Source organism: Bacteroidota bacterium, from assembly GCA_016194975.1.
GTDB lineage: Bacteria > Bacteroidota > Bacteroidia > Palsa-965 > Palsa-965.
On the sequence record JACQAM010000009.1, the window covers coordinates 1 to 57,671 of the forward strand.

46 protein-coding genes and 1 tRNA gene (1 of these 47 running past the window's edge) are annotated in these 57,671 nt (G+C 43.5%); 21 read left to right on the forward strand and 26 right to left on the reverse strand.

The features are described from left to right. From HY064_07805 to HY064_07820, 4 genes are all read left to right on the forward strand, one after another. Positions 1-1,257, forward strand: a 1,257-nt coding sequence (locus HY064_07805) for a hypothetical protein (protein ID MBI3510553.1), incomplete at its 5' end; no start/stop codon positions are given. A 44-nt stretch (positions 1,258-1,301) separates the two neighbouring features. Next, positions 1,302-1,865 (forward strand): hypothetical protein, encoded by a 564-nt coding sequence (locus tag HY064_07810; GenBank protein MBI3510554.1) that lies wholly within the window; start codon positions 1,302-1,304, stop codon positions 1,863-1,865. A gap of 13 nt (positions 1,866-1,878) precedes the next feature. Then, the gene (locus tag HY064_07815) at positions 1,879-3,897 is read left to right on the forward strand and encodes a T9SS type A sorting domain-containing protein (protein ID MBI3510555.1); all 2,019 of its coding nucleotides are present in this window, start codon (positions 1,879-1,881) and stop codon (positions 3,895-3,897) included. 461 nt (positions 3,898-4,358) lie between these two features. Beyond that, positions 4,359-4,850, forward strand: coding sequence for a hypothetical protein (locus HY064_07820; GenBank protein MBI3510556.1), 492 nt, complete (start codon positions 4,359-4,361; stop codon positions 4,848-4,850). A gap of 185 nt (positions 4,851-5,035) precedes the next feature. Here HY064_07820 and HY064_07825 read toward each other — a convergent pair whose 3' ends face one another. Then, positions 5,036-5,782, reverse strand: a complete 747-nt coding sequence (locus HY064_07825; protein MBI3510557.1) for a SpoIIE family protein phosphatase — start codon at positions 5,780-5,782, stop codon at positions 5,036-5,038. 250 nt (positions 5,783-6,032) lie between these two features. On the opposite strand from HY064_07825, the gene HY064_07830 reads away from it, so the two are divergent. Next, positions 6,033-7,304 (forward strand): DUF2851 family protein, encoded by a 1,272-nt coding sequence (locus HY064_07830; GenBank protein ID MBI3510558.1) that lies wholly within the window; start codon positions 6,033-6,035, stop codon positions 7,302-7,304. A 58-nt stretch (positions 7,305-7,362) separates the two neighbouring features. On the opposite strand, the gene HY064_07835 is transcribed toward HY064_07830, so the two are convergent. Then, on the reverse strand, positions 7,363-8,187 hold the full coding sequence (locus tag HY064_07835; GenBank protein ID MBI3510559.1) for a zinc-dependent peptidase: 825 nt from the start codon (positions 8,185-8,187) through the stop codon (positions 7,363-7,365). Between the two features lie 126 nt (positions 8,188-8,313). Here HY064_07835 and HY064_07840 point away from each other — a divergent pair, with 126 nt between their 5' ends. Both HY064_07840 and HY064_07845 read left to right on the forward strand, forming a co-directional pair. Beyond that, a complete protein-coding gene (locus tag HY064_07840) occupies positions 8,314-10,353 on the forward strand; it encodes a thioredoxin domain-containing protein (protein ID MBI3510560.1) in 2,040 nt (679 codons plus the stop codon). Further along, entirely contained in the window at positions 10,343-11,329 is a 987-nt protein-coding gene (locus HY064_07845; GenBank protein ID MBI3510561.1) for a hypothetical protein, read from the forward strand. Before HY064_07840 ends, HY064_07845 begins: the two co-directional genes overlap by 11 nt. Positions 11,330-11,468: 139 nt before the next feature. Here the strand turns inward: HY064_07845 and HY064_07850 are convergent, their stop codons facing one another. Further along, positions 11,469-13,850 carry a TonB-dependent receptor gene (locus tag HY064_07850; protein MBI3510562.1) on the reverse strand — a complete coding sequence of 794 codons (2,382 nt, stop codon included), beginning with the start codon at positions 13,848-13,850 and terminating at the stop codon, positions 11,469-11,471. Between the two features lie 160 nt (positions 13,851-14,010). Between HY064_07850 and HY064_07855 the strand changes: the two genes are divergently transcribed. Beyond that, complete coding sequence (locus HY064_07855) at positions 14,011-16,185, forward strand: hypothetical protein (GenBank protein ID MBI3510563.1); 2,175 nt, start codon at positions 14,011-14,013, stop codon at positions 16,183-16,185. A gap of 145 nt (positions 16,186-16,330) precedes the next feature. On the opposite strand, the gene HY064_07860 is transcribed toward HY064_07855, so the two are convergent. Continuing rightward, complete coding sequence (locus HY064_07860; protein ID MBI3510564.1) at positions 16,331-17,377, reverse strand: ketoacyl-ACP synthase III; 1,047 nt, start codon at positions 17,375-17,377, stop codon at positions 16,331-16,333. Positions 17,378-17,520: 143 nt separating this feature from the next. On the opposite strand from HY064_07860, the gene HY064_07865 reads away from it, so the two are divergent. After that, positions 17,521-19,071: a hypothetical protein gene (locus HY064_07865; GenBank protein ID MBI3510565.1), complete on the forward strand. Its 1,551-nt coding sequence runs from the start codon at positions 17,521-17,523 to the stop codon at positions 19,069-19,071. A gap of 28 nt (positions 19,072-19,099) precedes the next feature. On the opposite strand, the gene HY064_07870 is transcribed toward HY064_07865, so the two are convergent. From HY064_07870 to HY064_07880, 3 genes are all read right to left on the reverse strand, one after another. Beyond that, positions 19,100-19,453 carry a hypothetical protein gene (locus tag HY064_07870; GenBank protein MBI3510566.1) on the reverse strand — a complete coding sequence of 118 codons (354 nt, stop codon included), beginning with the start codon at positions 19,451-19,453 and terminating at the stop codon, positions 19,100-19,102. 28 nt (positions 19,454-19,481) lie between these two features. Continuing rightward, positions 19,482-19,835, reverse strand: a complete 354-nt coding sequence (locus tag HY064_07875) for a hypothetical protein (GenBank protein ID MBI3510567.1) — start codon at positions 19,833-19,835, stop codon at positions 19,482-19,484. A 260-nt stretch (positions 19,836-20,095) separates the two neighbouring features. Beyond that, positions 20,096-21,343 carry an ABC transporter permease gene (locus tag HY064_07880; GenBank protein MBI3510568.1) on the reverse strand — a complete coding sequence of 416 codons (1,248 nt, stop codon included), beginning with the start codon at positions 21,341-21,343 and terminating at the stop codon, positions 20,096-20,098. Between the two features lie 386 nt (positions 21,344-21,729). Here HY064_07880 and purH point away from each other — a divergent pair, with 386 nt between their 5' ends. From purH to rodA, 6 genes are all read left to right on the forward strand, one after another. Beyond that, the gene (gene purH / locus HY064_07885) at positions 21,730-23,256 is read left to right on the forward strand and encodes a bifunctional phosphoribosylaminoimidazolecarboxamide formyltransferase/IMP cyclohydrolase (protein MBI3510569.1); all 1,527 of its coding nucleotides are present in this window, start codon (positions 21,730-21,732) and stop codon (positions 23,254-23,256) included. A 105-nt stretch (positions 23,257-23,361) separates the two neighbouring features. Further along, positions 23,362-24,384 carry a rod shape-determining protein gene (locus tag HY064_07890; protein MBI3510570.1) on the forward strand — a complete coding sequence of 341 codons (1,023 nt, stop codon included), beginning with the start codon at positions 23,362-23,364 and terminating at the stop codon, positions 24,382-24,384. A 145-nt stretch (positions 24,385-24,529) separates the two neighbouring features. Next, positions 24,530-25,357 (forward strand): rod shape-determining protein MreC, encoded by an 828-nt coding sequence (mreC, locus tag HY064_07895; GenBank protein MBI3510571.1) that lies wholly within the window; start codon positions 24,530-24,532, stop codon positions 25,355-25,357. 2 nt (positions 25,358-25,359) lie between these two features. Further along, on the forward strand, positions 25,360-25,878 hold the full coding sequence (locus HY064_07900; protein MBI3510572.1) for a rod shape-determining protein MreD: 519 nt from the start codon (positions 25,360-25,362) through the stop codon (positions 25,876-25,878). Next, positions 25,875-27,758 (forward strand): penicillin-binding protein 2, encoded by a 1,884-nt coding sequence (gene mrdA / locus HY064_07905; GenBank protein MBI3510573.1) that lies wholly within the window; start codon positions 25,875-25,877, stop codon positions 27,756-27,758. Before HY064_07900 ends, mrdA begins: the two co-directional genes overlap by 4 nt. Then, complete coding sequence (gene rodA, locus HY064_07910) at positions 27,758-29,101, forward strand: rod shape-determining protein RodA (protein ID MBI3510574.1); 1,344 nt, start codon at positions 27,758-27,760, stop codon at positions 29,099-29,101. The genes mrdA and rodA overlap by 1 nt, the downstream gene beginning before the upstream one ends. A 107-nt stretch (positions 29,102-29,208) precedes the next feature. On the opposite strand, the gene HY064_07915 is transcribed toward rodA, so the two are convergent. The 5 genes from HY064_07915 to HY064_07935 form a co-directional block, all read right to left on the reverse strand. Continuing rightward, positions 29,209-31,359 (reverse strand): SurA N-terminal domain-containing protein, encoded by a 2,151-nt coding sequence (locus HY064_07915; protein MBI3510575.1) that lies wholly within the window; start codon positions 31,357-31,359, stop codon positions 29,209-29,211. Between the two features lie 111 nt (positions 31,360-31,470). Then, positions 31,471-31,692, reverse strand: coding sequence for a hypothetical protein (locus HY064_07920; GenBank protein ID MBI3510576.1), 222 nt, complete (start codon positions 31,690-31,692; stop codon positions 31,471-31,473). Positions 31,693-31,710: 18 nt separating this feature from the next. Then, a complete protein-coding gene (gene lptC, locus HY064_07925) occupies positions 31,711-32,286 on the reverse strand; it encodes an LPS export ABC transporter periplasmic protein LptC (protein ID MBI3510577.1) in 576 nt (191 codons plus the stop codon). A gap of 7 nt (positions 32,287-32,293) precedes the next feature. After that, positions 32,294-33,856: a hypothetical protein gene (locus tag HY064_07930; GenBank protein ID MBI3510578.1), complete on the reverse strand. Its 1,563-nt coding sequence runs from the start codon at positions 33,854-33,856 to the stop codon at positions 32,294-32,296. Continuing rightward, on the reverse strand, positions 33,837-34,577 hold the full coding sequence (locus HY064_07935) for a type III pantothenate kinase (GenBank protein MBI3510579.1): 741 nt from the start codon (positions 34,575-34,577) through the stop codon (positions 33,837-33,839). The genes HY064_07930 and HY064_07935 overlap by 20 nt, the downstream gene beginning before the upstream one ends. A 103-nt stretch (positions 34,578-34,680) precedes the next feature. Here HY064_07935 and HY064_07940 point away from each other — a divergent pair, with 103 nt between their 5' ends. After that, positions 34,681-35,781, forward strand: coding sequence for an FAD-dependent monooxygenase (locus HY064_07940; protein ID MBI3510580.1), 1,101 nt, complete (start codon positions 34,681-34,683; stop codon positions 35,779-35,781). A 140-nt stretch (positions 35,782-35,921) separates the two neighbouring features. Here HY064_07940 and HY064_07945 read toward each other — a convergent pair. After that, positions 35,922-35,994: transfer RNA gene (locus HY064_07945), tRNA-Phe, on the reverse strand. Between the two features lie 261 nt (positions 35,995-36,255). Here HY064_07945 and HY064_07950 point away from each other — a divergent pair. Then, positions 36,256-38,184: a tetratricopeptide repeat protein gene (locus HY064_07950; GenBank protein ID MBI3510581.1), complete on the forward strand. Its 1,929-nt coding sequence runs from the start codon at positions 36,256-36,258 to the stop codon at positions 38,182-38,184. Positions 38,185-38,275: 91 nt separating this feature from the next. Here HY064_07950 and HY064_07955 read toward each other — a convergent pair whose 3' ends face one another. The 6 genes from HY064_07955 to HY064_07980 form a co-directional block, all read right to left on the reverse strand. Beyond that, complete coding sequence (locus tag HY064_07955; GenBank protein ID MBI3510582.1) at positions 38,276-40,555, reverse strand: hypothetical protein; 2,280 nt, start codon at positions 40,553-40,555, stop codon at positions 38,276-38,278. Positions 40,556-40,570: 15 nt separating this feature from the next. After that, positions 40,571-41,245, reverse strand: a complete 675-nt coding sequence (locus HY064_07960) for a hypothetical protein (GenBank protein MBI3510583.1) — start codon at positions 41,243-41,245, stop codon at positions 40,571-40,573. Between the two features lie 73 nt (positions 41,246-41,318). Then, positions 41,319-42,608: a DEAD/DEAH box helicase gene (locus HY064_07965; protein MBI3510584.1), complete on the reverse strand. Its 1,290-nt coding sequence runs from the start codon at positions 42,606-42,608 to the stop codon at positions 41,319-41,321. A 280-nt stretch (positions 42,609-42,888) separates the two neighbouring features. Further along, positions 42,889-43,083: an exodeoxyribonuclease VII small subunit gene (gene xseB / locus HY064_07970; GenBank protein MBI3510585.1), complete on the reverse strand. Its 195-nt coding sequence runs from the start codon at positions 43,081-43,083 to the stop codon at positions 42,889-42,891. Between the two features lie 51 nt (positions 43,084-43,134). Then, positions 43,135-44,481, reverse strand: coding sequence for an exodeoxyribonuclease VII large subunit (xseA, locus tag HY064_07975; GenBank protein MBI3510586.1), 1,347 nt, complete (start codon positions 44,479-44,481; stop codon positions 43,135-43,137). A gap of 93 nt (positions 44,482-44,574) precedes the next feature. Further along, positions 44,575-45,465 (reverse strand): EamA family transporter, encoded by an 891-nt coding sequence (locus HY064_07980; GenBank protein MBI3510587.1) that lies wholly within the window; start codon positions 45,463-45,465, stop codon positions 44,575-44,577. Positions 45,466-45,640: 175 nt separating this feature from the next. Here HY064_07980 and HY064_07985 point away from each other — a divergent pair, with 175 nt between their 5' ends. Further along, positions 45,641-47,053 (forward strand): aldehyde dehydrogenase family protein, encoded by a 1,413-nt coding sequence (locus HY064_07985; GenBank protein ID MBI3510588.1) that lies wholly within the window; start codon positions 45,641-45,643, stop codon positions 47,051-47,053. 49 nt (positions 47,054-47,102) lie between these two features. On the opposite strand, the gene HY064_07990 is transcribed toward HY064_07985, so the two are convergent. From HY064_07990 to HY064_08000, 3 genes are all read right to left on the reverse strand, one after another. Further along, positions 47,103-47,525 carry a hypothetical protein gene (locus HY064_07990; GenBank protein MBI3510589.1) on the reverse strand — a complete coding sequence of 141 codons (423 nt, stop codon included), beginning with the start codon at positions 47,523-47,525 and terminating at the stop codon, positions 47,103-47,105. Between the two features lie 62 nt (positions 47,526-47,587). Continuing rightward, positions 47,588-48,382, reverse strand: coding sequence for an SDR family oxidoreductase (locus HY064_07995; protein MBI3510590.1), 795 nt, complete (start codon positions 48,380-48,382; stop codon positions 47,588-47,590). 78 nt (positions 48,383-48,460) lie between these two features. Next, the gene (locus HY064_08000) at positions 48,461-49,912 is read right to left on the reverse strand and encodes a hypothetical protein (GenBank protein ID MBI3510591.1); all 1,452 of its coding nucleotides are present in this window, start codon (positions 49,910-49,912) and stop codon (positions 48,461-48,463) included. Between the two features lie 227 nt (positions 49,913-50,139). Here HY064_08000 and HY064_08005 point away from each other — a divergent pair, with 227 nt between their 5' ends. Continuing rightward, a complete protein-coding gene (locus tag HY064_08005; GenBank protein ID MBI3510592.1) occupies positions 50,140-50,547 on the forward strand; it encodes a DUF4296 domain-containing protein in 408 nt (135 codons plus the stop codon). Positions 50,548-50,587: 40 nt separating this feature from the next. On the opposite strand, the gene HY064_08010 is transcribed toward HY064_08005, so the two are convergent. The 4 genes from HY064_08010 to fbp form a co-directional block, all read right to left on the reverse strand. Then, positions 50,588-51,625, reverse strand: a complete 1,038-nt coding sequence (locus HY064_08010; GenBank protein MBI3510593.1) for an NAD-dependent epimerase/dehydratase family protein — start codon at positions 51,623-51,625, stop codon at positions 50,588-50,590. 149 nt (positions 51,626-51,774) lie between these two features. After that, entirely contained in the window at positions 51,775-53,316 is a 1,542-nt protein-coding gene (locus HY064_08015; protein MBI3510594.1) for an acyl-CoA carboxylase subunit beta, read from the reverse strand. Positions 53,317-53,436: 120 nt separating this feature from the next. Then, positions 53,437-54,843 carry a DUF2807 domain-containing protein gene (locus HY064_08020; protein MBI3510595.1) on the reverse strand — a complete coding sequence of 469 codons (1,407 nt, stop codon included), beginning with the start codon at positions 54,841-54,843 and terminating at the stop codon, positions 53,437-53,439. 109 nt (positions 54,844-54,952) lie between these two features. Further along, on the reverse strand, positions 54,953-55,972 hold the full coding sequence (fbp, locus tag HY064_08025) for a class 1 fructose-bisphosphatase (GenBank protein MBI3510596.1): 1,020 nt from the start codon (positions 55,970-55,972) through the stop codon (positions 54,953-54,955). Positions 55,973-56,021: 49 nt separating this feature from the next. Between fbp and HY064_08030 the strand changes: the two genes are divergently transcribed. Further along, positions 56,022-56,474, forward strand: coding sequence for a GNAT family N-acetyltransferase (locus HY064_08030; protein ID MBI3510597.1), 453 nt, complete (start codon positions 56,022-56,024; stop codon positions 56,472-56,474). Between the two features lie 141 nt (positions 56,475-56,615). Beyond that, on the forward strand, positions 56,616-57,671 hold the 5' portion of the coding sequence (locus tag HY064_08035) for an aspartate kinase (protein MBI3510598.1). 225 nt of this gene lie beyond the right edge of the window; the window shows 1,056 of its 1,281 coding nt (coding positions 1-1,056); it begins with the start codon at positions 56,616-56,618; its stop codon lies off the right edge, out of view.

Here is a 57,671-nt window from a genome sequence, read left to right on the forward strand (position 1 = left end):
ACAGTGGGAATAGGAACTTCATCTCCTTCTTCAGGATATTTGCTTGATGTAAATGGCGACGCGCATTTCTCTGGAAATATTTTTGCATCGGGACTCGTACTCACCACCAAAGTGCAGGCCGACACGATCAGGAGCCTGAGCCAAATTTCCATTAACAACAATCTCGTTATTTCTGCCGGAGCGCAGAATGAGCTTTACACGAATTCAAATGATCTTTTGATTCAAAGCGCATCTGCATACACGCAGGGAAATACAATTTTAAATTCGGGCAACAGCGGCAAAGTGGGAATTGGAAATTTAAACCCGGTTTACAAATTAGATGTGAATGGAGATTTTCGTGCGAGCGGAAAAATTTATTCTTACAGGATTGTTCCATTGCCCGGCGACAGTATTATTCGTTTCGGAGACAGCACTGTAAATTTTCTTCCGCAAACCAATACAATTTACGGATCAACAGCAACCGGATATAAAGGATTAGGCCTTGGGGTTGGAACATTACCATTTGGCCTTCATTCAACAGCGATCGGATATCGGGTTGTGAGTGGCGCCCCTGCTGAGAATTCAGTGACGATCGGATCGGGAGTTACCAATGGAACTTATTTCATAAATAACGTTCCTAATTCTTTGGCAGTTGGATTTAATAGCAACACGCCGACATTATTTGTTACCGCTTCAAGCGGAGTGAACACAACAGGAAAAGTGGGAATAGGAACTTCAAATCCGCAGTACGATCTTGACGTAAACGGAACTTTAAATGCAACGCAGATTTTGCAGAACGGGCAACCTGTTTTTCAGTGGTCGCAAACAGGCGACAATATTTATTTTGACCAGAATAATGTTACAGGAGGAAGTGTAGGCATCGGTGTTACCAGTAGCACTTCGTTTTTTACTTGTCCCACTTGCAATGGCGGAAAATATTTACTTGCTGTGAATGGCGGTATTCGCGCGAAAGTTTTAAAAGTAGAACCGCTTTGGTCCGATTATGTTTTCGATTCCACTTATGTCTTAGCTCCGCTTGATACCGTTGCAAATTATATTCAGGCAAATCACCATTTGCCAAATGTGCAAAGTGCAGAAGATGTAAAACAAAACGGAATTGATGTAGGCGAAACAGATGCTGTCCTTCTTGCAAAGATTGAGGAACTCACGCTCTATATGATTCAACTGCAACAACAGAATGCTGCAATGCAAAAGGAAATTGATGAGTTGAAGAAAAAACCCGGGCGTTCATTTTTTCTTAAAAAACCTCAGCGGTAATTTCATGAAACTTCCTGGTGGAGAATAATATTAAAATTATTTCTATGCGGCAATTATTTTTTTCTTTGTTTTTTTTGATGGCCGTAAATTTTTCTGTTTACGCACAGCACGATAGCACAACGGTGAGAATCAGAAAAAATTCTTTTTTTGTTGAATATGGTGGAAATGCAGTGGAGGATGGGGTTCGTTTTAAGCAGAGATTTTCGATAAGCTACGATAGAATTTTGATGGGGAATAAACTTGTTAAATCAACTGTTCGCATTGGATACGCTATTCCTACAAAAAATTATTACTTTCCTATTCCTTATGACAGAAGTGAACATATCATACCCATTATGATGAATCTTTTGATTGGTAAAAAGAACTTTTATTTTGAAATCGGAATAGGAGTCGATTTCGTCCTTTTTAATTCTGATCATGCACATGTTTATGAAGCATTTACATCAGTGTTTGGATTACGTTATCAAAATTATGAAAAGGGGATAATGGCAAGAATAGGAGTTACACCGACGATCGGAAATTTAAATGGAACATATTCTACTGGATCTTATCCTTATTTAGGTTCCTTGTTTGGTATAAGTATTGGATATAGTTTTTTTAAAAAATGATAAATCAATAGCCATGAAAAAAATCAGTTTGTTCTTTTTATTTATATCACTCAGCATTTTCGTAAATGCTCAGAACGACCAAACCAATCTCGATAAATACTGGCACTATCGTTATCGCCTTGTCAATGATTTTATGGTAGTGGGCGATGGACCGGGAATGAGTCTGCCTGCCTGTATCAGAAACAAAGGTGGTACCCAGAATTTATATTGGGGAGAAACGCCCGTTTACCTTGGTTATTATCTCGGCGTGCTTGCAACGGAATATCGTTTGCTTAAAGATAATGGGCAAAATACGGATAGAACACTTACGGAACTCTACTATGCGCTGAAGGCAAGTGTGCGAATTGATTTTGTGGCCGAGAGTTACATTGCATGGAATCAATCAAATGTAGTTGATGGATTTTTGATTCGTGATGATGTGCCAGCAAATTTTGTCACACAGCATTCAAATGAATTGAATCAGAACAGGGTTTCTACAGACCCCGCTTTTGAAATTGGGTCAGGAAGACCGGGACCGGTTTCAGTTACGGAATCTGACTACTCTCATTTTCTTAACGATCCTGATCCAAGCAAAGTAGCGGTAAGCCAGGATGTGATCTATCAACTTTTAATGGGATTTGCATTGGTAAAAAGATATACTGATGACGGCGTGCTCACATTCAATAATTATGTAACTGGAACTACGGATAATGCAGATTTAAAAGCTATGGCAGTTGACGAAGCTGATAAAATTGTAAGCTTCATAAAAGAGAATCACGGTCACCATTGGGTAATACATGATCCAAATGATAATGCTGTAGTAGGAGGAAGTAATTTAGATATGGCAGCGCAGTCTTATGGACTTGCATTATCAGGTACATACATTACCGGGATTACTTATAACGATTCGCACACCGATCCATCATTATGGCAAGGTCTTCAGGATCCTAATGTTCTTCTGTGCGATCCAATCAGTAATCAGGCAAGTGTTCATCCGATGGGTATGGTGTTGGCAGCAATGAGTAATTCATGGAGAAATACTGTGGGTAATAATACTACGCCGGATAAAATATTAGAGAACGGCGATTACGATGCCGGAGGAACATTTGGATGTGCATATTTTGATAATCATTTTGGATGGGATGTATTTTATGGAATGTTGTGGGATGGATTTTACGGCGGACAAATGCACATAGGAGATTTATGTAAGGCACGGGATATATTGAATTCTGCTTTTGCAGATGGTCCTTTTGATCACAATGTTGCCGATAAAGCTTATCCGGGTTGGTGCGCAACAAGACGATTTTTCGACGATTCTCCTCGACAAAACATTGGTAAACCGGGTTTCGAAGGAAATTACAACGGTTTGGATTATATGCTTCTTTTCAATTTGTATTATTTGGATTCGAAAGCACAAGGTGCTCCAATTTTTATTCCGCAGCAGAGTGATCCATTTATTTCAGATCACTATCCTTACTTTGATCCGGCCATTCAGGAAGAAACAGGAGATATTTCTGATCCAGTAACGATTTTTTCTCCATATTTTCCTGTGATTGCAAATTCACTTTCAGTTAATTCTCCTCAATATACTGAATCTGGATACCTTATAATTTTTGGAGGGCCACAAGGAGTACTATTAACGAATACAACGGTAGAAAATTATGCATCGCTCACTGTTTTCAATAATGAACTGAATACAACTTGTGTTCCGTTACAGGATTATTTTTTTGATGAGTGCTCCTATCAACGTATAATTAATCCGGATTATTCTTCTTCTAATGGGAATGAATACCTGCCGTCGTATGCTCCGACGGATGAATTTAAACTTTATCCAAACCCTTCGTCAATGTCAATCAATTTGAATTTTCCTGTAAGCGAAACTTCAAATCCATTGGTTCAAATTTTTAATGCCGAGGGAAAAATTGTTTATGAGTCGAAAAATATATTTTCTCAAAACAATGCTATTGATGTTTCTACATTTACTCCTGGTCAATATTTGATAAGGGTAATCGATGATGAAAAGGTTTACACAAAAAAATTTCTCAAGGAATAGTTCCAAAAATGCTTAAAAAATTCTTATTCATTTTATTTATTATTCCTGCTAATTTCATAAGTGGGCAGAATGGATTTTCAATTCAAGCATTGGGCGATATGGGTATTTCGCACATTTCAGGAAACCAATTTGCAATAAAGCAGACAGGATATTACAGCAATTATTATGTGTTTGATAAAATGAAGGATTCACTTACAATAAAGTTTGGCGGCGGTTTAAAAATCCAATACACATTTCTAAAAAATATTTCATCCGGATTGGGAATTTATTATTCAAATCAACGACAACTTTACAAAAACTATATTCAATCTGGTCGTTGGACAGATTCAGTCAGTGGGGATTATTATGACAAAACAACTGTCCAGAAAAAAGAAATCAACCTTAATTATTTATACCTGCCTGTTATATTCACTTATAAATTTCGCTCCGAAAAAAAAATTTGTATTTCAATATTGGGTGGAATGAATTTTGGATTTCTTATCAACTACAAGATAAATAATATGAAGAGTGAAAACGGAGTGATTTACACCTGGAATGGATCGGACACAATTGCCGATACTTATTCCACTAATGAAAATGGAATAACCCGAGGTAAAAAGTTTGACTATAATTACACGTATTCATCTTCCATTTTTCCCGGAGGCAGTTCGCATTTTACAAACACACTCAATAAAAATGCTTTCAGGTTATTCGACCCTGAAATTATTTTAGGCATCGGATTGGAATGGAATATGAACGATCGATTTTCCATTCCTTTCGATTTTGTCTATTATAAAGGTTTTAGGGACGTGAAAAATCTTACTGCTCAGGTGATCGGTAGTACTTATAATCCTCCTCCCGTCACGGGTAATTACTGGACTGCACAATATGATGTTGCAAATCCCTTCATTAATTCTTGTCTAAATTTTGAGATTGGTTTGATCTATAAATTTTCATCAAAAAAAACTAATTGATATGGCAACTAAAAGTGAGGTTGAGGAAATTAATTGTTAATAGGGAAAAAATTTATTCCGGATAATTAGAATTCAGGGCATCTCTAAAAACACAGAAATGCAAGGCGGGATTTACTATTCGTAAATGAGGATTTTGAGGATGTAGCCCAACGCAGCAGTTCGAAGTTATTAGAGATGCCCTTCATTTATATCCTCACTGCTATCACGCATACATCATCCACTTGTTCGAGTTTGCTTTCTTTTCCATCGGTACCGGGCCAGGCTCTCCATTTTTCAAACGCTTCATCTAATTTTTTCTTCTGGTATTCCATCGGCTCGTTGCACATGGAAAGAAGAAGATCTTCAAGCTGTTTGTATTTGAATTTTTTTCCTTTAGGTCCGCCGAACTGGTCAGCAAATCCGTCGGTGAACGTATAAATGATATCTCCTTTTTTGAGATCGATCTTTTGCAAAGTGAAATTCGCCATGTCGCCGGTATGTTTTCCAACGGGCATCTTATCCGGTTTGTACTCGGTGAGTTTTCCGTCGCGCACATGCCAGAGTGGATTATTCGCGCACGCAAATTCAAGTTTCAGATTTTTCAGATCGTACGCGCAGAGAATACAATCCATTCCATCCTTCGATTCCTCTTCCGAACCTTCAGGATTGAGTGAATTGATGATCCCGGTGCGAACACTATCGAGGATCTCGTTCGGATGCATGAGATTTTTCTCAACGATCGACTCGTTGAGATGAGAAATTCCCATCATGCTCATGAGCGCCCCCGGTACACCGTGGCCGGTGCAGTCGGCAGTGGCCATGTAGAAGATCTCGCTGTCACGGCCGGGATGTTTGTGCGCGAGTGCGAAGTAAAAATCTCCGCTTACAATGTCTTTGGGTTTGTACAGGATGAAAAAATTCCTGGTTTCGGTGGCGGTTGCTGTTGTGCTCATAAGGGTAAATATATCAAAGTTGCCTGTAATGCGAAATAAAATCGGGTTGAATTTTTGGAAAGGATAGCAGAAAACAGGGAACACGCCTTATATTTAGGGCTCGCCTTAACCGGCTGTTTATCCTGCCATAATAAGGGAAATCGCACGCACTACCCTGAGCTTTCCATTCCCGTCCTTATTATTCACTTCACATCTTAACCGCATTTTGCACGACTGTGCATTGGCATTAATTTTTTTATTGCTCAGCATTATGACAGAAGAATTTCTCCATTACATCTGGGAAACAAAACAATTCCTGCATGAGGATCTTTGCACTTCCAGCGGAGGACTACTCTCAGTTATCCATCCCGGGGCGCACAATTTTTATTCGGGGCCCGATTTTTTTAATGCGCAGTTAAAGATAAACGAACAGTTGTGGGCAGGCAACGTGGAGATCCACATTCGTTCTTCCGACTGGAACCGTCATGCGCACACGCACGATCCTGCATACGATAACGTGATCCTGCACGTGGTGTATGAGCACGATGCGGAAGTGAAGAAATGCAATGGGGATGAAATGCCAACGCTGGTGCTCAATGGAAGAATTCCCGATCAACTGGTGGCTTCCTATTTTTCCATGCGGAATTCAAAAGAGAAGATCGCCTGTGGTCGTGCCGGAAAAGATACCGCACTCCGGATCGCAAGAGAAACGATGTTGTCACGTGCGCTTATTGATCGCCTTGCGCGAAAAACGGATGAAATGAAATTTCTGCTTGCACAGCTTAACGGCGATTGGGAAGAATTTTTTTACCGTCTTGTTCTTCATAGTTTCGGAATGAAAGTGAATGCCGATCCCATGCGCCAACTCGGGAATATTATTCCTCACCGTTTGCTTTTAAAATACCGCGATGCTATTTTCAGAATGGAAGCTCTCCTTTTCGGCGCCAGCGGATTACTCACAGTGGAAGAAGATGAATACGCCGGAAAACTACAGAAAGAATTTTCATTTCTGCAAAAAGTCCACGGTCTTGGAAGCATGGAAAAACACGCATGGAAATTCATGCGATTGCGCCCGAATAATTTTCCAACACTGCGCATCGCGCAGGCCGCTGCATTTTTTGGCAAGCATGAAAAACCTTTTCGCTCCTGCATCGAAACAAATGATCCGGAAATGCTCAGGAAAGTTTTTGATGTAAAAGCTTCGGGCTATTGGAATGATCATTACCGCTTTGGAGTGAAAAGCCGGACCTATGAAAAGTGCACCGGGAAAAATTCCGCAGAAATTCTGCTCATCAATGTGATCGTTCCACTGAAATTCCTCTATGGAAAATCGAAGAAAGAAGAAAAATATTCTGAAGAAGCGATCTCCCTGCTCGAAAAAATTACAGCGGAAAAAAATTCAGTCGTAGAAAAATACAGGAAGGAAGAATGGGAAATAAATTCGGCTGCCGATTCGCAAAGCGTGCTGGAATTGAAAAGAAATTATTGTGACAGGAAAAAATGTCTGGATTGCGAAGTAGGGAGGAAGATGCTGTATTCATAGTCCACTGATTATTATATCCCACCGATTAATCAGTGGGATATGAAGACATCAAAAAAAATTATTCCGTCAGGCGTTCCTGCAAACGATAATCTTCCGTCACATTCCGCGGATCCTGGTTGAGCAATTTTGTGAGTACAATATAAAGTTCAGGGTGGGTTGCAAAAAAATCTTTTGGCGCTTCAAAAAAAGTTTCCACCGACACGGCAAAAAATTCGTGTTTGTTCGTAAAAGCATATTTGCGCAGGAAATGTTCACTGTCAGGGCCGAGTTCAATTTCTTTTGCCGCAATTACTTCATAAGGGAAAACAAGTTTTTTAATATCAGAATAATCTTCGGCCGAAGCGGTGTACTCGATGAGCAGCGCATGCGCAAATTCATGAAGCCCCACATTCAGTTTGTCATCACCCACGCGATATCCTTCGAGATAATCCTTCACTGAAATACGGATGATGCCATTCGGAGTAGTGGCTCCTTTCATCAGCGGGCCATTGTGATTCATCCTGAAAATAGTTGGATGTAATTCCACCGTATCAAAACTCGCGAGCCAGTCTTTATCGATGTGAAAAGTGAGTTGCGCCGCGGTTGCGCTGATCATGATCTTTATTTTATCATCGGGCTCATATCCTTCTGCACCGACTACTTTGTTTTTAGAAAGATGGATCAGTACGCGGTCAAAAAATTTCTTTTTGCCTTCATTAGAAAGTTTATTGTAGTAAGAGAATTGCATCAATTCCAGTTGCACATTTTCTTTGTACTCCTTACTAAAGCGCATTTCTATTACCACATCGCTTTGTGCCGCATCATGAATTTTTGTTACGAAAAAACGGAGCAGCCAGGCGAAACCAAGGAAGAATGCGAACAAAGCAGCGGCGACGATGAGCATGGTTTTCAGAGGAGAATTAAAAGTTCAAGATAATAAGATTTATTTCCGCTCCGGTTCCGGAAATGAAAATGATATTCCATTGCTTGATTTATTTTCTCAAATTTACAGGAGATCATCAGCACGAACATGCATCGCTTTACCAACGAACTCATTCACGAAACCAGCCCTTACCTGCTGCAGCATGCACACAACCCGGTGAACTGGATGGCGTGGAATGAAGCGACACTTAAAAAAGCAAAAGAAGAAAACAAACTTATTCTTGTGAGCATCGGTTATTCTGCCTGCCATTGGTGCCACGTGATGGAACATGAATCATTCGAAGATGAAACAACGGCGCGCATGATGAACGATCATTTTATCTGTATCAAGATCGATCGCGAGGAACGTCCCGACATTGATGCAGTTTATATGAGCGCAGTGCAGTTGATGACGCAGCGTGGAGGATGGCCGCTCAATTGTTTCACACTTCCCGATGGAAAACCGTTGTACGGCGGAACTTATTTTCCAAAGGAACGCTGGAGAGAAATCCTTCTCACGCTTGCTGATCTCTGGAAAAATGATCCGGATAAATGTTTTGATTACGCGCACCAGCTTACAGAGGGCGTGCGTGCAACAGGGAAAATAATCACGGACAATGAAGAAAAAAATATTGAAAATAAAACTCTGGAGATCTCCATTCAGAATTGGTCGATGCGGTTTGATAATTCAGAAGGAGGCCCTGATCACGCACCGAAATTTCCATTGCCGAACAATTATCTTTTTCTATTGCGTTATGCACATCTCGCCGGCGAACAGGAAATTTTAAAACATGTTTCACTCACGCTTGAGAAAATGGCAATGGGTGGAATTTATGATCAGTTGGGTGGAGGATTTGCACGCTATTCAACCGACACGTTGTGGAAAGTTCCCCACTTCGAAAAAATGCTTTATGATAATGCGCAATTGGTTTCACTTTATTCCGAAGCTTACCAGCAATCGGGCAATGCGCTTTACAAAAATGTAGTTTATGAAACGCTGGAATTCATTTCACGCGAACTGACAGCGGAGAATGGCGCATTCTATTCTGCGCTCGATGCCGATTCGGAAGGAGAAGAAGGAAAATATTATGTGTGGACGAAAGAAGAATTGCATCAAACGATCGGGCAGTCATTACCGAACGCGATCTTTGACGATTATTTTTCAGTGGATGAATATGGCCGGTGGGAGAATGGAAAAAATATTCTGTTACGGAGGGAAAGTGACGAAGTTATTGCGAAAAAGCACGGTATGAGTGCAGATAAGTTGCAGGAAGGAATAGATAGCGCGAAAAAAAAATTGCTGGCTGTGCGCGAAAGAAGAGTGCGCCCATCACTCGATGATAAATCACTCACGTCGTGGAATGCGATGATGCTGCGTGCATACGTGGATGCGTATGCAGTTTTCGGTGAAGAAAATTTTTTATCAGATGCGCTGAAGAATGCAGCATTTATCCGCGACGTGCAATTGCGTGATGACGGGGGATTGTGGCATTCGTGGAAAAAAAACAAGAGTACGATCAACGGATTTCTCGAGGATCATGCATTCGTGATCGATGCTTTCATTGCGCTTTACCAGGTTTGTTTCAATGAACAATGGCTCATGATAGCGAAGCAACAAACCGATTACGTGATGAAACATTTTGTCTCGGAAGGCCAACAGATGTTTTACTTCACCTCTGCAAAAGATCCGCTACTCATTACACGAAGAATAGAAACGGATGACAATGTCATTCCTTCTTCAAATTCAGTAATGGCGAAAAATATTTTTTACCTCGGGCATTTCTTCGGAAAAGCAGAATGGATTACACGTGCGGAACGAATGTTAAAAACAGTACAGGAAGAGATCATCCGCTATGGCGCAGGTTATTCAAACTGGATGATCCTTCAGCTGCATTTCACTTTTTCATTCCGTGAAGTTGCAATTGTTGGTAACGATGTTGATAAAAGCAGGGCCGCCTTCAGGAAGCATTACCTCCCAAATCAAATCTTTGCAGGAAGCCCCGGTCTGTCGGATCTGCCTTTGCTTCAAAATCGTTTCGTGGAAAATAAAACACTCATTTACATTTGCGAAAATAATTCCTGCGAATCACCGGTTGAGAATACACGGGCAGCGATTGACAGATTGGAAACCGGAACGAATGCCGAATAAAAAATATTTTATTTTTTTTTCCTGCCTCCTGCCGCTGTTTGCTGCCGCCCAGCTTTTTCTTCCCATTGATGATGATCCATTCGGAGTTCCGGTGAAATTCAACGCCGACAGTATTCGTATTCACAGAATATTTTCCATCACCGCAAATCTTCAGTACAAGCCCGACGGAAAAATAATTGATGATCGTGGGCTCAAACAATATTACCGTTTCGACTCACTCGGCCGTCTCGCTGAATTCTGGAAAACCACGGTGCGCAATTATGCAAGCGACGAGATCGTTCATCCTGCGGTTTACCGGAAAGGAAGAAGGATCCGCGGGGAATGGACAGAAACGATCAATCATTACAATTATGATTCTGTTTTTGTTTATTACTATTACGACAATGTCAGTCGTCTTTCGTGCAGGCGCGAGTGCGACGGTGATTTTTATCACACCTGGTATTACCTCTACAATGAAGACGGAACCATTGCGAGGCAAACGCACTGCAGGGAAACGAACATCGGTACAGGCCGCGATCAATTCCGTCTCGGTATGCAAACGATAATTTCGCAGGAAGATTTTTCCTACAAAAGATTTTCTCCGCAGCAGGTAAAACAATTCTGCCTGAACGACGAAGGAAAACCGTATAAGGAAATGATGATGAACTTCGATAAGAAAGATCGCCCTGTAGAATTTCGCGAAGAATATACTGCCGGTGGAATACGGACAGTTTCATTGTGGAAATACGATTCACTCGACCGCACTTCTGAGATCAGCTATACGTCTAATGCCGGCGGAGATTTTACTGAAACCACAAAATATAATTATGATTCACTGGGAAGAATTGAATCCGTGAAAAGATTTACGAACGATCAGTTGAAAGATGAATTCAGTTATCTCTATCACGAACATGAACCGGTAGCGTATGCCTACATCAATCGTCGCCACCTCGAAGCAGGGATCGATATTGTGAAGATGGATATAAGGTACTGGTAAGGGTGGATTACAGATTCGTACAAAGAATACAGATTACGAATTCAGACAGATGTACAGATTCGGGTTTTGTTTAAAGGCACAGTAGTAAATTCGTTTTTATCTGTAATCTGTATTCCCCGTAAGAATCTGTAATCCGCCCTCAGAATGAAATCTTATAACTCGGCACTGCAAGAAATCCAGTTTGATAATTCGTAACGACTGAATTCGATTGCTTGTTATAATCCTGCGAAAAAACATTCCTGTTATTGGTGAAATTCATCATCTCCACGGAAAATTGTTGTGTGATGTGTTTCCCATTGTGTATGAAACCGATCTTTCCATCCATCCGGAAATATCCAGCGTAGCGATTTTCATAAGCGTGCGAAAAATCGAGTACCTCTTCTCCGGCAAGGCCTGATGCAGCAAGATCAACAGGAATAAATCTTTTTCCGCCAGCCATATTCATTTTCAGATCTACCGAGATCGTGTTTTTCGAATTGAGATGAAATTCTTTTCCGCCCAAAACATTCACCACATAATTTCCGCTGAATGCAGTTTGCCTTTCTTTTCCATCGCTCGGCGTGAAGTATGCTTTGAAAAGTGAAGTGGTAACGAGAAAATAATATCCCTTCGAATAAAATTTTTCCACGGTCAGTTCCAGTCCATAGTTCCGCCCGGTTCCTTTGTTCTGCAACGAATCAATTCCCGGCGCATCAAAATCTGCTCCTTCATTCAAACCCGAATAAAGCCCGGAATAAGAATTCGTATTCCTTAACGTAGGAATGTCGTAGAGGTATTGATAATAAATTTCAGATTTCAAACGGAAGTTGTGCGCAAAATTCCAGTCATAAGCAAGCACAGTGTGAATGGCTTTCGTGAAACCGATATTTTTATTTGAGAGTGTGTACGATCCGTCGGGCATGAGTGTTTGATTGAAATAAGTGAATACCGTTTGCATCTGGCTGTGCATTCCTCCTCCTATACTTATTGCATTTTTATCATTCAGTTCATAACGAATTCCCACACGCGGCTCCAACGCCCACGAATCGTTCAGCGTGAGCAGTTGCCAGTGCACACCTGCATTCAGCGTGATGCGGTCGCTGAACTTGTGCTGCCATTGGGAAAATGCCTGTAATAAAAAGGTACTCGTGTTGATGTTCCTGATCTTGCGGAAATAAATCACACTGTAATTCGTACTGTCATGCAGGCTAACAAAAATATCAGTTGCAGTTATTCCTGATTTCCACGTGTTCTTCGCGTTAAATTTTTTCAGCAGGACATAATTCGCAGAAAATTTTTCCTGGCGGAAATCGCTTCCATAATCTCTCCAGAAACTGTGATCGGCTCTTGAAAAAGAATCCTGCTTGATGAAATTCTGCATGCCGTTCACCGATAAATTAAATTTACTCAGCAAAGTGGAATTGAAAATATAAGTGTGCGTTATTCCTGTCATTCCGGTTCGTGTTCCGTAATTGGTGTCATAACCACCCTGGTCATATAAATTCAATTTGGTAGAATCCATGTGACTGTCGTAAAGCGCAATGAAACTCAATCCGCCAACACCCCATACTGAAATGTCACCGAATTTTTTTGTGGGGAAATTCAATTTAAAAGAACAGTCCTGGTATTTCGGAACAGCATCTCCTATTCCGAATTCTTCACCGAGCTTCTGAAAAACGGCGAGCGTGGAATAACGGTAGTTGATCAGGAAAGATGCATTGTGTTGTTTGGTGAACGGCCCCTCAATTCCACCTTCGAATCCGTTGAATCCCATTTGCCCGAGAAATTCAAATTTTTCATTGTTGCCGTTTCTCATTCGCAGATCGAAAACTCCCGCAACAGCATTTCCGTATTCTGCAGGAAAAGCGCTCGTCATGAAATCGGAATTGTCGAGTACATTATTGTTGAGCATACTCACCGGCCCGCCGGTGCTGCCGAATGAACCGAAGTGATTCGGATTCGGAATATCAGAACCGTTGAGCCGCCATAAAACTCCGAGCGGAGAATTTCCGCGGATCACCACATCGTTTCTCGAATCATCAGCGCCGCTCACACCCGCGTAGTTCGCGGCCATGCGCGAAGGATCACCGAGACTTCCTGCATAGCGTGAAGTTTCTTCAATGGTAAAAGTGCGCGCACTTACCGTTGCCATTTCGTTGATCGATTTTGTTTTGGAAGATTCATCGGTGATCACCACTTCTTTCTGCGTAGCAACTGATTCGGTCAATTCCACAGTGAGAATCACTTCTTTCCCGGAAGTGACGACGATGGAATACGTCCGGTCTTTGTAACCGACAAAACGGAAAAGTAAATTGTGGCGGCCGACTGCAACATTTTCCATTCTGAAATTTCCATCCACGTCGCTGGTAGTATTCCTTTGTGCAGCGCCGGTATCATTGAGTACAACGATGGCGCCTACCAATGGAGTTTTGGTCTGATCGTCAACAATTGTTCCGCGAACGGTTTGCACGGGCGTTTGCGTTTGCGCGACGAGCAGAAAATTCTGCAGGAAAAAAAACAAGAGAATGATAACTATACGCATGATGAATGAATTCCGGAATGCGAAGATACTGAAGAGACTGGTAATGGGTTCTAAGTTCTTGGTTCTAAGTTCTAATAAAAAACCACTTTCCACTAAAACAAAATGTCTAACTTTCTAAAACAAAAATTACCGGAAACAATCTTCTCCACAGAAAAACATTATGAAACGATTTGCATTTTTTTTCCTTGTCTTTTCTTTTTTTACAGCGAAAGCGCAACTTAACCTGGCTCCACTTGTAATCTCAACCGGAAATGCAGCAGATACTTCTTCTTTTTCTATTGCTGTTTTCAATCCCCAGCAGAAAAACGTAAATGATATCGTCGCCTATCGGCATGAAAAATTTGAATTGGGAATTGAACTTCCACCGGATCTTTTTCGTGATGTAGAATCATTCTGCGATCAGAACACAAATGATCCTTCGGCAGTAAATCCTTTCGACCCGGAACAACTGAATGTTTACGCAGAGTTCACTTCTTTGTCATCCGGGCAAAATGTTGGGCATGCTCAAAAAATATTCGGATTTTATTACAGGGAATTTATGCGCAATGAAACCGGTGAACACAAAGCATGGGATTATTCGGCAAGCCCAACGAATTATACTTTTCGTTTTCGTTTTGCGCCGCCTGATACCGGCCGGTGGAAAACGATAATTAAAATTGAAAGTGCAAAGCATGGAAATTATTCTTCCCATGAAATTGATTTTAATTGTTTGCTTTCTTCCGATATTCACAACGAGGGAAACATTCATACACTTCCGGGAAAAAGATATCTCGAGTTAGGCAATCACATGTTCATGCCCATCGGCTGGAATATCACCAACCCTATTCCACGCAGCTTTTCAGATTACCGTTTTGGATACGGCCCTTACGACGGATGGAAAACGATCAACATGTATGGTTACATCGATTTCGGAAATTATCTTTCAGAATTATCTTTCGCCGGCGGAAATTTTTTCCGGATGCATGATCTTCCCTGGTCAACAGAAATTGAATTTGAAAAGCTGAATGATTATTCCGGACGACTGAGCAACGCGTGGGAAATGGACAGAATACTCGACGAAGCAAAAGATCTCGACCTGTATATTCTTTTATCGCTCGACGTTGCAAATAAACTCCTCAATGGAGCAGGTGCTTACTGGGACTGGGCAGGAAATGATCTTTCTTCCTGCGCTAAATCGAATGGAGGACCGGACGACAATGGCCTTTGCTATCACTCACAGCTTGGGCTGAAAGACCCTGTGGATTTTCTTTCTGATGCGCAGGCAAAAAAATATTACAAATACCGTTTGCGTTACATGATCTCGCGTTACGCATACTCCCGCAACATTGCGATGTTTGAATTATGCAATGAGGCGAATACAATAGGAAAGGAATTTTCTTGCGATAAGGATTGTGCTGCTTCACTGATAAAAGATCCTTACAATACAAGCGCATCTTTCCGTGCAATATTACAAAAATGGCAAACGGAAATGACCGACTATTTAAAACACGATCTTGATTTGCAGGATCATTTACTCACCATCAATTACGCTGGAGAGCCCAACAAAGACGACCTCAGTTTTACAACTTGTTCCATTGATGTGAATGATTATAATTATTACAGCGAATACATTTCGCGCACCGGAAATTATTTCTACATACAGAAGAGATCGGGGATCGGCTCTGCGTTATCACGACCGGTTTTTTTCAGTGAAACCGGTTCGCCGGAGCGTGATGAATGTTCCGATTTTGCCGAATGGGTTCGCACGTTCTGGACGATTCCTTTTTCCGGTTGTGCAGGCGGATTGAATTGGCCAAAAACATCTTTACCCGATCTTCCCGCGCCTTACTACGCGCACTTCGCACGCCTGCGCGATTTTCTTTCCGGCGTAGATTTCAATGATGGAGACTGGGACCCGGAATACCAGTTGCAATCCGATCTGCTGGCAGAAACCATGTATTTAAAACATTTAACTAAAGGTCATGCAAACAAAGCAATAGGCGTGGTATTGAATAGATGTTACAATGATAACTCAATGAGAACATGCGATAATTGCGATTGCAGTAATTACAGGCGGCTCAATGGCGTGAAGCAGAAAATTTATCCCGACTCTGTTCCTTTTGATCCGCCGAAAGATGTGAGTTACCGAACGGGCCCCGGAAAAAAAATGAAAGTGACGGGCATGGGATCGCACAAACATTATAAAGTGGAGTGGACCGATGTGATGACTGGAAAAGTAATTGAAACAGATAGTGAATACACGCAACTGGATGGTGATCTTTTATTGCAATATCCAGCGCTCATTATGACTACTAAACCTGTGCGTCCTATTCTTGCTTTTAAAGTTTTTCCGTAGGATAGGGCGTTTGAAGTAAAATGAATTTATCCAGGTAAAAAATGCGAGCGGAAAAATTACGGGAACGAAAAAAATGATCAGGGAGTGAATATTCACATTCGCAGTTTTGTTCCAAACCTGTTCGGGATTCGTAATTCGTAAAACCTCACACCACCGCTACATCTTTCGCAAATGCATTTTCTTTTTCTGCAGCAGCTTTTCCATCATACGCCCACTTCACGAACATTCCTCCCCAGGTAAATCCTGCGCCGAACGTGGTGAGAATTAAATTATCACCTTTCTTCAATTGGTTTTCCCATTCCGTGAGACAAATAGGAAGTGTTGCCGTCGTAGTGTTGCCGTATTTCTGAATATTCAGCATCACTTTCTCGTGGCCAACTCCCATGCGGTTTGCAGTGGCATCAATGATGCGTTTGTTCGCCTGGTGCGGAACAAGAAATGCAATATCTTTTGAAGTAAGTCCGTTGCGCATCATCATTTCTTCGGCAACATCTGCCATTTTTACAACAGCGAGTTTAAAAACTCCCTGACCATTCATGGTAATGAAATGTTGTTTATTCCTCAATGTTTCTTCCGAAGCAGGATGCAAACTTCCACCGGCCGGTTGAATGAGTTGAGCAGTTCCCGAACCATCGGTGTACATTCTGGCATCTACAATTCCATTTCCGGAATCATCGGGTTCAAGCAGCAGACATCCTGCTCCGTCGCCGAAGAGAATGCACGTGCGGCGATCGGTGTAGTCAACAATGCTCGACATTTTATCGGCGCCAACCACAAGAACTTTTTTATGCGCACCGGTCTCGATGAATTGTTTTCCCACATTAAGCGCGTAAATAAAACCGGAGCATGCACCCATCACATCGAAGCTCCAGGAGCGTGTAGCGCCAATCATATCTGCAATGATATTTGCAGTTGCAGGAAACTGGTGATCGGGAGTGGCGGTGGAACAGATGATGAGATCGACCGAGAGCGGATCGATGTTCATTTTTTTTAAAAGTTTTTTTGCTGCTTCTGCGCCCATGTATGCGGAAGCTTTATCGGGATCGCGCAGGATTCTTCTTTCGCTCACGCCGCTCCTGTCGAGAATCCACTCATTGGTGGTATCGACCATTTTTTCGATATCGGCATTTGTGAGTTTGTCTTCGGGCAACCAGCAGGAAACGCCGGTTATGGCAGCTTTCATCTTCTTCATCGGGCAGGTTTTTTTACTCGTACAAATTTAAAGAAAGTGCAGGAGGAAACCATCGGCAAAAATTAAAAAACCTACGATATTCAATGAGTAAATAATAGTTTATTTGCCAATAAAAAAAGTTATTTTTATTGAAAATATATACGATGTCCAAATTGAATTCCGATTCACTAACACTCCTCATTCAGCGGATGAGTAAAAGTGAAAAACGTCATTTCAAACTGATGGCATCTCGTCATGCTTCGGGCGACGGGAAATTCATTCGTCTTTTCGACCATATAGCTTCATCGGGCAGAAATGTGTCCCGGTCGGAAAGAGAGAGTGCCACTGGCATCAGTAATCAGCAATGGCCGAACCAGAAAGCGTTTCTTTACAATTATCTGCTTCATTGCCTGCATGTACTCAATTCCTCGTCGTCGATTGAACTCTCTCTTGCCGATCTCCTCAGCCAGTCACGCATTCTTTACGACAAATGTCTGTATCGCGATTGCCTGTGTCTCATTGATAAAGCGAAAAAAATTGCACACCATTCCGACCAGTTCATCCTGCTGATGGAATTACTGCATCTCGAAAAATCTGCGATCAGCCACACAATCGCCTCCAGCCACCAGGAGATTGTAAAAGCATCTGCTTTTAATTCGCGCGATGTGGTACGCAGGATAGAAACAGAAAACCGTTTGCAGGATCTTTCTATTCGCCTCAATACATTTTATTTGCAAACCGGATTCATCCGTCACCGGAACGAACTCGCGCGCGTGAAAAAAATATTCCGTGATAATTTTCTTTCCTACAACGAAAAGAAACTCGATTTTGCCGTGCGTGTACACCTGTTGCAATCCCTCACCGGTTATTATTTTTTCGTCCAGGATTTCCGCCTGGGACTTTCCAGCGCAAAACGTTACGTGGCATTGTTCGAAGATCAACCTGAAAAAATTTTTATTCACACGGAAGCGTACATACGCGCGCTGAACAGTTTGCTCGTGGCGCTCAATAAATTCAATGCACTTACAGAATTTGAAAGTGTTCACCGCCGACTCATAGCGCTCAAACGTGATCCGAAAATTGTGCTTACTGAAAACATCAACCTGAATCTGTTCAAAGCAATTTATATTCACGAGATCAATCGTCATTTCATGAAAGGAGAATTCCGTTCGGGAACGCGCATAGTCGGAAAACTGGAAAATGAACTCGATCGTTTCATTCCGCTGCTCGATCATCATTCGGTGTTGCTCTTCTATTACAAGATCGCTTGCCTGTATTTCGGCGCCGACCAGTACAAACGTTCACTGCATTGGTTGAACCGGATCATTCACGCAAAAGATATTTCCGTGCGCGAGGATCTGCACGCATTCGCACGCATACTCGCACTCATCTGCGACTGGGAGCTCGGGAATGAGCGCATTGCGGAAGCGCACGTGCGCTCGCTCTATCGTTTCCTGATGAAAAAAGGAGATCTCACTGCTTACAATAAACTCATCCTGGAATTTCTCCGTCGCCTGCCGGGATATCTTTCCCGAAAAAAACTGCAGCAGCTTTTTATTGACCTGCGTGAAAAATTAATTCCGCTCACAAAAAAGAAATTTGAAAAACGCGCTTTCTATTATTTCGACATCATTACCTGGCTAGATAGTAAGATCACGAAAATGACGATGGAAGAAATTGTAAAAAGCAGAGTACGAAATACGAAAATATACTGAAAGTTACGAAATGCGAAACCCCGAAAATCTATTTACCATAAAACTTTCTGGTAAAAGCTTTTTGCAATTCCCTTGTCACGATCTCTTCTGCCAGCAGCGATTCATTCCCCGCAACACGTTCCGTTTTTTTCTGCGATACATCAACGCGGTACAACAGGCGCATTACTTTCTCAGAAGCAAATCCTCCATTCACATGAATAATTAATTTTATTTCATCACGGAAAGAAAAAATATCTGCAACAACATTTTCCCGAAATTCCGTTTCAATTCCCGATGAGAGCAGATCGCCATGGAATAATTTAACTGCAACAGGCAGCAACTCTTTTAAAAGATCACCGCATTCAACAAAATCATTGATATTTTCCGGGAGAGTATTGGTCATTGGGTTATTAGTCATTCGTGATCCGTAATCAGAGATTCCGATCCATTCGCTTATAAAAGATCATGAAAATTATGCTGAAAATAATGGACACTACCGCATCGGCTATGCCCAGCGCAGTGAGATCGCCGAACAATTGCAGGATGATGATCTTCGTGAGCGTGATGTAAACAAATAATTCTGCGCCCCATTTTTTCATGTGCCATACTCCTACCGTAGCCATGAAACGAAGCGCCGTCATAGTTCCATAAACAATAGGATACCATTTCGCAATGCTCCGAATGCCGGGATAAGAAATGAGAATGATCTGGAATGCAGAGATCACAAATCCCACCACACAGAAAATGGAAATTACTATTGGCCGTTTTCGAAGTACGTATTCCACGGAATTCAAAATTCTGATTTGAGATTTGAGATTTGAAATTCGAAATGGAGAATAGGTTTCATCTTAGTATTTTTATTCACTTTAATTTATGTTCAATCCCGAATCTTAAATTAAGAGGATATCTAATAACTAATTTTTTTTTTGCCACTATGGAACCAAGACACAAAGATTAATAAAGTTTTTCTCTTAGTGTTTCTTAGTGCCCTTGTGCCTTTGTGGCGATATGTTTTTTTTTAATAATTAGGTTTTTAGAGATACCCTTAAGAATTACTTCTAATCGCTTCCACCGGATCAAGCTGCGCTGCCGAATACGCAGGAATGAATCCGGAAATAATTCCGATGAGAATGGAAATGGTTATTCCCAATGAAATATTCGCTGTCGAAAGAATGAATCCGTAATCCAGCGTTTTATTCGCGATCAGCACCAGCACGTAATCGAGAATAAGCCCGATGAATCCGCCAAGCATACACAACACCACGCTCTCCGCAAGAAATTGCATGAGTATGAACCAGCTTTTTGCTCCCAGCGATTTCTGAATTCCTATTTGAGAAGTGCGTTCGCGCACCGAAACGAACATGATATTCGCAATGCCGAATCCGCCGACAAGAATCGAAAATGCTCCAATGATCCATCCCGTGGTCCCGATCACACCGAATAAACTTTCCAGCGGCTGACTCAGTACACTCACTTCGTTCAATGCATAATTATCTTCTTCTTCCGGTTTCAGACGGCGCAAACTCCGCATCACACCCGTGAGTTCATCCTTCAGTTCCGGAGTCGTCACCCCGTCTTTCGCACGCACCATGATGTAAGGATCAAGTTCATCTTTCTCCGCATCCATCATCGTCCTTGCAAAATCAAGCGGCATCACCACCTGGTCGTCAGAACTATTGCCCACCATACTTTCTCCTTCTGCTTTGAACACGCCGATCACTGTCATTTTTCTTCCCATCATGAGAATACTTTTTTCCAGCGGATCTTCATCGCGGAAAAGCGCGCTCGCTACATTCGCGCCTATGAGCACCACCGCACGGCCGTTAGCAAATTCCTGCTCGGTGAAATATCTTCCCGAAGAGAGATCGAAATTTTTTACACGGTTATAACCGAAAGTAGTTCCCACGATCGTCACATTTTCCACATAGGAAGTCTGGTAATGCGCCGTCGATTTATTATTCACCGTGTACACTACTGCCGATGCTCCGGTAAGCCGGCGTGTAAGTTCATCCGCCTCATCGATCTTCATCACCGGCCGGTTCATGTATTTCCACCAGGCATAATCACCCTTGGTAAACCACGGCCATTTCTGAATGAAAACCACGTTCTGCCCCAGCGACTGCACACTCGTTTTGATCTTGTTCGCCATCGAATCGACTGCCGTGAAAACCGCGATGATCGCGAAAATACCAATGGTAATTCCGAGCAGCGAAAGAACGGTGCGAAGCCGGTTCACCCGAAGTGCATTGAGCGCAAACAGGAAACTTTCACGAAGCAGGTTGAGAAAAAGCATGAGCCAAAGGTACTTGTTTTCGCTGGCGATGAGGAGGATAATCAGGAGCGAACCACCTGTTCTCCGAATGAGCAGCGCTCCGGCTGACTGTGAAATGTGCGTGGCACAAGTTCACAGCATCCGGGCTAGCGATTCATTCCTGCACGGCATTACAATTTTTCCGGCACCCCCTTTGAAACTTGGTGGCTAAAAAAATAAGTACACTTATCCGCTCTGTTCATTCAGGAATAGAAATTGCCATCATCTTTGCCCGGAATATGTCGCCAGCTTCTCCCGGTTTTTCAACATCAAAAAGAATCTTTTCAACAATGAAAAAATTCATTCTGCAGGATGTAGTTCACCATTCAAAATCAAGTACCTTCGAAGCACTTTTTCCGCGACAATTTATGAGCAGTACGAAGAAGATCAAGAACGCACTCATTTCAGTTTATTTCAAAGATCAACTGGAACCCATCATCCGCAAACTGGACGAACTCGGTGTTGGATTATTTTCCACCGGCGGAACGCAGACTTTCATTGAACAACTCGGCGTGAAAGTAACGCCGGTAGAAAAACTCACTTCTTATCCTTCTATTCTCGGTGGCAGAGTGAAAACACTTCACCCGAAAATTTTCGGTGGCATTCTCAGCCGGCGCGAACTTGATTCTGATGTTGCACAACTCGAAGAATATTCCATTCCGGAAATTGATCTGGTCATCGTCGATCTTTATCCGTTCGAACAAACGGTTGCATCGGGAGCGAATGACCAGGACATCATCGAGAAGATCGACATCGGCGGCATCTCGCTCATCCGTGCGGGCGCGAAAAATTTTCACGATGTGCTCATCGTCTCTTCAAGAAATGATTACGCCGATCTGCTTGCACTGCTGAATAAAAATAACGGAAGCACCGAAGCAGAAGACCGGAAAAAATTTGCTGCCCGCGCTTTCGCTGTTTCTTCCAATTACGATTCTGCCATTTTCAACTGGTTCAATCGCGGCGGAGAAATTCCTGCTTTCCGTCATGCTGCGAATGGCGGAAGTTCACTTCGCTACGGGGAGAATCCGCATCAGCAGGGGAAATTTTTCGGCGAACTCACCGCCATGTTCGATCAGCTTGCCGGCAAAGAACTTTCTTACAACAATCTTCTCGACATTGACGCCGCTGTCAACCTCATTGCAGATTTCAGTGAAACAACATTTGCAATTTTAAAACACAACAACGCCTGCGGATGTGCGACGAGAAAAACAGTGATGGAAGCATGGAATGCGGCGCTCGCCGGCGATCCTGTTTCTGCCTTCGGCGGAATCTTAGTTTGCAATCGCCCCATCGATGAGGCCGCTGCTGCTGAGATCACGAAAATATTTTACGAAGTGATCATCGCTCCATCGTACGAGCCGAAAGCACTGGAAATTCTGAAGCAGAAACAAAACCGGATCATTCTCGTACAAAAATCAGTAATCCTGCCTCAGGCGCAATTCCGTTCATTGCTGAATGGAGTCATCACCCAGGACAAAGATCTTCGTACCGAATCTCCCGCGGATATGAAACCTGTAACAAAAGCAGTTCCGTCCGAAAAAGAATTCCGCGATCTTGTTTTCGCAAACAAACTCGTGAAGCACACGAAGTCGAATACCATTGTGCTCGCGAAAGATCTTCAACTGCTCGCCAGCGGAACAGGTCAAACCTCGCGCGTGGATGCGCTCAAGCAGGCGATCGCCAAAACACAACAATTCGGTTTTGAACTCGACGGCGCAGTCATGGCTTCCGACGCATTTTTTCCGTTTCCCGATTGCGTGGAGATCGCAAACGGAGTTGGAATTCGCGCCGTGGTGCAACCCGGCGGATCCATAAAGGATAAAGATTCAATTTCATTCTGTGATCAGCATAACCTTGCTATGGTTTTCACAGGAACAAGACATTTTAAACACTAAAAAAACAAAAAACAAAATCCAAATAACAAAGCATGATGAACTGAAACTGATTTATAGACGGACAGTTTTGGAATTTGTTTTTTGAGATTTGGAATTTTACAAGTTATGGGCATCTTCGATCTCTTCACCCAGGAAATTGCAATTGACCTCGGAACGGCCAATACAATCATCATTCACAACGACAAAGTGGTGGTCGATGAACCGAGCATAGTGGCCATCGATCGTGCGAGCGGAAAAGTGATCGCGGTGGGAAAACTTGCGATGCAGATGCACGGAAAAACGCACGAGAATATTAAAACCATTCGTCCGCTTAAAGACGGTGTGATCGCCGATTTCCACGCGGCAGAACACATGATCCGCGGAATGATCAAGATGATCAATCCCGGAAGAAAACTTTTTTCTCCTTCACTGCGCATGGTCATTTGTATTCCTTCGGGGATCACCGAGGTGGAGAAACGTGCGGTGCGCGATTCTGCAGAACATGCCGGCGCAAAAGAATGTTATCTCATTCACGAACCGATGGCTGCTGCGATCGGTATCGGTATCGATGTAGAAGAACCGATGGGAAACATGATCATCGATATCGGTGGCGGAACTTCTGAAATTGCGGTCATTGCACTCGGCGGAATTGTGTGCGATAAATCTATCCGCATTGCCGGCGATGAATTCACCGGAAGCATTGAAGAATATATGCGTCGTCAGCATAACATTCTCATTGGTGAACGCACCGCGGAAAGAATAAAGATCGAAGTGGGCGCTGCAATGGCGGAAATAGAAAATCCTCCGCCCGATTTTCCGGTGCACGGCCGCGATCTCATGACCGGAATCCCGAAAGAAATTTATGTATCGTACGTTGAGATCGCACACGCGCTCGATAAATCCATTTCAAAAATTGAAGAAGCTATTCTCAATGCGCTCGAGATGACGCCTCCTGAATTGTCGGCCGACATTTACCGTACAGGAATTTATCTTGCCGGCGGCGGATCGCTCCTTCGCGGACTCGACAAAAGAATTTCGCTCAAAACAAAATTACCGGTTCACGTTGCAGAAGATCCGCTTCGTGCGGTGGCGCGCGGAACCGGCATTGCACTCAAGAACATCGACAAGTTCCCGTTCCTGATCAAATAGAAAAATGAAAAAATAAATTACTGTAAACGATCGCATTCATTTCATAAGAAATCTCAAAACCCAAACTCCAATGCAGAACAAAAGCAAAATGGAATATCCGGGATTGTTTTTTGAGATTTTTTCTTTTTAAAATTTTTCACGGAAGATGCGCAACCTTTTCGTTTTTTTAGTCAGGCATTATTTTTTTCTCCTCTTTTTATTTCTTGAAGTTCTTTCAATTTATTTTCTTGTGCAGAAAAATTATTTCCAGCATGCGAGCGCTGTTTCTTCCGCCAATGCGTTCACAGGTTCTTTGTTCCGGATGAAAAACGGGATAATGCAATACCTCGACCTGAAAGATCAGAATCATCTGCTTGCGGAAAAACTTGCGTTGGAATTCGACCGCGACAGTTCCTCGTGGCTGATGTACACCAATCGCACTACGCCGGTCAATGATACTTTTTATAAGCAGCGTTACGAATTCCTCTATGCAGAAGTGATCGACAACACGGTGACGGAAAGAAATAATTATCTCGTGCTCGACCGTGGGCGATTGCAGGGCGTAGAAAAAGATATGGGCGTAGTTTGCAGTAATGGTGTTGTTGGAATTGTGCGCGAGGTGTCCGATAATTTTTGCGTGGTAATGTCGGTGCTTCATAAAGATTCACGCATCAGCGCGAGTGTGAAACGCGACGGAACTTTCGGGCAACTCAGTTGGGACGGATTCGATTACACCAGAGCAACGCTCACCGATCTGCCTGTGCATTCGAAGATCGCTGTTGGTGATACGCTCATCACGAGCGGGCTCGGCGATGCGTTCCCGGAAGGAATTCCTGTTGGAATTGTCCGGAAATATGAAAAGAAAGCCGGCGATAAAACGTATACAGTAGATGTACGCCTTTCAACAGATTTCAGGAAGGTGCGGCATGTTTTCATTGTTAAAAGCCTGGTGCGGGATGAATTGAACGACCTGGAAAAAAAGATCGATAAATAAAAATGGCCAACGAAACAGGCAAACATATCATCCGTTTTTTGCTGCTCATTCTCGGGCAGGGACTCATCCTGAAACATGTGGAGCCCGGATTTTATATCATTCCATTCCTCTACATTTTATTCATCATGCAATTGCCTTTTGAAACCCCACCGTGGGCGGTACTTGTCATTGCGTTCTTCACCGGATTCTGTGTCGATCTTTTTTATGATACACTGGGTATGCACATGGCTGCATGTACTTTCATCGGATGGTTCCGCCCGTCCATTCTGCGTTTCATGGCACCGCGCGACGGTTACGAATTTGCAAGCCGTCCTACTATGCAGGACATGGGACGCGCGTGGTTCATCACTTATGCATCCATCATCATTGTCATTCATCACTTTCTTCTTTTTTATCTCGAGATGTTTTCACTTCACCAGTTCTTCTTCACATTACTCCGGGTCATCATCAGTTCTGCATCCACATTGTTGCTCGTGATCGTCACGCAATTTCTTATGTATCGACCGAAACAAACGGCATGAATCCCTCTGTGCGCAGATATATCATTATCGGTTTTGCAGTGCTCGCTGCGATCCTGTACATCATTCGTCTTTTTTATATCCAGGTAGTTGAAGACAAATACAAATTGGATGCGCAGAACCAGGCATTTCTTTATGTAACAGATTATCCGCCGCGTGGCGCGATCTACGACCGCAATGGAAAAATTCTTGTTTACAATCAGGTTGCTTACGACCTGATGGTGGTGCCGCGTGATATGAAAGATTGCGACACCATCGAACTCTGTAAAATTTTAAATATCACGAAAGATGAATTCGGCGACCGGCTCGTTCATCTCTGCGGAAGTCTCGATAATGCTTCGAAAGATTATCGCAGTTATATTTTCGAAAGCCAGATGTTGCCTGAACTGAATGCGCGCATCCAGGAACGATTGTATGAATTCAAAGGATTTTATGTGCAGTCGCGTACCGTGCGCAAGTACACGTACACGATAGCTGCGCACCTGCTCGGGTATGTGAATGAAGTGAGCGATAAAATTGTGAAAGATGATACTACAGGTTTTTATCAGCCAGGCGATTATATAGGCGCAAGCGGAATAGAAAAATCCTATGAAAAATACCTGCGCGGAAAAAAAGGAGTGCAAATAAAAATGCGCGATGTGCACAACAATATCAAAGGAAGTTTCAAAGACGGAAAATATGATACTGCCGCTGTTCCCGGATTAAGTCTTACGGCTACACTTGATGCCGATCTGCAGGCGTACGGAGAACAACTCATGCAGAATAAGATCGGTGGAATTGCAGCGATCGATCCTTCTACCGGGGAAATTCTTGCACTCATTACCAGTCCAACGTATGATCCGAATCTTCTTGTTGGCCGTGATCTCCGGAAAAATTATTCACTGCTTTCAGGCGATACAGCCGGAAATCCATTGTACAATCGCGCATTGCAGGCGATGTATCCGCCGGGATCAACTTTTAAATTAATGAACTCACTCATTGCGCAACAGGAAGGTGTGCTCACTGCCGATACGCGTTACCCGTGCGCAGGAGGATATCCTCCGCTGGGCGGGCATCCGAAATGCGAGCATCATCCTTCTCCGCTTGATCTTACCGGCGCCATTCAGTATTCCTGCAATTCTTATTTTTCTTATGTGTTTCATTCCATTGTTGCCAATAGAAAATACAAACATGATCGCGATGGTTTTGATGCGTGGAGAAATTATGTGCTGAGTTTTGGTGTGGGGAAAAAAATGGGAACTGATCTTCCGTTTGAGTTGAAAGGAAATGTTCCCACTTCGCAGGATTACGATAAAGTTTTCGGAAAAGGAAGCTGGAACGCCAGCACGGTTACCGGTGTTGGTCTCGGCATTGGCCAGGGAGAATTACTGGTGACTCCTTTACAGATGTGTAATATCATTTGCAGCATAGCCAACCGTGGATTTTATTACGTGCCGCATGTCATAAAAAATATTGGCGATGGAGAAAATAAAATTGTTCTGCCGCAGTGGTCCGTAAAAAATTACACGATGGTCACCGACACGAATTATTACAACATCGTGATCAATGCAATGAACGAAGTGGTGAAAGCGGGAACAGCAAGAGCTTCATACATTCCCGGTATCGATCTGTGCGGTAAAACAGGAACAGCGCAGAATCCTCATGGTAAAGATCACTCGGTGTTTGTTTGTTTTGCTCCGCGCGAGCATCCGAAAATAGCTGTAGCTGTTCTCGTTGAGAATGCGGGTTGGGGTGCGCAATGGGCTGCACCGATCGCGAGTCTGCTCGTAGAAAAATACCTCACCGGAAAAATTTCGCGTCCTGAAATTGAAAAGCGCATGCTCGATGGAGATCTCATTCATGCCGCGCCCGATCCGAAAGAACAAAAACATGCTGCAAACTGATGCGGGAAAAAAGCGAAAGTCTTTTTTACAACATCGACTGGCTAACGGTCATGATCTTTCTTGCGCTGGTGGTAATGGGTTACATGAATATTTATTCGGCAGATTACGTCCAGGGGAAAAATAATATTTTTGATTTCAGCCGCCACGAAAGCAAACAACTTGCTTTCGGAATTGCAGCCATCATTCTTGCGTTTTCCATCATCATCATCGACGCCAGTTTTTTTACGGCAACAGCTTTCATTCTTTACGGCACTATTTTATTCTTCAATGTCGTTGTGCGTTTTCTCGGGAGCGATGTGCACGGAAGTCATTCCTGGTTCAAGTTCGGCGGATTCAGTTTGCAGCCGGCCGAATTTGCAAAGTGGGCGACGCTGCTTGCACTTGCAAAATATATGAGTGGCGTAAAAGGCGGCGACTGGAAAGTGCGTATGCTTTACCCGATGCTCATCATTCTCGCACCGGTATTCATCATGATCGTAATTCAGAATGAAACAGGGTGCGCGCTGGTGTTCGCCGGATTTATTTTTGTGATGTACCGCGAAGGGATGATCCCCGGCTATCTCATTGTTCTTGGTATGGTGTTCGCTGCCATGTTCATTGTGGGAATAAAATATCCCGGTACCATCGTTGAGTTGACGAAAACAAAACCGCCGAAGATCGCTCACGTTTTTTTCCAGGCAAAGACAATTCTTATTCCGCTGATCATTCTTGCTGCGGCCGGCATCACTCGTTTACTTTTTATCCGAAGAACTTTTAAGCAAATTCTTCTTTCCGGAATTCTTGTTGCAGTTTTTACCGGAACTTATGTTGCTGCTCCTGTAGTTCTCGAAAAACTTCCGGAGCACATGAACGGGAGAATAAAATGCTGGCTCGGTTTAAAAGTGCCGCAAGCTGTGCACGACAAATACGGTTACAATTCCGATCAGGCGATGATAGCGATCGGTTCGGGAGGAATGTGGGGTAAAGGGTATTTGCAGGGAACACAAACGAAATTCAAATTTGTTCCCGAGCAGGAAACTGATTTTATTTTCTGCACAGTAGGCGAGGAGTGGGGATTTGCCGGGACAACTTTTATTATCCTGTTTTATTTATTTCTCATTGCTCGTTTGCTGCGAATGGCAGAGCGGCAACGATCGGACTTTACCAGAATTTACGGTTACGGAGTTGCCGCTGTTTTTTTTATTCACCTCATTGTGAATGTGGGAATGGCGATCGGTTTATTGCCTGTGATCGGAATTCCATTGCCGTTCTTTTCCTACGGCGGAAGTTCGCTCATCAGTTTCACGATTTTACTTTTCATTTTTGTGAAACTCGACTCGCAACGGCTGTTGATATTGAGGTAGAATGGAGTGATAAAAAAAAGCTCCCCATTTCTGAAGAGCATTTCTTTTATTTATTGGCACTCATTTCGATTCGAATATTCGTCCCCTGCGCGCATCAGGTGTGTTGGCTAAAAATGTTTCGCACGATTGTCAATGATCTCTGCCGCTTCATTGAGAATATCGGAAGAAGACGCATCGGCTCTTTGCGAATACGTTTGAATGAGTTTTGTTTTTTCTGCCGCAAGATCTTTCATCGGTTCGGGTTTCGTTACCGATTCGAGCAGTACCACATAAACACCGATCGTTCCTTTTATCGTCATCGAAAGTTCACCGGGTTTCATTCCGGCAATTGTTCCGAGTACCGGTGGTTCGAATCCTGCGCCTTGAATGTAAGGTTGAGCGAGCGTGAGGCCGGTTCCGTTCATGGGTGTAAGTTTTGCATTCGTCGCCCACTGATCGAGTGAATTTGCTTTTACTTTATTCAACTGGTCGGTAAACATTTTCGCTTTTTTATCTTTGATCACTTCCGGTTCGCAGATGTCGCGCACATCTTCAAAAGGTTTCACTCCTTTGTTGATGATCTTGGTGAGATGACAAACCACGTAACGGTCGCCACTCTGGAATGGAGAAGAAACACTTCCCACTTCTGTTTTTTCATCGAACATCCAGCGGATGATCTCTTTCGGATTGTCGAGCGTGGTATTCGCAATTGTTTTATCATTCAGTTTCACATCGGTCGCTTTACTCACCACCTTATTATCTTTTTGAATTGTTTGCGTAAAAAGATCGCCGGTATTATTTCTTCCTGCGAATTCGAGCGCTTTGTTGTACACATCACGGATCGTATTATCGGAAGGAACAATTTTTTTACTGATCGTAACCACTTCCACTTTCGAACTGCTTTTCTTATCCACTACCTGGATCACGTGATAACCATAATCGGATTCCACGATCACTACATCACCGACATTATTATCGTAACCGGCGCTGATGAATTGCGGAATGAACGGACTGCTTTTATTCAGCCATCCGTAATCTCCTTTGTTTCCCTGCTTTGCACCCGGATCATCGGACAATTGCTCTACGATATCTTCCATTTTTTTCTTGCCGGCTTTCACCACTTTCAGAATTGAATCGGCGCGCATTTTTGCTTTTTCTTTCGTGCGGATAATAGTAGGCGCCGCTTTCGCAGCTCCTTTGTAGGCGACGAGAATGTGACGAACTCTTATTGAATCGATGCCGGTGGAATCCCTGAATTTTTTAAACACTTCAATATTTCCACCATCCTGAAAAGGGCCGAGCACATCACCGGAAGCTGCTTTCAGAAAAGCGCTGTCTGAACCTGCAGGAAATTGTCCGGGGTGAAGGAATTTTTTTTCATAAACGCCATTGTCATCGTGTGCTTCAACGAATTCCGAATCTGCAACGCCGGTTTTTTCTTTGAAATCGGAAGCAACTGTTTCCATGTTTTTGCGTTCCGTAGCAATATCATCGGCAGAAGCAAAAACATCGAACGGAAGAAATTCCATATCGCGCGTGTCGTCGTGTTGTTTGAATTTGTACTGGTGCGAATTGTAATAATCTTTCAGTTCCGCATCACTGGGTTTGATGAGTGAATCGGGAACGTCGGCATATTTTTTTACAATGAATTTGAAATTGTATTTCGTGTTTTCGTCCGCGTATTCGTGATTGGCTTCTGAAGTGGTCACATAAAATCCTTTTCGCAGAAGGGTATTGTATTTTTCAAGAAGGAGATATTTTGAAATTTCCTGTTCTTCCATTGCCCAGCCGCTTTCCTGTTCTGCCGGAAGTTGTTTTACATAACCACTCACAGCAGCGCCGCTCAGTTGTCCGTCTGGCCCCTGGTATTGCTGGAAAATTTTTCCTGACTGATCGGAGAAATAACGATTAAGATAAGGAGTAGGATGCGGGCCATACAGTTGTTCAGAAAGTTCATCGATCGTAACGCTGATACCGAGTTTATCATACTGCGGTCCGTAAACATATTTATTTACGAGTTCCTGCCAGATCCCGTCTGAAAGTTGTGCCTGCTCTGATTCAGAAAGACTTTTTCCATTGGAAATTTCATCCATACGCGTACGGAATTCTCCGAGGGAAACCGTGTGGCCGCCGATCTCTCCAACATCATTCGATCCGGCGCCGCCGAAAATGCCGCGCTGCGAATTGAAAAGATCAGTTAAAACGAAAGCTAAAAGTGCGAGGAAGATGATGCCTACCAAGAGGCCTACCCGACTGCGGATGCGTGCTAAAATTGACATGGAAATTGACGTTTATTATAATGGGGCACGAATATACGATTAATGGCCAAAAACACGAAGAGGGAAAGGGGAATTATAGAGTGAAAAAACTGTATTTAAAAGGCACTCTCCTCAGGAAATATCATTTTTGCGATTCTCTTTTTCATCGGCGCGCTGGAGGATGCGGTTGAATCTTCTTCTCATCAGGTACATTACTATGGCGAATGAACTTACGAGCGATGCAAATCCACCGTCTTCATTCGCACCAATGACAAAAAGATAAATGGTGATGCCCACGCACATGACCGCCATGGTGAGCCACACATATTCAGTAAGACGGAGATATTTACGCATGCAGCAAAATTATTGTTTTTATTTCGGCCCGGCGTGTGTCGTGTCATCCCGGAGCAGGTATTCCCCGGTAGGATTAGTGATCACATAGTGATTGAACATTTCATCAGCTTCCATTCCATCGCCCCAGGTTACCTGGTCGGCAGTGGTGATCGTCACAAATGATTTGGTATAAATTTTCCTGCTTTTTCCATCCCACGTCAATTTATCTGTAGTGAGTTTGTCTCCTTTCGAATTCACGACCACCACATTTTTATTCGCCTCCATCATGTTGTCGCGTTCAATGCGCGTCGCATTTTCAGAAGTGAGATAAGTGCTCACTTTTCCGCTGTCATCAAAAAAATCAACACGTACTCCTTTCGACATTTCCGTATGTGGTTTTCCACCCTGGAACTCATCAACCTGTCCGGCGGTGAGATGAACTTTCATTTTTGCAGAATCGGAATAAAAAAGATCTACGTTGTGCGCAGTTTGCGTGGGAAGTGAAAGATTCTGCGTGTAATTGTGAACAGTAGCGGGATCATTTTCACAACTGCAGAAGAGCAGGAAAAATGTTCCTGAAAAAATTGCGGCTGCAGATCTCAGGAAAGCTCTCATGAAAGAATCAATCGTATTTGATCCGGTTGAACCACCGGTCATTGATCGTAACGCCGAATGTGACGCGGAAGAAATTTTCTTTGATCAGTTGATTATTTGTTGTGCCGCGCATTCCGTATTCGAAATTAATGGTTCCGCGCGTTACAGGTTCACCCACGCGCGTGCGATAAGGAACCGGGAATGAAAGGCTGAGATTTACAGAAGTTTCTGTAAGTTGAATTCCATGAATTTCAAGACTGGTGATGTAATATCTTGCGCCAAGCCGATACTGAATAGCGGTCAGATAATTTCCCCGCCCGATCTGCCGCGGTTGATATTGAAATCCTGCGGTGATGCGGGTAGAATTTTTCAAACCGGCATTCACACCCAAAATTGTTGACTGGCTCCAGAGCTGCGTCATGTAATCGGCCTGAAATGCCCACTTATAATCTTTTTTCAATTCGAATCCAACTCCGCCCATGAGCGGAAGCACAACACGCGATGGAATGCCCTGTTCAGAAATGACCGTATCGCGAAATTGTTCGAGCGTACCTATCTGTTTGTAGGTTTGCGCAAGAAGATCGTAAGAAACATTCAGCGGGGTAGATGGAGCGAACACGAGTCCCATTGACAGGCGCACTCCCGGCTGGTGAATGAAAAGTTTTTCGTGGATAATGTCGCTTCTTCTTTTGTATTCGAAATAATTATGAAAGAAATTTGTTTTTGTCACCAGCGTATCATTCAGTGATTGATAAAGCGGATTGAGGGTGAATGGCAAACGGAAAGAATACTGAACTCCATAGGTGAGATAAAGATCGTGGAAAAGCATTCGCTTGGTGATCTTCGTATTGAACGTGTACATCGAATCGGGAAAAACATCGCGTCGTACATTATTGATTGTTCCGAACATGAAAGAAGAATTCACACCGATCGAAATATTTCCCAGCGCATTTTTACATTTCAGTTTTTTACGGATGAGTGTTGTGTCGTAATCATGAACAGCGGTCGCATATTCATCCGAGAGAAGATAGTGTCGCGATAATCCTGCGAAAGGCCGAAATGCATTCACCAGAAAAAGTTGGTTTACCCCGCCCGATCCTTCGTATTTGTAAGTGACCGGACCTATTCCCACAATGGAATCGGGACTGTTCACATTATAGCCGACGTTACTGTAAGGCATGAGTCCGAATCCGGCACCCCACCATTTTTTAACCGGAAAAGCGAGCGCCACACTTCCGAGAGAAGTTCTGTTGAAAGTAGTTTTCGCTGAGTTCGATTGCATCATCACTGTATTACTGTTGAGCGTGATCTCGTACGCAATAAGCGGATGCGACGTGAAGGATGCAGGATTTTCAAGATTGATGTATTGCGGGATGAGCGAATCATTTCTCATTCCTATTCCGCCGCCGCCCATCCCGGAATTAAAAAGTGTTCCGTTTGCATTGAGATCACCAATGCCATAATGCGAATAAGGAGAAACCGTGGTGAGAACAGCAGGATTCGTTTGTGCATCCGAAATGAAGGGTAGTGCAATAACACAACCTGCCGCGAGGAAGAAGTTCCTTGAAATTCTAAAGCAGGTTTTTTTCATCATGGAAATCAAGAATGGCATGCATCCCTTCAAAAACGAGATTCGGGCGTGCAAAGATGCCATTTTTCAGGGCTTCTGCCAAAAGCGGGGAATCTCCTCCACCAATAACTACCTGCAGCCCGGGAAATGTTTTTTCATATTCGAGGATCATTCCTTTTACCTCGGCAACAGTTCCGTTGATCACACCGGAACGCAGTGAAGTAACGGTATCTTTCCCTATGAGCGGATGTTCGCCCTGAGGATCTATCATCGGAAGTTTTTCGGTGAAATGATGCATGGCTTTCGCACGCATGTGTATGCCGGGCGTGATTGCGCCCCCGAGAAAAGTGTTGTTTTTGTCAATGAGATTGTAGGTGATGCAGGTTCCCGCCATTATTGCCAAGACGTTCGATCCGTGGAAAAGTTGCCAGCCGCCAATAGCCGCCGCGATCCGGTCATAACCGAGCGATTCTTTTGAACTATAATTATTTTTCACCGGTAATGCGGTGTTCTCACCGAGCATGACCACGGGAAAAAATTTCCGCAGTTCATCAGCAAGTTCATGCGGTACATTCACCACCGAACCGATAATCGCCGAATGGACTTCCACAGTTTTAACGAAGTTTAATATTTCTGCAACGGTCGGTGAAGGAAGAATGTCGTGACGCATGATCTTTTTGTCATCTATGAGCATCGCCTTGAAAGACGTATTTCCGAGATCGAGCAGGAGTTGCGCAGGCATAATGACAAATTTACGAGCTAATTGAACGGGAAAAACAAGAATTGCATCCTGCAACGTCAGCCGGCGAAGACAAAATATTGATAATTTTCCATTGAAAATAAAAATGAAGGATCCGAAAAAAGAAGAAATTCTCATTGCGGGAGCCGGGCCATCGGGACTTGCAGCCGCTCTGTTTTTATCGGAGTATGGATTCCATCCTTCGGTGATCGATCAGCGGAGCGATTATGTTCCGTATTCAAAAGCGTTCGGAGTGAATCCGAATACGCTGAAATTGCTGGAACGTTCAGGCGTTACAAAAAAATTTCTTGCCAATGGAAGAAAGGTTACGAAGTTCAATCTTTGGCGCGCGCGGGATCTAAAAAAAATACTGAGCAATGACCTGGGTAAAGCGGATCATGAATTCCCGTTCATGCTTGTTCAGTCACAATCGGATTCTGAAAATATTCTGCGCGAAGAGATCAGCAGGAGAAATATCATTGTGGAAAGAGGTATTTCTCTCGAAGATCTTCATGTGGAAGGAAATAATATTTCTATTCAAATTAAAAATTCTTCCGGTTCCATTGAAAATCGTTTAGTGGATCATCTCGTGGGTGCGGATGGCGCGCACAGTGTTGCGAGAAAAAAATCAGGAATAGATTTCGGTGGATTCAAATATGATGAGGTATGGGAATTGTATGACCTGGAAATGGAGGTTCCGTTCAGCGCAGACGAGGCGCATATTCTTCTGAGCCCGGAGGGAAGTATTTTCATGGTCCGCATTAAAGAAAAAATTTGGCGCATCGTGGGAAGCAAAAAAAATATTCTTGAAGATATGCCCAAAGGAATTTCAAAAGGAAAGATCACTTGGAATTCTGAATTCAGGATCAATCAGAGGATGGCTTCTTCATTGCAGAAAAATAATGTAACGCTCATCGGCGATGCGGCGCACGTTCATTCTCCATTGGGCGGCAGGGGAATGAATCTCGGAATTGAAGATGCTTTTACGTACGCACAATTGATGAGCCAAAACAGGATCGGCAGTTACGAAGCGATGAGAAAACCGTACATAAAAAAAACAGTACGTAAAATAAATTTTCTGACGAACGTGATCTCAGGAAAAAATTTTGTTCCGCGTGTGTGCCGGAGCATCCTTCCTATTCTCAGTTTCGCATCTCCGCCTTTCATGCCGGCCGCCAGAAAATTTTTGCTGGGACTTGATAAATAAAAAATCCGGAAGACTCCGGATTCTATTTAGTGGTTCGGGGCCCATCGGCTTCGCTCTAGATCAACTCCATTGAACCGCCGACACAATTGAAATTATAAAAAAATAAATAAAAAATCCGGAAGACTCCGGATTCTATTTTGTGGTTCGGGGCGGAATTGAACCGCCGACACACAGATTTTCAGTCTGTTGCTCTACCAACTGAGCTACCGAACCAATAAGTAATGAACTCTATTTTTTTTCAGTCTGTTGCTCGGACCCTGTCCCGAATTTCATTCGGGAAACTCTACCGAACCTATTCTTGGGCGGCAAATCTATTGATTATTTGCAAAGCGGCAAAATCCTGAATGAAAACCGCTATCAGTATCACTACTTTTAATTGTCGGAATAATAATAATTATCTTGTAAGGACTTATGCAGATCGGCAGGTGGAATTATCTTTTTCCGTTGTTCATGATGCTATGCGTTTCATTTCGGGTGAACGCGCAGAACGATCAAATCGATTCTTTGCTGAAAGTTTTACAAACCCAGGAAGAAAGCGATACCAATAAAGTGATCACGCTTTATAAATTATGTGCAAAGTATATTAACAGCGATACGAAGAAAGCGATCGAATACGGAAACAAGGCGAAAGATCTCGGTGAAAAACTGAATTTCAAAAGAGGAGTTGCGTCGGCGCTGAATAATCTGGGAATTGTTTATGAGAATGAGGGCGATTATGAAAAAGCAGCCGATTGTTATCTGCGCTCGATCCGCATCAAGGAAGAAACAAAAAATATGCATGGGCTTGCTGCGACTTACAGTAACCTGGGCGAAGTTTTCGACGTGGAGAATAATTACGAGAAGGCAAGTTATTATTATAATAAATCGTTGCAGATCGCCATCAGTATTAAAGACACGCAATCGATCATGAACTGTTATCTCAATACCGGTGTTATCGAAAGTGAAAAAAATAATGATGAGAATGCAGTTACTTATTTTCAGAAATGCCTCCATCTTGCTTTTCTCGCCGGCGATTCTTCAAGTCTCGCCGATGCGTACAGCAACATCGGTGTGGTGCGCCAGGACCAGAACATACTGGATTCAGCAGAATATTATTACGCATTGGCAACCATTGTAAGGCAAAGAACCGGTGATCAGATGGGGCTGATGAATTCCTACAATAATCTCGGGAGCGTGAATGTTACCAGGAAGAATTATCGGGAGGGTGAACGCTGGTATAAAATGAGTATCAGTATCCAGGATAAAATTCCATCACTGGAAGGATTGCAGTCGAGTTACCACGGGCTTGCTACACTCTATGATTCACTCCGGGATTTTCAAAATGCAAAAACATATTACCTGAAATACATGACCGTACACGATTCGCTTTACAGCATGAGGTCGGTGAAAGAAGTAAATGCGATGGAACTGAAATACGAGGAGGAAAAAAAAGAAAAAGAAGATGAAGCGAAAGCACGCGAGAACAAAATAAAATCTGATGCGGAGGCGCGCGAGCAGCGCAACCTCATGTATTTTCTGATCATACTTATTCTGGTTGCATCCGGTTTTTCTTTTTTTCTTTTTAATCGCTTCCGTTTTATTCGCCGCCAGAAAGGCGTGATCGAAACGAAGAATAAAGAGATCATCGATAGTATCAATTACGCGAAACGTTTGCAGGAAGCAATTCTTCCTCCTGCAAAAATGGTGGACGAAATTTTTCCGCAGAATTTTATTTTCTATCGCCCGAAGGATATTGTTGCCGGCGATTTTTACTGGATGATGGAGAATGGGAATGATCTTTTTGTTGCAGTTGCAGATTGCACGGGACACGGCGTGCCGGGTGCGATGGTGAGTTTCGTCTGTTCGAATGCGCTTGATCGTGCAGTGAAGGAATTCGAATTGAAAGATCCCGGAAAAATTCTTGATAAGGTTACGGAACTGCTGCTCGACACTTTCCGGAAAAGCGAACAGGAAGTGAAAGACGGAATGGACATTTCACTTTGTCATCTGAACAGAGACAACATGAATATTTCTTTTTCAGGTGCGCACAATTCTCTGTGGATCGTTCGCAGCGGAAATCTCATTTCCCTCGATGCCGATAATCAGCCCGTCGGGAAATACGATCATGCAAAACCATTCACGACGCATCATTTTACACTTGAAAAAAATGACGTGCTCTATTTCGGAACGGATGGATACGCCGACCAGTTCGGTGGTGATAAAGCCCGCCTGGCCGATAAAAATAAATCCGGCTCATTCGGGCAGGGAAAAAAATTCAAGACCGCCAATATCCGTAATCTGCTCGTTGCAAATGCCGGCCGCCCGATGAAAGAACAATACGATGTGCTGGAAAAAACATTTGACCGCTGGAAAGGAAATCTTGAGCAGGTGGATGACGTGTGCGTGATGGGAATTCGCATTTAAAAAAACGTCAGCTTCAATGAAATTTATGGGTATAACAGGGTGTATTGGGAACCGAACCGGGAGGAGTTGTATTGGAATACAACTTCTATTTTCAATAAAATCCACCTCCATATCCGCCATGATGATTGTAATGCGGCTTCGTATTCGAAAAAGTAAGTCGCGTTAAATTATTCATCAGGTCATCGGCGCGGCCCGCAATGACCGTTATCTTCGTATCGTAATCATAACTGTAAATACATTTTCCATTCTCATCATTGATCGTCCAGGTGCCCGTATTTTTATCACGGTCGTAATGCCGCGTTCCGCAAACCGTTCCATTTTCGTACCACGACTGCCAGGTTCCGGTTGCTCTTCCGAATTTTGAATAATGTGCTTCAATTTTTTTCTGACCGTTCGGGTAATATTCCGTGTAATTTTCTGCGGATGATCCTTTGTAAAACTGAACACCGGGAGTGAAATAATATATTTCTATACCACGATAACTGCGGAATTCCGCTTCTGATTTTAAAGAACCGTTTTCGTACCACGACTCCTCTTTACCTATTGCACAATTATCTTTTTTTGTTTGTTCGAATTTTTTCTGTCCGTTCGCATACCAGGTCGTATAAGAAATTGTTTTCCGGTCGGCGCTCATTTTTTTCTCATAAATGAGTTGCCCATTCTCTGCAAAATATTTCCAGGTGCCGCAGGGTTGCATTTTTTCATTGAAAGAAATTTCCATACATGGATTTCCATTGCTGAAATTGCGGGTGAAATGATAAATTTCTGCAGAATCTTCCCGGAAGGTTTCCATAAGGTTTCCATTATGGTAAAATAAACTGTCGTTGGCGCGATCGAATCCCGGTAGTTCAACCTCCCTGCATTTTGCAAATAACATGATGCCACACGAATTGGCGAAATTGTTTACGCCGCGTGTGCAATAGAAGATCGTCGAGAATTCCTGTCCGCAATATTGAAAATGTGTATAGTAATCGAAGATCATACTATCGCCCGGCGCAAGAAATGTTCGGTTCTGCATATCGCTCCAGCTCATACCGGGCCAATCGCTTATCGGATTGAATGTAGGAACTGTCCATCCCTGCGGTGCTGTTTGAATAGCGCGATGAAAATTATATTGTTCGAAAAATGTGAGCGTGTAATTAAAAACCAGCGTGTCCTTCGTGGTGTTCTTAAATGGAAATTGCAAATGAACGATCTCGCCGGCGTAAACCGGTTTTTCAACGACGGTGCGCAGGTTGTAATTCGTTGAATATTCCTCTTCGCGTTTTTTCTTACCAAGATTTAACGCAAATAATTTTCCGGAACGATCAAGCTTATTGAAAAAGAGAATTTGTTCATTGGTGCCAATGCAGAAAAGATTGGAATCGGAAAGCACAACCGTTTCATAATTATTTTCCTCGTCCTGGAATTCTCGCTGCTCCGGGCAATCGAATATTTTTTTTGCTGAAGTCCATTTTCCACCCTCCTTATTCATCATCATCACCCATGCATCGTGATTTCCATTGGGAAGAATTTTATTTCCCCATTGCAGCCACGCGATGTGATCTCCATCGGGAGAAATGGCAAGAAGTACATCTCCGTAGGAATAATCGAAACGCAACCGTACTTCTATTTTTTCCGGAGCAGAAATACCACCGGGAATTTTTTCACAGCAGAATAACTGGTTTGCAGTAGAATTCAATGAGTCGTGCAGTTCATATAAAATGTAATTGCTTTTTTCAGGCATGAAAAAATTCACGATGCGGCAATGCGCAGGAACGCTCAGTGGAATTTCAGTCGCCCGGTCGTTGTTTCCGTAAAGCACGAGATGATCATTGCCATTCGATTCGTTCCAGTGAACATAACCGCCTTCGCCGAGTTGTGCGGTCCAGATGAACCTGCAGGTTTCTCCCGAACCCAGCGTGTCGATGGTGCGATACATGCCGTAAATTTTCCGGATCACCAGTAATCTGCGGTTTCCCGGCGAACAATTATTCTCTCTTTTTGTATCAAGTCCAACGATGATCATTTTTCCATCATTGGTAGCGTGAAAAAGATAGGGCCATATTTCTCCTTTACAAATCGTGACTGAATTATGCCGATCTACATCATTGGTGTTGGTTATTTTCAATCCTTCCGGGTCATAATAATAAACCGAATTGCCATCGGGCGTTAATTGCGCGTAATCAGAAAAATCAGTTCTAACCTCAGGCATATAAGTGAGTGAAGAAAGAAAACTATCGGTGTTTGCAATATTCCACGGCCAGCCCGCCTGGTAACTGGTCCAGGAAAAATTTTTTCCGTCGGCAGATACATGAAAATTCTCCGGCCTGTTCTGCGAATGAAGAACAGGGAAACAAAATAAAGTGAATGAAAAAAAATAATAACGCATTGACATTTTATCGGATCAGGGTACAATGATCTCATCTTCATTTATTCCGCCCCATTCCACCACGGTAAAACCTTTACGCGGTACTGCAGTGAAATTCCGGGGGCAAATTGAAATTCTTTCCGGAACAGATTTGAACAGCATAAAAACACGAATGCTGGTTTGAGGCGCCGGGTCAATATCGAGTTTCACCAGCTGTGCATGTTCTTCGTTGGGGGAAGTGATGAGATTCAATTTATTTTTTTCCATCATCGGCACCCAGTAGGAAATGAATTCATCGTATTCAACAGGAAGCAATCCCATCTGCGGTAAAATATTTTCCAGAAATATTCTGCTGCTGTCACCGCTTACCACAAAACCTTTTTCGAAGGAATAATCATGATCATCACTTGCTTCGTAAAACAAATAAGGATAATTTTTTTCCCGTCCTGCATCAGCGTTGTTGGTCAGTTTTCCATCAGCCGAAGCAGAAACCTTCCATCCGTCATTGTAAAATGGTTCAGAAAATGTTAGCGGAAAAGGTGAATTTATTTTTACAGAAATATTTTCGGTCTTTTCAGGATAGAGATAAATCACGGGCTTGCGTTCCTGGTAGTGGCCTCTTCTCCGGTTATGAATAAAATCAACACGGCATGCCGTTATAAAAAGCAGCACTGCAAAAAATCCGAAAAAAATAATTCCGCGAAATTTCATTAATGAAAAGATACAAAAAAGACATGAGAAATATCCCATGTCCTGAGTCTGTCTGGTTAAAGATTTCTTCCGCTTAGTTACCGTAGCGCTTTCTTCCGAACCAGCTTTTCTTTTTCGCATTATTATTTCTGCGATGCGCCGGGTTCCTTTTCTGGTGTTCCGGTTTCCGATGATTCGATTCAGGAGAATTATTCCCATTGTGATCGGTTCGTTGCGGAACAGGCGACCCCGGTTTGAACGGATGTTCATCCACCGAAGGAATTTTAAAACCGATCAGCTTCGTGATGTCTTTGAGATAATCACGCTCTTCATGATCACAGAATGAAATTGCAATTCCGCTTGCACCTGCGCGGCCCGTGCGGCCGATGCGATGCACATACGTTTCAGCAATGTTCGGAATTTCATAATTGATCACGTGCGATAATTCATCCACATCAATTCCGCGTGCCGCAATATCTGTTGCAACGAGAACACGTGTTTGTTTCGCTTTGAAATTACTCAGCGCACGTTGTCTTGCATTCTGCGATTTGTCGCCGTGAATGGCTTCTGCGCGTATGCCTGCACGTGTGAGATCGCGCGCAACGCGGTCGGCCCCGTGTTTCGTGCGCGTGAACACGAGCGTGGTGACGATGGAAGGATCTTTCAGCAGATGAATGAGCAATTGTTTTTTGTTGAGTTTATCAACGAAATACATTTTCTGCTGAACGGTTTCTGCGGTTGTCGCCTGTGGAGTCACTTCCACTTTCTGTGGATGATGAAGAATGCTTGCAGAGAGTTTAATGATCTCCGGCGGCATGGTTGCCGAGAAAAAAAGCGATTGACGTTTCTGCGGAAGTTTTGCAATGATCTTTTTCACGTCGTGCACAAAACCCATATCGAGCATACGATCCGCTTCATCAAGAATAAAATATTCGATGTGCTGGAGATGAATGTAACGCTGATCAATAAGATCGAGCAAACGTCCGGGAGTTGCCACAAGAATATCAATGCCGGCACGCAGCGCATCTGTTTGCGGTTTTTGTCCCACGCCGCCGTACACAACAACAGTTTTCAAACCGGTGTGGCGACCATAAGCAATGAAACTTTCCTCAATCTGTATTGCGAGTTCGCGCGTGGGAGTGAGGATGAGTGCGCGGATATTTTTTCTTCCGTGTTGTTGCTGCGGATGATTGAACATCTGCTGCAGAACCGGAATTGCGAACGCCGCTGTTTTACCCGTGCCTGTTTGTGCGCAACCGAGCAGATCTTTTCCCTGTAAAACAATGGGGATCGCTTGTTGCTGAATAGGCGTGGGTTGTGAATAGCCCTCTTCCTTTAACGCCATGAGGATGGGCGCAATGATGTTTAAATTGTCGAATGACATTTTGAAAATTGTTTAACCGAAGCACTGGATCACCGGAAAATTTTTTTCCGAATCCCTTAGACACACAATCGCTTTCAGTAGTGATTTTAATTTTCCCGAGAACTCGGGATGAAGGAGGGATTACAATCAGTGACAAAGATACGCTAAATAAACGAGCAGACGATTTTTATTTCGCAAGATGAGTTACTCTTTTATTTTTTCACCGTCACCTGCCGCCATCTGAGATCTATCGGGATTCGTCGGGCAGGCATTCGCACATTGCCCAAATTATCACATTGCTTCATTCTCCCATCTCTCCCAGAATTTTTTTCACTTCATCTTCTGTCGCGCGGAGTTTGGTTCTGCACAACGCGATCAGTTCTGAAGCGCGTTTTACTTTTGCAGCGAGTTCATCGATGGAAATACTTTCGTTCTCAATGGCGCGCGAAATTTCGTTGAGTTCTGTTAATGCATCTGTATATGAAATATCTTTCATGGCATCAAAGGTTGAATTATTTAGAAAAGTAGTGCTGTCATTGGTCAATTGTCATTCGTTGTTTGATTCGACGATCGTTTTCAAAGTTCCGTCTTTCATTCTGATTTCCAGTTTTTCCCCGGCTGAAATATTTTTCGAAGAAACAACCGGCTGATCATTCTTCAACACCATCGCGTAACCTCTCTTCAGCACATTTTCCGGCGAAAGCAATTTCATTCTTTCAAAAAGAAGTTCAAGCTGGTGATCTTGTTTTTCGATCGTTCTTTTTGTCAGCGAAGGAAGTTTCCGAAGAATTTCTCCTGTGAGTTGGGTGTGCGAAAGAAAAAGTTTTCCGGAAGAAGAACTGATCCGTTCTCGGAAACGCGTCATTTTATTTTCCGTAGTGTGGATGAGTTGCAGCGTTCCGTTATGAAGAATTGCGCCGGTGTGATCCAGTTTACGCTGATGTTTTGTGAGCAATGTGTGACAGCGAATGGCGATGAGATCGCGGAGATCTTCTGTTTCTTCTTCAAATGCGCGGTTATTATCGATGATGAATTCTGCCGCTTTCGTGGGCGCCTGCGTGGAGGTGTGCGCCACCATGTCCGTGATGCTCTCGTTGCGCAGGTGCCCGATGCCGGTGATCACGGGTACGGGAAAGCGTGCGATCGCGTGTGCGAGATTGAATTTATCGAATGGAAGCAGGTCACTTTGTGAACCGCCGCCACGGATGAGTACTACCGCATCGAATTTTTTTCCCTGCACTATATCTTCAAAAATTTTCAACAGCTGTTCCTTCATCGAATCGGCAGCCGTTTCTCCCTGCAGAATAGAAAAATAATTCGTGCAGAAAAATTTATAACCAAAAATATTTTTGTTCAGTGCGTTCATGAAATCTTCATAACCGGCAGCGGAAGCAGCACTGATCACGGCGATATGCTGAATGACGGAAGAAAGTTCAAGTTTTTTATTCGGCGTAATGAAAATTCCGTCTTCGAGGCGAATGCCCGGTTTAGTTGCAAGAAGCGCGATCGTTTTTCTGCGTTCCACCTCTAATTGCCCGAGCATGTGTTGTGCATCAATGTCAAGAATATCGAGCGACAATCCATGCACCGGGTGATAATCGGCGCGGAGTTTTAAAAGAACCTGCATTCCCTGCGATGGTTTTTTTCCGGTGATATCTTCGAAATTCCGGAATGCAGCGAGCGCTTCGGGCCTCCACACTTTTCCCGTCATTCGCGCAACGAGATCTGTTCCACTTTCACTTTTTTCTATCAGCTCCACCCAAGTTGATCTCGCTTTCTCATTCTGGGAATTGATCTCTGCCAGCACCCACCACGTTTTTCCTGCGAAAGTTTTTTTCAGCGAATCATCGATCAGCGCGCAAAATTCAGAAAGTTTCAGTTGTGACGTGTTCATCGAATAAATTTACGATCTGCGTTTTAAGATGTGAATGATGTTAGTAAATATTAATTGGAATGCAGTTCCTGAATCCTCATTCCAAACTCCCGGCTATTTCCTGTTCACCATCCACACTCCACCCAGAATTACCAGTACAAAAATTCCATGCAGGTAAGAAACCATTTCATGATCGAGCACGCCCCACAGCATCGCTACAATAGGAATGATGTAAGTGACCGACGCAGCAAATAAAGTTCCGGCTTCCTTAATAAGAATATTATAGACGATCACACTCAGCGCCGTTCCGAAGATCGCAAGAATGGCAGTGTAGCCAAGACTTTGCCATGCGAGTTGTATCGTTTGCATGCGGTGAATGAAGTCGGTGGAGAAAAGATAAATTCCGGCAACCGGGCCAATGATGCATAATGCAAAAACAGTTGCAGTCACCGAACTCACCTGGCTTAGTTTCGATTTGATGATATTCACGCTGAAGCCGTAAAAAAAAGTAGCAAGCACAACCAGCGATCCGCCAATGAAGATCGTTCGCTGATCAACCTGAATTTCTTTCGAAGAATTATTATTCAGCATCATCAACCCGATCGCTCCACTGAGCCCGGTCACAATTCCGATGATCTGCCACATGCGGACCTTCTGTTTAAAAACAAAAAAACCGAGAAGCAAAGTAAAAACAGGAGTGAGAGAATTCAGCATTCCGGTCAGGGCAGAACTGATCATGGTTTCCGCACGCGTGAACATGAATGCGGGAAGAAGATTTCCAAATATTCCCATTCCTGCGAATGCAAATGTGTTGCTGAATAATTCTTTTTTTATGTGCCGGAAAGCAAGCGGCAATAAAAAAAGAAATGCAATGAAAATTCTCAATGCTGCGACCTGGTCACTGGTAAAAGAATCAAGCCCGCGTTTCATGAGAATGAAAGAACTTCCCCACGTGAGGCCGAGAGCGATGAAAATGATCCAGTGGAGTAGTGAGCGGTTTTGCAAGAGGAACAAATTGCGAATGGGTGCGAATATACGAAGCAATAAAGCCCCATTCGTAATTCGCATTCCGTTCCCGCATTCGTAATTCGTAAATTCGCACTTCGCATTTTCGCACCTATTCGCACTTCGTTCCCGAATTCGTAATTTGTATATTCGTGTGATTCGTAATTCGTAACCAATGAAAAATTATTCCATTTACATCGGTGGATATTTCGCATCCACTTCAAATGAACTTGTTGTGCGTAATCCATTTTCGGGAGAAACGGTCGGCACGACAAGTCTCGCCGGGCCACATGAACTGGAAGCTGCGATCGGCGCTGCTCAGCGTGTGCAGAAAGAAATGAGTGAGTTATCATCGCATAAAAAATATTCCATTCTCCGTAAAATTTCTGATAACATTACCGCTCATCGGGAAAATCTCGCTTTGCTATTGTGCCATGAATCCGGAAAACCAATACGCTATGCACTTGCAGAAATAGATCGCGCTGCGCAGACATTCCTGGTCGCCGCCGAAGAATCGAAACGTTTGCCCAAAGAATATATTTCACTCGACTGGAGCGCAGCAGGGGAAAAGAAAGAAGGATTCGTGAAATATTTTCCGGTGGGAATTGTTGCAGGGATTTCTCCTTTCAATTTTCCGATGAATCTCGCTGTGCACAAAATTGCACCGGCTATTGCGGCGGGTTGTCCCATTATTCTCAAACCCGCATCATCCACGCCGCTTTCCACGCTGGAACTTGCGAAGATCATCGACAAAACAGATATGCCCAGGGGTTGTGTTTCAATACTACCCATGAACAGGACGGCTGGAAATCAATTGGTGACTGACGATCGTTTTTCGCTGCTGAGTTTCACCGGGTCGCCCGAAGTAGGATGGACGATGAAAGCAAATGCCGGCAGGAAAAAAGTAGTGCTCGAACTCGGTGGAAATGCCGGCGTCATTGTTGCATCCTCTTCTGATCCGGAAATGGCGCTGAAGAAATGTCTCATCGCCGGATTTGCTTATTCAGGTCAGGTGTGCATACACGCGCAAAGGATCTTCGTTCATAAAAATTATTTCGAAAAATTCGTTCATGCTTTCTGCGAAGGAGCGGGTAAACTTGCGCAGGGAGATCCTGCTGATGCGAATACAGAAATTTCAGTGATGATAGACCAAGAGAATGCAAAGCGTGTAGAGCAATGGGTGAATGAAGCGGAACATGCCGGTGCAAAAATTCTGTGCGGAGGAAAACGTGATGGAAATTATTTCATGCCGACGGTTATGACGAATACCAACATCATCATGAAAGTGAATTGCGAAGAAGTCTTCGGCCCGGTGGTGATCGTGGAGCCGTTTGAAAAATTCGACGATGCAATAAAAATGATAAACGATACGCGTTTCGGTTTACAGGCCGGAGTTTTTACCAATGACATCCGCGAAATAGATAAAGCATTCCACGAAATTGAAACAGGCGGAGTGATCATCAACGATGTTCCCACTTTCAGAATGGATCACATGCCTTATGGTGGAGTTAAGGATTCAGGATCGGGAAGAGAAGGAGTGAAGTACGCGATGATGGATATGCTCGAAGCGAGGATTCTTTGCAGATAGGTGGCGGGAAGCGATCTTGCAAGAGGATTTCGTAATCTGTAATCTTTCCCTACCAACCAATATTCGGTTTGCCAACTCCTCTGTACAGAACATGTTTCTGCAAACCCTGTTCAGACTTCGGATGTTTGAAGCAGGTATCTTTCATCAGCAGATCAATTGTAGAAAATCTTTTTCCGCAATACATACAGTAATACGCGTTTGAAGTTTGCGGTGGAGGAAAATTCCCCTGGCTCTGAAAATTTTCCGGCGAGGTGAATGTGTCCCGGTAATTCGGTTTCGGATTATTCTGTGGATTTGCGTGAGACGGCGGAAATGGATTCCGGTTTTGTTGTTGCTGTTGGAGAAAAGGATTCGGATAATTTGTTTGTGGAGGCATTTTCGGAGCATTGTTTTTACCTCTCGCTACTTTTATCATAATGTAAATGAAGAGGAATACGAGTCCGAAAACGATTTTTGCTGCGGCTGCTGTCATTATGGATTTTTTATTTTAAAATATAAATTGTCGAGTGAAGTGAAAACCGCCGACAAGTTAATCTATTCCTTCGCTTGCCTGCGGATAATTTTTCCGAACCATTTCGGGAAATGACGTTTCATCCACACGGCTTTTATTTCTCTTCCGCCAATGAGAATTTCTTCTTTACCGGCATTCATGGCATTTAAAATAATCTGCGCGCATTCTTCCGCCGGCATTCCTTCTTCCTGGCTCTTGTCCATTTTCGCATGCTTGCTGCCGTCGGCTTTCACCGCATTCAGTGAAATATCCGTTTTTATTTTTCCCGGAACTGCAATGAGAATTTTAATTCCTTCATTTTCTGTTTCAAGGCGCAGTGTTTCGAAAAATCCGTGGAGCGCGTGTTTGGAAGCCGAATAAGCGGAGCGGAACCAGAAACCGAATTTTCCCGAAATGCTGCTCATGACAATGATATTTCCGGAATGTTGTTTCAGCATGAAAGGAAGAACAGCTTTCGTGAGCGCTACCTGTCCGAAAAAATTCACTTCCATTATTTTCCGGTCCATGTCAACGGATGTTTCTTTTGTCAATGAACGCTGCGATACTCCTCCGTTATTCACCAGCACATCGATGCGCGAAAATTTTGCAATGACTTTCTGAACAAGATCATTTACATTTTTTGTGTCGGAAAGATCGAGTGGAAGAACCAGTGAATTATTTTCCGTGAGTGAAGCTTCACGTTTTACTTTTTCAAGTTCTTCTGTTCTCCGCGCCGACAGAATTATTTTTGCTCCTTCCTTCGCAAATGCTTTCACAAGTGCGGCACCTATTCCTGAAGATGCGCCGGTGATCCAGATGACTTTGTCTTTGTAATTCATTCTGAAAATTCGAGATTTGAAATTCGAGATTCAAAATTACAGATTAGAAGGACCTTAATCCCGAATCTAAATTTCAAATTACATTCCCGGCGTTGGAGGAGTTCCGTTGTTCATTGCTTCTTCTCTCAGTCGCGGATCGAGATTGACGCGGATAAACCCGATCGCGAACGACATGTTCGGGTCTTTCGATTTGTCGAGATAAGTGAGCACATCTCCTGTTGCCAATCCTATTTCGAGCGGACCCAGCGGGCCGAGTGTAACTCCCATTGGTAAATTCCATCCGAGCGATGCATTGCCCGAGACTCCAAGATTTACATGGATGATCTCCGCCAGTTTTATTTCTCCACCGACGGCGAAATAAGGCCCGGTAAGATTGTAGCGGTTTTTTGTATAGGGAATAACGAGATCGGCTCCCACATTCACGCGATCTCCGATCTTCCATCCCACACCGAAACGAATGCGCGATGGTAAAGTCGATTTGTAATCGCTGCCCGGTTTGTAATTCATGAATCCTGTGCTGCTGAAAAGGAAATTTGCATTCTTGCCCATGTTCCAGTTCGGCAATCCGTTGTTCGTGCTGTCGGCGTGAAAGAGTGTTGTGTCGTGAGCCATGAGTACATTATCTTTCCACGTGATTGATCCGATGTCGGTGAATGCTGCAGCAAATCTTATTTTTTTGTCAATGACCACCGATGTTCCGAAATCAAATCCCATTCCCTGTCCTACAGAATTGAAAAGTGAATTTGATTTGATGGAACTGAAATTCTGGATATTTCCGTAATTGATATTGTAACTGCTCGTAATGGAAGAATGTCCTGCAATGAAACCGGGAGAAATTTTTCCATCCACATTCGCAAGTCCCCACAACATTTTCAATCCCACTCCGCCAAACACCTGAATCTTCGGATCGCCGTCATCATCTGTCGTTCCGAATCCCATGATCCTTCTTCCGTAAGAAAGATTCGCCTCACGATAATGAAGAAAAGAAACATCGCTGCCGTTGAAGATATCAGAGAGATGTTTGCTGTAATTGGCAGTGTCCTGGAAAAATGCTGCATTCTTTCCGTTGAAAATAAAATCAGCGGCATTCTGGTTCAGTCCCACGTGTGCATACATTCGGTCGCGCACACTGATCGCAAATCCACCGACTTTAGGAACATAAAATGAAGTGGCCAGCCAGTTGATGTTTGCAGTCATGTTGAATCCCTGCGGCTGCGCGAATAATGTTGCGTATTGTTGTTTCTGCGCATTGGTAAAAGAATCATTCGGATTCAGGATCGCATTTTTCAGTGTAGGAAAATCGATCGCTTTCGATTGCGCATTAATGCCCACATTCAGCACCGACATGGAGAAACGGTAATTGTCGCTCCAGCCGAGATTGGAAGGATTGATACCGATGGCTTCGAAATTCGTGACCATGGCTGTGGCTGTTCCGCCTTTACCCGTGGTGGAAGGAAGGCCGAGATCGACTTGGGCAGAAATCTCATTGGAGAAAGCAGCGCTTGCGAGTAAAGCCAGGATCTTTTTCATTTCGTGGGATTTGATAGTAATCAAAAATAATTTTTTTAGGCGGATAAATCATTCTTTGACCATTTTTTAGTGCAGATAATTTTGTAATGATGTGGAGACAATAATATAAAATGAACCAGAATTGCATTCAGCGGTTCACTTACTTTAACTGATGCCTCAATGAATCAGATTCAACGGCAGTCAATCTTACCTACCTTCGCAGTATGCGCCGGGAAATTTTCTTAGTGATGATTTTGTTTTTTTCCTGCAGCCGTTCGCAGCAGGGACAAACAAAGCGCCCTTTTGATCTGATCGATCGCGATAAGATGGTGCAGGTTCTTGCAGATGTTCACGTGCTTGAAGCAACTCTTTCGGTTCGTCAACCCATGCAATTGCAGCGCCACCCGATGATGCCCGGCCTGAAAGATCCTTCTGTTAACCAGGCGCCATTGCAGAAAGAAGATTCGATGCCTTATTATAATATTTTCAGAAAGAATGGAGTTACGCGCAAACAATACCAGTCGTCGATGAAATGGTATTGCGCACATCCCGAAGAGTTGAGCGGGATTTATGATGATGTGATCACCGAGATCAACAAGCGTTTGTCGCAGGAGCAGGAAGCGGCGGGGAAGCAAAAAAAATTGGTGGGGAAATAGAAATGGATTTGTTTTTTAGGGTTTGTTTTTTGGGATTTTTTCATTGGTAGAATGCGCAGATCTCTTTTATGCTTTGCTCAATATTCCTGTATTTGAAATTTATTTTGTGCGTGATCTTATCGGCCTTGTAACTGTTTTTTTCCAGTGAAGATTGTGCAGTTTCCTTCGTCACGCGTGGTGCGCGCCCGGTTAGGCCCGTGAAAATTTTTTCTCCTCTCCAGCCGAGGCCAAGTAAAGTGCGGGAAGCTTTCCACTTCGTTTCTTTCCTGCCGAATTGTTTCAGCACTTTGTTGAAGAATTCGCGGTAAGTGAGATTAGCGCCCGAAACAATGAACCGTTCATTCACGATGTTGCTTTTCATGAGTTGTATTGCAGCACAACTAACATCGCGCACATCCACGAAGCCATTCACCCCATCGGTGTACCAGCGGAGCCCTTTGCGCAGCGCGCGGAAAAGCTCAGAACTGCTTTTGCCGGTACCGGGCGCGATCACGAGCGAGGGATTCACGATCACCACGTTCATTCCTTCTTCTGTGGCGCGCCACACTTCTCTTTCTGCGCCGTATTTGCTGATCGCATACCAGGAATTTTCAGGCGAATTTTTCCACCAGGTATTTTCATCAATCAAACTTCCGTCCGTGGTGCGGCCGAGTGCGGCAATGGAAGAGATGTGACAGAATTTTTCAATTTTTTTTTCGAGACAGAGATTAACAAGGTTCGCCGTTCCTTCTATGTTTATCTCCAGCATATTTTTTTTCTCGGATGGGACGAATGATACGAGCGCGGCTGCGTGATACACGTGCGTGATGCCCGCGAGCGCATCCTCGAGTGCGCCGGCATCAAGAAGATCTGCATTCACCCATTCTATATTTTTCAATAATGCTTCTGCATTCTTCGAATAGAAATTAAAAATAGATTCGGTGACTTTTGTAGTACTGTCTTTTCTTTTTATCGCGCGAATGTGTTCCCCGCTTTTCACAAGATCGTAAGCGATGTGTGCGCCAATGAGTCCGGTTGCTCCGGTGATGAGAATGGAGGGAGGAGGGAGGAGTTGAGAGTCGGAAAAATTCTGCTTCATGAATTGCGATCAGCTAAAACAAATCGATTAGAGGCTGTTTAAAATTCATTTTTTTGGAATTGTTATGGCGCATAACAAAACAGAAGGATGAAATTTAAACAGCCTCTTAGGGAAAAGAAAATATTTTTCTCCGCTCTCCATTCGTCATTCTACAACGGAATATTTCCGTGTTTCTTTCTTGGCAATTTATCTGCTTTATTCTTCAGCATTTCAAATGCAGCAATGAGTTTTGCGCGCGTGTCTTCGGGAGCTATCACTTCATCAATGTATCCGCGTGCGGCGGCCATGTATGGATTGGCAAATTTTTCGAGATACTCTTTTTCTTTTTCTTTCAGTTTTGCAACCGGATCTTTCGCCGCAGAAATTTCATTTTTGAAAATAATTTCTGCTGCTCCTTTCGCGCCCATCACCGCAATTTCTGCGGTAGGCCATGCGTAATTCATGTCGGCGCCAATGTGTTTTGAATTCATCACATCGTATGCGCCACCGTACGCCTTGCGCGTGATCACGGTTACGCGCGGAACGGTTGCTTCGCAGAAAGCGTAAAGTAATTTTGCTCCGTTGGAAATGATCGCATTCCATTCCTGGTCGGTGCCGGGAAGAAATCCGGGAACGTCTTCGAAAACCAGCAGTGGAATATTGAATGAATCGCAGAAGCGGACAAAGCGCGCTGCCTTTATGGACGAATGAATATCGAGTACGCCGGCGAGAACTGCAGGTTGATTTGCGACTATGCCAATGCTTCTTCCCGCAATGCGTGCGAATCCGACCACGATGTTTTCTGCGAAATTCTTGTGCACTTCGAGGAACGTATCGCTGTCGATGACATTATTGATCACATCGCGCATGTCATACGGCTGATTCGGATTTTCCGGGATGAGATCGTTGAGCGCCGAACGTTTTTCATCGGAAGATTCGTATGCATGCATAGGAACTTCTTCTTCACAATTCTGCGGCATGTAGGAAAGCAATGCACGGATATTCTGAATGCACTCCACTTCATTCGCCGCCGCAAAATGCGTGACGCCCGATTTACCTGCGTGCGTCATTGCGCCACCGAGTTCTTCCGAAGTCACTTCTTCGTGCGTAACTGTTTTTACCACGTTGGGCCCGGTGACAAACATGTAAGAAGTATTTTCCACCATGAGAATAAAATCGGTGATGGCGGGAGAATAAACTGCGCCGCCGGCACAAGGCCCCATGATGGCGGAGATCTGCGGAACGACTCCCGATGCAATTGTATTTCTGTAAAAAATATCGGCATACCCTCCGAGTGAAACAACACCTTCCTGTATGCGCGCGCCGCCCGAATCATTTAGCCCGATGACAGGAGCGCCGTTCTTCATAGCGAGGTCCATGATGCGGACAATTTTTTCGGCATGCGTTTCAGAAAGCGATCCGCCGAAAACGGTGAAGTCCTGCGAAAAAACATAAACAAGCCGCCCGTTTATTTTTCCGAAACCGGTAACCACACCATCACCAGGATAAATTTCTTTGTCGAGGCCAAAATCAGTGGAGCGGTGTGTGACGAGCATTCCTATTTCTTCGAACGTTCCTTCGTCGATCAGAAAATGCAATCGTTCTCTCGCCGTGAGTTTTCCTTTCTTGTGCTGCGAGTCGATGCGTTTTTGTCCACCACCGAGATGCGCTTCGGAAATTTTATCTTCGAGTAACCTGAGCTTGTCTTTCATAAGGAGAAAATGGAGTTGCTAAGATAGAACTTAGAACTGAGAACTCGGATGCGAATCGGTGAGCAAAAAAAATCCCTCCCATAATTTGGGAAGGATCCTTGAAAACGGGAATGTGAAATATTAAAAATCGAGAGCGATTCCTGCGCTGAACGGATATACCACCGGGCCCTTGCTTTTTTCGAAGAGAGGAGAAAGCGCGTAAGAACCGAAGATGGTGAATTTGCCATAACCGACTCTTGCAATAATATCGTAACGGAAAGGATTCACATTATAATCATCCCGCTGTTCGCGTTTGTAATCGTGGCCGCCGAGTTCATATTTCTGTTTGAGTTTATTATTGAAAATATTATAACCGAAATCCATTCCGGCGCCAAAGTGAAAAGAGCGGCTTGCATCATTATTATTCGTATTGAATTCAAGGAACAGCGGAACATTCACATAACACATATTCAAACGGTTCTTGAGATAATGCAATGAATCGCTGATGGCCGTGGTGTAAGAAGAATTCGGTACGAGCGAATAACTTCCTCGGAAATTATAATGATACCAGGTGAGACCGAGTCCTGTTCCGAGATTTACATTGTTGCGATAGATGTGAATATTTTTCTGCATGAGGTTCCATCCGAAAACATACGACTTCGCATAATTGAGATTCATGTATTCGAGGCCGGTAGGAAGTTCAAGTTTATTTGCCGAAGTGAGATAACCATCCACACCGAGATCAATCCCCTGCCAGTATTTGAAATCTTTGTCTTCGTTCTTTTTTTCGCGCACCGAACGTTCATCGCCATCATGCGGAGTGAGATGCACATCATAATCGCCAATGTGAAAACTGGTAGTATCATTTGAATTATTATCGTCACCACGAACAGAGATGGAAGAGGCGCCGCTTGCATTTACAACTTTCGCGGTTGCATTTCCCTGGTAATGGATGTCTGAAGCGTCGGAAGAAGTTGCGTCGAGTGAAACATTGGCAGTAACGTGCGCTGAAGATGCACCGGTAGCAGCAACGTGTACATTATCGGCAGCAAGATCATACGCTTTGAGTGTGCCCGCGCCGGAAACAACAGCAGTAAGATTTTTTGTTGTACCAATGAATTTTACATCGCTCGCGCCGCTCAGTGTAGCGCGAACTGCATTTGACTGCACATTAATTTTAGCATCAGAAGCACCGGAACCGGTGACTGATAAAGTATCGGTAACAAGCGGGTTCATACATTTTGTATCGGACGCGCCGCTGAGCTGAATGGAATTTATTTTTTTCACGGTGATCTTTGCTTTCACGTCGTCACCGTGACCGGAAATATTAAGAACGCCGTTGTTGTCTACGGAAGTCGAAATATTTTTTGTTTCGTTCGCATCTCCTTCGAGAATTACAGAGTTGACATCGCCCTGTGTAATTTCTACAACGATTGGTGCAGAAATATCGAGTCCGTGAAAATCACCTACGGTGCGAACTTCAGAAGCTGTCTGCGAAAATCCGGTGATGGCGGAGAGAACAGCGAGAGTTGAAATAAATTTTTTCATAATGAAATATTTTTCGGGGAATGATTTATCGTAGGACGAATGAGTGGCCGGTTTGTTACAGCTCATTCAGCGAAAAATTACATTTGGCTGGTGTTCAGAGTACTCAGTACTATTTCACGTTCACAGCAGAAAATTTTCTCATGAATTCTCCGCACACATCCACCATTTCGGCCGATCCTGCGAAGAAGGGTGTGCGCTGGTGAAGCGATTTGATCTCGATCTCGAGAATTCTTTTGAAACCATCGGTTGTTTTTCCGCCGGCTTGTTCAATAATGAATGCAATGGGATTACATTCGTAAAGCAGCCGTAATTTTCCTTTCGGTGAAGCGGCTGTTGTAGGATAAATATAAATTCCGCCGGTGATGAGATTGCGGTGAATATCCGCAACGGCAGAACCGATGTAGCGTGATGAATAAGGACGTTTGGTAGCAGGATCTTCTTCCTGGCAATACTTGATATATTTTTTTACACCGTCAGGAAAGTGAACATAATTTCCTTCGTTGATGGAATACGTTTTTCCATCCGGATTTATTTTCATGTTGGGATGCGAGAGGCAGAATTCACCAATGGAAGGATCGAGTGTAAAACCATTCACACCTTTTCCTGTTGTGTAAACGAGCATGGTCGATGAACCATAAATAACATAACCGGCGGCGATCTGTTCGGTTCCGCGCTGGAGGAAATCTTCAATATTGCCCGGCCCGGAAAGAGAAATTCTCCTGTAAATGGAAAAGATGGTTCCCACCGAAACATTCACATCAATATTCGACGACCCGTCGAGCGGATCCATGGCCACAACATATTTTGCATTTTTCGACTGCGGATTATCGACCGGGATGAGGTCTTCATTTTCTTCCGATGCAATAGCGCAGATTTCACCACCAACACTCAACGCCGCTATGAATTGTTCATTAGCAAAAACATCGAGTTTTTTCTGCACTTCGCCCTGCACGTTTGTCTCTCCGGCTTCACCGAGAATATCAGCGAGCCCGGCTTTATTCACTTCGCGGTTCACGATCTTGGCGGCAATGCCTATATCGCGCAGCAAACGCGACAGCTCTCCTTTCGCATAAGGAAAATCAGATTGTTTTTCAATGATGAATTGCCCGAGTGTTTTTACTTTGGTCATGTTGTTCTTATTGTTTTGTAAAGATGGGAAATTTCTACTTTTGATTTTCATGGAAAATATTATCATTCGGGAAGCCACCGGGACTGACATGTTTCATGTTCTGCAATTGATCAAAGAACTCGCGCATTATGAACGCGCCCCGGATGAAGTGATCCTGACCGAGCAGCAATTGATCCGCGACGGATTCGGCGATCATCCTCTTTTCTTCTGTTATGTTGCCGAAAAAGAAAATAGCATTGTGGGAATGGCGCTCTGCTACATCAATTATTCCACATGGAAAGGTCCTTGTATTTTCCTGGAAGATATCATTGTCACGCAAAGCGAAAGAAAAAACGGGATAGGAAAATTACTTTTTGAAAAGATACTTTCTGTCGCAAAAGAAAAAAAAGTAAAACGTTTGTCATGGCAGGTGCTCGACTGGAATGAGCCGGCAATAAAGTTTTATGAAAAATATGATCCTGAAGTGATGAAGGAATGGCTGAATTACAGGATCAATCTGTGAGTGAATAATTTTTTGTAGAATACCAATGGAGGATGGAAGATGGACTTAGGGTTTAGTCGAAATGATAATTTCACCTTCAAAAAAATAGTCCACTTCCGTAGTCCGTAATCCATCCTCCGGTAATCCGTAATTTCGTTCCCGATGAAAGTTTTCAAATTCGGTGGCGCTTCCGTAAAAGATGCTGATGCCGTTCGCAACGTGGCAAAGATCCTTGGCCGATTTTCCGGGGAAAATATTGTGGTGATCATTTCTGCAATGGGAAAAACCACCAATGCACTCGAGCGGCTTGCCTATGCTTTTTTTTACGGAAAAGAAAATGCCACAGAAATTCTTGCTGAAATAAAAGATTTTCACTGGAAGATAGCACGCGAACTTTTCGGTTCCGAAGATCATACGTTCTTCACAGAATTGCACAATGCGTTCGTTGAACTGGAATGGGCGGTGGATGGAAAACCCGAACATTCTTTCGATCATGAATATGACCAGGTTGTTTCTATCGGAGAAATTCTTTCCACGAAGATCATCAGTGCATATCTCAGCAGCGCGGGTGTGAAAAATAAATGGCTCGATGTGCGTGACGTGGTGAAAACAGATAATACGTTCCGTGAAGGAAAAGTAGATTGGGCATTCACGGAAGAATGTGCGAAGAAATGCGTTGCCGGATTTTTTTCACACGGAAAAGAACAGGTCATTATCACACAAGGATTCATCGCCTGCACTTCAGAAAATTTCACCACCACGCTCGGGCGCGAAGGATCGGATTACACTTCTGCAATTCTTGCTTATTGCCTCAACGCAGAAAGTGTAACGATTTGGAAAGATGTGCCCGGTGTACTTAATGCCGATCCGAAATGGTTCGATGAAACACAACTTATTTCCGAGCTCACTTACCAGGATGCAATCGAGCTTACGTATTATGGCGCAACCGTCATTCACCCTAAAACCATAAAACCGCTGCAGAATAAGAATATTCCTCTTTTCGTCCGCTCGTTTCTCGAGCCGGAAAAAACAGGAACGAAGATTCACGATGCGCATGTGCCGCTTCCGGTTCCATGTTTTATTTTCAAGGTGAACCAGGTTTTACTTTCCATTTCACCGAAAGATTTTTCTTTCATCGTGGAAGAGAATCTCAGCGAGATATTCAACATGTTCGCATCGCATCGCATAAAAATGAATGTCATGCTCAATTCAGCCATC

What these genes read in the sequence shown, in the direction of transcription:
- HY064_07810 (MBI3510554.1), top strand. Translation starts at nt 1,302, where the DNA reads ATGCGGCAATTATTTTTTTCTTTGTTTTTTTTGATGGCCGTAAATTTT.
- HY064_07815 (MBI3510555.1), top strand. Translation starts at nt 1,879, where the DNA reads ATGAAAAAAATCAGTTTGTTCTTTTTATTTATATCACTCAGCATTTTC.
- HY064_07820 (MBI3510556.1), top strand. Translation starts at nt 4,359, where the DNA reads ATGAATTTTGGATTTCTTATCAACTACAAGATAAATAATATGAAGAGT.
- HY064_07825 (MBI3510557.1), bottom strand. Translation starts at nt 5,782, where the DNA reads ATGAGCACAACAGCAACCGCCACCGAAACCAGGAATTTTTTCATCCTG.
- HY064_07830 (MBI3510558.1), top strand. Translation starts at nt 6,033, where the DNA reads ATGACAGAAGAATTTCTCCATTACATCTGGGAAACAAAACAATTCCTG.
- HY064_07835 (MBI3510559.1), bottom strand. Translation starts at nt 8,187, where the DNA reads ATGCTCATCGTCGCCGCTGCTTTGTTCGCATTCTTCCTTGGTTTCGCC.
- HY064_07840 (MBI3510560.1), top strand. Translation starts at nt 8,314, where the DNA reads ATGCATCGCTTTACCAACGAACTCATTCACGAAACCAGCCCTTACCTG.
- HY064_07845 (MBI3510561.1), top strand. Translation starts at nt 10,343, where the DNA reads ATGCCGAATAAAAAATATTTTATTTTTTTTTCCTGCCTCCTGCCGCTG.
- HY064_07850 (MBI3510562.1), bottom strand. Translation starts at nt 13,850, where the DNA reads ATGCGTATAGTTATCATTCTCTTGTTTTTTTTCCTGCAGAATTTTCTG.
- HY064_07855 (MBI3510563.1), top strand. Translation starts at nt 14,011, where the DNA reads ATGAAACGATTTGCATTTTTTTTCCTTGTCTTTTCTTTTTTTACAGCG.
- HY064_07860 (MBI3510564.1), bottom strand. Translation starts at nt 17,377, where the DNA reads ATGAAGAAGATGAAAGCTGCCATAACCGGCGTTTCCTGCTGGTTGCCC.
- HY064_07865 (MBI3510565.1), top strand. Translation starts at nt 17,521, where the DNA reads ATGTCCAAATTGAATTCCGATTCACTAACACTCCTCATTCAGCGGATG.
- HY064_07870 (MBI3510566.1), bottom strand. Translation starts at nt 19,453, where the DNA reads ATGACCAATACTCTCCCGGAAAATATCAATGATTTTGTTGAATGCGGT.
- HY064_07880 (MBI3510568.1), bottom strand. Translation starts at nt 21,343, where the DNA reads ATGCTTTTTCTCAACCTGCTTCGTGAAAGTTTCCTGTTTGCGCTCAAT.
- purH (MBI3510569.1), top strand. Translation starts at nt 21,730, where the DNA reads ATGAGCAGTACGAAGAAGATCAAGAACGCACTCATTTCAGTTTATTTC.
- HY064_07890 (MBI3510570.1), top strand. Translation starts at nt 23,362, where the DNA reads ATGGGCATCTTCGATCTCTTCACCCAGGAAATTGCAATTGACCTCGGA.
- mreC (MBI3510571.1), top strand. Translation starts at nt 24,530, where the DNA reads ATGCGCAACCTTTTCGTTTTTTTAGTCAGGCATTATTTTTTTCTCCTC.
- HY064_07900 (MBI3510572.1), top strand. Translation starts at nt 25,360, where the DNA reads ATGGCCAACGAAACAGGCAAACATATCATCCGTTTTTTGCTGCTCATT.
- mrdA (MBI3510573.1), top strand. Translation starts at nt 25,875, where the DNA reads ATGAATCCCTCTGTGCGCAGATATATCATTATCGGTTTTGCAGTGCTC.
- rodA (MBI3510574.1), top strand. Translation starts at nt 27,758, where the DNA reads ATGCGGGAAAAAAGCGAAAGTCTTTTTTACAACATCGACTGGCTAACG.
- HY064_07915 (MBI3510575.1), bottom strand. Translation starts at nt 31,359, where the DNA reads ATGTCAATTTTAGCACGCATCCGCAGTCGGGTAGGCCTCTTGGTAGGC.
- HY064_07920 (MBI3510576.1), bottom strand. Translation starts at nt 31,692, where the DNA reads ATGCGTAAATATCTCCGTCTTACTGAATATGTGTGGCTCACCATGGCG.
- lptC (MBI3510577.1), bottom strand. Translation starts at nt 32,286, where the DNA reads ATGAGAGCTTTCCTGAGATCTGCAGCCGCAATTTTTTCAGGAACATTT.
- HY064_07930 (MBI3510578.1), bottom strand. Translation starts at nt 33,856, where the DNA reads ATGAAAAAAACCTGCTTTAGAATTTCAAGGAACTTCTTCCTCGCGGCA.
- HY064_07935 (MBI3510579.1), bottom strand. Translation starts at nt 34,577, where the DNA reads ATGCCTGCGCAACTCCTGCTCGATCTCGGAAATACGTCTTTCAAGGCG.
- HY064_07940 (MBI3510580.1), top strand. Translation starts at nt 34,681, where the DNA reads ATGAAGGATCCGAAAAAAGAAGAAATTCTCATTGCGGGAGCCGGGCCA.
- HY064_07955 (MBI3510582.1), bottom strand. Translation starts at nt 40,555, where the DNA reads ATGCGTTATTATTTTTTTTCATTCACTTTATTTTGTTTCCCTGTTCTT.
- HY064_07960 (MBI3510583.1), bottom strand. Translation starts at nt 41,245, where the DNA reads ATGAAATTTCGCGGAATTATTTTTTTCGGATTTTTTGCAGTGCTGCTT.
- HY064_07965 (MBI3510584.1), bottom strand. Translation starts at nt 42,608, where the DNA reads ATGTCATTCGACAATTTAAACATCATTGCGCCCATCCTCATGGCGTTA.
- xseB (MBI3510585.1), bottom strand. Translation starts at nt 43,083, where the DNA reads ATGAAAGATATTTCATATACAGATGCATTAACAGAACTCAACGAAATT.
- xseA (MBI3510586.1), bottom strand. Translation starts at nt 44,481, where the DNA reads ATGAACACGTCACAACTGAAACTTTCTGAATTTTGCGCGCTGATCGAT.
- HY064_07985 (MBI3510588.1), top strand. Translation starts at nt 45,641, where the DNA reads ATGAAAAATTATTCCATTTACATCGGTGGATATTTCGCATCCACTTCA.
- HY064_07990 (MBI3510589.1), bottom strand. Translation starts at nt 47,525, where the DNA reads ATGACAGCAGCCGCAGCAAAAATCGTTTTCGGACTCGTATTCCTCTTC.
- HY064_07995 (MBI3510590.1), bottom strand. Translation starts at nt 48,382, where the DNA reads ATGAATTACAAAGACAAAGTCATCTGGATCACCGGCGCATCTTCAGGA.
- HY064_08000 (MBI3510591.1), bottom strand. Translation starts at nt 49,912, where the DNA reads ATGAAAAAGATCCTGGCTTTACTCGCAAGCGCTGCTTTCTCCAATGAG.
- HY064_08005 (MBI3510592.1), top strand. Translation starts at nt 50,140, where the DNA reads ATGATTTTGTTTTTTTCCTGCAGCCGTTCGCAGCAGGGACAAACAAAG.
- HY064_08010 (MBI3510593.1), bottom strand. Translation starts at nt 51,625, where the DNA reads ATGAAGCAGAATTTTTCCGACTCTCAACTCCTCCCTCCTCCCTCCATT.
- HY064_08015 (MBI3510594.1), bottom strand. Translation starts at nt 53,316, where the DNA reads ATGAAAGACAAGCTCAGGTTACTCGAAGATAAAATTTCCGAAGCGCAT.
- HY064_08020 (MBI3510595.1), bottom strand. Translation starts at nt 54,843, where the DNA reads ATGAAAAAATTTATTTCAACTCTCGCTGTTCTCTCCGCCATCACCGGA.
- fbp (MBI3510596.1), bottom strand. Translation starts at nt 55,972, where the DNA reads ATGACCAAAGTAAAAACACTCGGGCAATTCATCATTGAAAAACAATCT.
- HY064_08030 (MBI3510597.1), top strand. Translation starts at nt 56,022, where the DNA reads ATGGAAAATATTATCATTCGGGAAGCCACCGGGACTGACATGTTTCAT.